Annotated in this window: 57 protein-coding genes (1 of these 57 only partly in view); 26 read left to right on the top strand and 31 right to left on the bottom strand. The window is 72.3% G+C overall.

What is annotated here, in order from left to right; all coding sequences use genetic code 11:
* Window positions 1-127: the start of a TetR/AcrR family transcriptional regulator gene (locus NH2_RS02220; RefSeq protein WP_067647253.1), read on the bottom strand. The gene continues 497 nt to the left of window position 1, outside the view; 127 of the gene's 624 nt are visible here — the first part of the coding sequence; its start codon is at window positions 125-127; the stop codon falls past the left edge of the window.
* A gap of 128 nt (window positions 128-255) precedes the next feature.
* Between NH2_RS02220 and NH2_RS02215 the strand changes: the two genes are divergently transcribed.
* Both NH2_RS02215 and NH2_RS02210 read left to right on the top strand, forming a co-directional pair.
* The gene (locus tag NH2_RS02215; RefSeq protein WP_067647251.1) at window positions 256-438 is read left to right on the top strand and encodes a hypothetical protein; all 183 of its coding nucleotides are present in this window, start codon (window positions 256-258) and stop codon (window positions 436-438) included.
* Window positions 439-544: 106 nt separating this feature from the next.
* The gene (locus NH2_RS02210) at window positions 545-1,279 is read left to right on the top strand and encodes a polyprenol monophosphomannose synthase (RefSeq protein ID WP_281202004.1); all 735 of its coding nucleotides are present in this window, start codon (window positions 545-547) and stop codon (window positions 1,277-1,279) included.
* Between the two features lie 33 nt (window positions 1,280-1,312).
* On the opposite strand, the gene NH2_RS02205 is transcribed toward NH2_RS02210, so the two are convergent.
* The 3 genes from NH2_RS02205 to NH2_RS02195 form a co-directional block, all read right to left on the bottom strand.
* Window positions 1,313-1,756 (bottom strand): DUF6069 family protein, encoded by a 444-nt coding sequence (locus tag NH2_RS02205; protein ID WP_067647246.1) that lies wholly within the window; start codon window positions 1,754-1,756, stop codon window positions 1,313-1,315.
* 78 nt (window positions 1,757-1,834) lie between these two features.
* Window positions 1,835-3,316, bottom strand: a complete 1,482-nt coding sequence (locus NH2_RS02200; protein ID WP_067647243.1) for an HAD-IB family hydrolase — start codon at window positions 3,314-3,316, stop codon at window positions 1,835-1,837.
* Window positions 3,313-5,799 (bottom strand): glycerol-3-phosphate 1-O-acyltransferase, encoded by a 2,487-nt coding sequence (locus NH2_RS02195; RefSeq protein ID WP_084505141.1) that lies wholly within the window; start codon window positions 5,797-5,799, stop codon window positions 3,313-3,315. The genes NH2_RS02200 and NH2_RS02195 overlap by 4 nt, the downstream gene beginning before the upstream one ends.
* Before the next feature lie 188 nt (window positions 5,800-5,987).
* On the opposite strand from NH2_RS02195, the gene NH2_RS02190 reads away from it, so the two are divergent.
* Together NH2_RS02190 and NH2_RS02185 are read left to right on the top strand one after the other, a co-directional pair.
* Window positions 5,988-7,295 carry a salicylate synthase gene (locus tag NH2_RS02190; protein ID WP_067647240.1) on the top strand — a complete coding sequence of 436 codons (1,308 nt, stop codon included), beginning with the start codon at window positions 5,988-5,990 and terminating at the stop codon, window positions 7,293-7,295.
* A 55-nt stretch (window positions 7,296-7,350) separates the two neighbouring features.
* A complete protein-coding gene (locus NH2_RS02185; protein WP_067647236.1) occupies window positions 7,351-7,599 on the top strand; it encodes a DUF3800 domain-containing protein in 249 nt (82 codons plus the stop codon).
* Window positions 7,600-7,705: 106 nt separating this feature from the next.
* On the opposite strand, the gene NH2_RS02180 is transcribed toward NH2_RS02185, so the two are convergent.
* Together NH2_RS02180 and NH2_RS28530 are read right to left on the bottom strand one after the other, a co-directional pair.
* Entirely contained in the window at window positions 7,706-8,149 is a 444-nt protein-coding gene (locus NH2_RS02180) for a hypothetical protein (protein WP_157103564.1), read from the bottom strand.
* Window positions 8,146-8,322 (bottom strand): hypothetical protein, encoded by a 177-nt coding sequence (locus NH2_RS28530; RefSeq protein WP_157103563.1) that lies wholly within the window; start codon window positions 8,320-8,322, stop codon window positions 8,146-8,148. The genes NH2_RS02180 and NH2_RS28530 overlap by 4 nt, the downstream gene beginning before the upstream one ends.
* Window positions 8,323-8,470: 148 nt before the next feature.
* Here NH2_RS28530 and NH2_RS02175 point away from each other — a divergent pair, with 148 nt between their 5' ends.
* From NH2_RS02175 to NH2_RS02160, 4 genes are read left to right on the top strand one after another with little or no spacing between them, the layout of a single operon-like run.
* Entirely contained in the window at window positions 8,471-8,953 is a 483-nt protein-coding gene (locus tag NH2_RS02175; protein WP_067647230.1) for a helix-turn-helix domain-containing protein, read from the top strand.
* A gap of 26 nt (window positions 8,954-8,979) precedes the next feature.
* Complete coding sequence (locus NH2_RS02170) at window positions 8,980-9,555, top strand: hypothetical protein (RefSeq protein WP_067647227.1); 576 nt, start codon at window positions 8,980-8,982, stop codon at window positions 9,553-9,555.
* A 5-nt stretch (window positions 9,556-9,560) separates the two neighbouring features.
* On the top strand, window positions 9,561-10,211 hold the full coding sequence (locus NH2_RS02165; RefSeq protein WP_067647224.1) for a 2'-5' RNA ligase family protein: 651 nt from the start codon (window positions 9,561-9,563) through the stop codon (window positions 10,209-10,211).
* A 10-nt stretch (window positions 10,212-10,221) separates the two neighbouring features.
* Complete coding sequence (locus tag NH2_RS02160; RefSeq protein ID WP_067647221.1) at window positions 10,222-10,701, top strand: hypothetical protein; 480 nt, start codon at window positions 10,222-10,224, stop codon at window positions 10,699-10,701.
* Here NH2_RS02160 and NH2_RS02155 read toward each other — a convergent pair whose 3' ends face one another.
* From NH2_RS02155 to NH2_RS02135, 5 genes are all read right to left on the bottom strand, one after another.
* Window positions 10,702-12,318, bottom strand: a complete 1,617-nt coding sequence (locus NH2_RS02155; RefSeq protein WP_067647218.1) for a (2,3-dihydroxybenzoyl)adenylate synthase — start codon at window positions 12,316-12,318, stop codon at window positions 10,702-10,704.
* Window positions 12,319-12,476: 158 nt separating this feature from the next.
* Entirely contained in the window at window positions 12,477-12,803 is a 327-nt protein-coding gene (locus NH2_RS02150) for a Rieske (2Fe-2S) protein (protein WP_067647215.1), read from the bottom strand.
* The gene (gene nirB, locus NH2_RS02145) at window positions 12,800-15,235 is read right to left on the bottom strand and encodes a nitrite reductase large subunit NirB (protein WP_067647677.1); all 2,436 of its coding nucleotides are present in this window, start codon (window positions 15,233-15,235) and stop codon (window positions 12,800-12,802) included. The genes NH2_RS02150 and nirB overlap by 4 nt, the downstream gene beginning before the upstream one ends.
* Window positions 15,236-15,348: 113 nt before the next feature.
* Window positions 15,349-15,702 (bottom strand): molybdopterin oxidoreductase, encoded by a 354-nt coding sequence (locus tag NH2_RS29140; protein WP_067647213.1) that lies wholly within the window; start codon window positions 15,700-15,702, stop codon window positions 15,349-15,351.
* The gene (locus NH2_RS02135; protein WP_067647210.1) at window positions 15,699-17,813 is read right to left on the bottom strand and encodes a molybdopterin oxidoreductase family protein; all 2,115 of its coding nucleotides are present in this window, start codon (window positions 17,811-17,813) and stop codon (window positions 15,699-15,701) included. Before NH2_RS02135 ends, NH2_RS29140 begins: the two co-directional genes overlap by 4 nt.
* Before the next feature lie 215 nt (window positions 17,814-18,028).
* On the opposite strand from NH2_RS02135, the gene NH2_RS02130 reads away from it, so the two are divergent.
* Window positions 18,029-18,496 carry a carboxymuconolactone decarboxylase family protein gene (locus NH2_RS02130; RefSeq protein ID WP_067647207.1) on the top strand — a complete coding sequence of 156 codons (468 nt, stop codon included), beginning with the start codon at window positions 18,029-18,031 and terminating at the stop codon, window positions 18,494-18,496.
* A 167-nt stretch (window positions 18,497-18,663) separates the two neighbouring features.
* Window positions 18,664-19,755, top strand: a complete 1,092-nt coding sequence (locus NH2_RS02125) for a 3-deoxy-7-phosphoheptulonate synthase (protein ID WP_067647205.1) — start codon at window positions 18,664-18,666, stop codon at window positions 19,753-19,755.
* Between the two features lie 48 nt (window positions 19,756-19,803).
* On the opposite strand, the gene NH2_RS02120 is transcribed toward NH2_RS02125, so the two are convergent.
* Entirely contained in the window at window positions 19,804-20,367 is a 564-nt protein-coding gene (locus NH2_RS02120) for a GNAT family N-acetyltransferase (protein WP_067647203.1), read from the bottom strand.
* 91 nt (window positions 20,368-20,458) lie between these two features.
* Between NH2_RS02120 and NH2_RS02115 the strand changes: the two genes are divergently transcribed.
* From NH2_RS02115 to NH2_RS02105, 3 genes are all read left to right on the top strand, one after another.
* On the top strand, window positions 20,459-21,355 hold the full coding sequence (locus tag NH2_RS02115; RefSeq protein WP_067647200.1) for a sigma factor: 897 nt from the start codon (window positions 20,459-20,461) through the stop codon (window positions 21,353-21,355).
* A 76-nt stretch (window positions 21,356-21,431) separates the two neighbouring features.
* Window positions 21,432-22,601, top strand: coding sequence for a pyridoxal phosphate-dependent aminotransferase (locus NH2_RS02110; RefSeq protein WP_067647197.1), 1,170 nt, complete (start codon window positions 21,432-21,434; stop codon window positions 22,599-22,601).
* Window positions 22,602-22,636: 35 nt separating this feature from the next.
* The gene (locus NH2_RS02105; protein WP_067647194.1) at window positions 22,637-23,182 is read left to right on the top strand and encodes a dihydrofolate reductase family protein; all 546 of its coding nucleotides are present in this window, start codon (window positions 22,637-22,639) and stop codon (window positions 23,180-23,182) included.
* Here NH2_RS02105 and NH2_RS02100 read toward each other — a convergent pair.
* From NH2_RS02100 to NH2_RS02085, 4 genes are all read right to left on the bottom strand, one after another.
* Window positions 23,179-23,823 carry a LysE family translocator gene (locus NH2_RS02100; RefSeq protein ID WP_067647191.1) on the bottom strand — a complete coding sequence of 215 codons (645 nt, stop codon included), beginning with the start codon at window positions 23,821-23,823 and terminating at the stop codon, window positions 23,179-23,181. The two genes, NH2_RS02105 and NH2_RS02100, sit on opposite strands and share 4 nt — an antisense overlap.
* Window positions 23,824-23,886: 63 nt before the next feature.
* Window positions 23,887-24,423, bottom strand: a complete 537-nt coding sequence (locus tag NH2_RS02095; RefSeq protein ID WP_067647188.1) for a hypothetical protein — start codon at window positions 24,421-24,423, stop codon at window positions 23,887-23,889.
* Window positions 24,420-25,628, bottom strand: coding sequence for a DUF6973 domain-containing protein (locus NH2_RS02090; RefSeq protein ID WP_067647185.1), 1,209 nt, complete (start codon window positions 25,626-25,628; stop codon window positions 24,420-24,422). Before NH2_RS02090 ends, NH2_RS02095 begins: the two co-directional genes overlap by 4 nt.
* Window positions 25,625-25,924, bottom strand: coding sequence for a hypothetical protein (locus tag NH2_RS02085; protein WP_067647182.1), 300 nt, complete (start codon window positions 25,922-25,924; stop codon window positions 25,625-25,627). Before NH2_RS02085 ends, NH2_RS02090 begins: the two co-directional genes overlap by 4 nt.
* A gap of 100 nt (window positions 25,925-26,024) precedes the next feature.
* Between NH2_RS02085 and NH2_RS02080 the strand changes: the two genes are divergently transcribed.
* The 3 genes from NH2_RS02080 to NH2_RS02070 all read left to right on the top strand — a co-directional run bounded on the left by NH2_RS02080 (window position 26,025) and on the right by NH2_RS02070 (window position 29,912).
* Window positions 26,025-27,695 carry a DNA repair helicase XPB gene (locus NH2_RS02080; protein ID WP_067647179.1) on the top strand — a complete coding sequence of 557 codons (1,671 nt, stop codon included), beginning with the start codon at window positions 26,025-26,027 and terminating at the stop codon, window positions 27,693-27,695.
* Between the two features lie 40 nt (window positions 27,696-27,735).
* Complete coding sequence (locus NH2_RS02075) at window positions 27,736-28,401, top strand: DUF3239 domain-containing protein (protein ID WP_174552784.1); 666 nt, start codon at window positions 27,736-27,738, stop codon at window positions 28,399-28,401.
* Window positions 28,402-28,514: 113 nt separating this feature from the next.
* Window positions 28,515-29,912, top strand: a complete 1,398-nt coding sequence (locus tag NH2_RS02070) for a M1 family metallopeptidase (RefSeq protein ID WP_067647177.1) — start codon at window positions 28,515-28,517, stop codon at window positions 29,910-29,912.
* Here the strand turns inward: NH2_RS02070 and NH2_RS02065 are convergent.
* Window positions 29,909-30,787: a hypothetical protein gene (locus NH2_RS02065; RefSeq protein ID WP_067647174.1), complete on the bottom strand. Its 879-nt coding sequence runs from the start codon at window positions 30,785-30,787 to the stop codon at window positions 29,909-29,911. The two genes, NH2_RS02070 and NH2_RS02065, sit on opposite strands and share 4 nt — an antisense overlap.
* A 367-nt stretch (window positions 30,788-31,154) precedes the next feature.
* Between NH2_RS02065 and NH2_RS02060 the strand changes: the two genes are divergently transcribed.
* Window positions 31,155-31,616: an LppU/SCO3897 family protein gene (locus NH2_RS02060; protein ID WP_245650379.1), complete on the top strand. Its 462-nt coding sequence runs from the start codon at window positions 31,155-31,157 to the stop codon at window positions 31,614-31,616.
* 16 nt (window positions 31,617-31,632) lie between these two features.
* Here NH2_RS02060 and NH2_RS02055 read toward each other — a convergent pair whose 3' ends face one another.
* Window positions 31,633-33,924: a helicase-associated domain-containing protein gene (locus NH2_RS02055; protein ID WP_067647168.1), complete on the bottom strand. Its 2,292-nt coding sequence runs from the start codon at window positions 33,922-33,924 to the stop codon at window positions 31,633-31,635.
* A 74-nt stretch (window positions 33,925-33,998) separates the two neighbouring features.
* Here NH2_RS02055 and NH2_RS02050 point away from each other — a divergent pair, with 74 nt between their 5' ends.
* Entirely contained in the window at window positions 33,999-34,187 is a 189-nt protein-coding gene (locus NH2_RS02050; RefSeq protein ID WP_067647165.1) for a hypothetical protein, read from the top strand.
* A gap of 85 nt (window positions 34,188-34,272) precedes the next feature.
* On the opposite strand, the gene NH2_RS02045 is transcribed toward NH2_RS02050, so the two are convergent.
* The gene (locus NH2_RS02045) at window positions 34,273-34,899 is read right to left on the bottom strand and encodes a transglycosylase family protein (RefSeq protein ID WP_067647162.1); all 627 of its coding nucleotides are present in this window, start codon (window positions 34,897-34,899) and stop codon (window positions 34,273-34,275) included.
* Between the two features lie 387 nt (window positions 34,900-35,286).
* Entirely contained in the window at window positions 35,287-35,508 is a 222-nt protein-coding gene (locus NH2_RS02040) for a hypothetical protein (RefSeq protein WP_067647159.1), read from the bottom strand.
* A gap of 142 nt (window positions 35,509-35,650) precedes the next feature.
* On the opposite strand from NH2_RS02040, the gene NH2_RS02035 reads away from it, so the two are divergent.
* Complete coding sequence (locus NH2_RS02035) at window positions 35,651-36,079, top strand: cold-shock protein (protein WP_174552787.1); 429 nt, start codon at window positions 35,651-35,653, stop codon at window positions 36,077-36,079.
* A 7-nt stretch (window positions 36,080-36,086) separates the two neighbouring features.
* Here NH2_RS02035 and NH2_RS02030 read toward each other — a convergent pair whose 3' ends face one another.
* Genes NH2_RS02030 through NH2_RS02020 form a run of 3 tightly spaced genes read right to left on the bottom strand, consistent with a single transcriptional unit; the run spans window position 36,087 to window position 39,206 of the window.
* Window positions 36,087-36,617 carry a DUF2771 domain-containing protein gene (locus NH2_RS02030; protein ID WP_067647154.1) on the bottom strand — a complete coding sequence of 177 codons (531 nt, stop codon included), beginning with the start codon at window positions 36,615-36,617 and terminating at the stop codon, window positions 36,087-36,089.
* Window positions 36,618-36,631: 14 nt separating this feature from the next.
* Window positions 36,632-38,380, bottom strand: coding sequence for an MFS transporter (locus NH2_RS02025; RefSeq protein ID WP_067647151.1), 1,749 nt, complete (start codon window positions 38,378-38,380; stop codon window positions 36,632-36,634).
* 49 nt (window positions 38,381-38,429) lie between these two features.
* A complete protein-coding gene (locus NH2_RS02020; protein WP_067647148.1) occupies window positions 38,430-39,206 on the bottom strand; it encodes a glutaminyl-peptide cyclotransferase in 777 nt (258 codons plus the stop codon).
* 17 nt (window positions 39,207-39,223) lie between these two features.
* Here NH2_RS02020 and NH2_RS02015 point away from each other — a divergent pair, with 17 nt between their 5' ends.
* Together NH2_RS02015 and NH2_RS02010 are read left to right on the top strand one after the other, a co-directional pair.
* Window positions 39,224-40,219: a DUF3027 domain-containing protein gene (locus NH2_RS02015; RefSeq protein WP_157103562.1), complete on the top strand. Its 996-nt coding sequence runs from the start codon at window positions 39,224-39,226 to the stop codon at window positions 40,217-40,219.
* Window positions 40,210-43,281 (top strand): sacsin N-terminal ATP-binding-like domain-containing protein, encoded by a 3,072-nt coding sequence (locus NH2_RS02010; RefSeq protein WP_245650378.1) that lies wholly within the window; start codon window positions 40,210-40,212, stop codon window positions 43,279-43,281. Before NH2_RS02015 ends, NH2_RS02010 begins: the two co-directional genes overlap by 10 nt.
* 111 nt (window positions 43,282-43,392) lie before the next feature.
* On the opposite strand, the gene NH2_RS02005 is transcribed toward NH2_RS02010, so the two are convergent.
* Window positions 43,393-44,019: a TetR/AcrR family transcriptional regulator gene (locus NH2_RS02005; protein WP_084505137.1), complete on the bottom strand. Its 627-nt coding sequence runs from the start codon at window positions 44,017-44,019 to the stop codon at window positions 43,393-43,395.
* Between the two features lie 114 nt (window positions 44,020-44,133).
* On the opposite strand from NH2_RS02005, the gene NH2_RS02000 reads away from it, so the two are divergent.
* Entirely contained in the window at window positions 44,134-46,167 is a 2,034-nt protein-coding gene (locus tag NH2_RS02000) for a neutral/alkaline ceramidase (RefSeq protein WP_067647143.1), read from the top strand.
* A gap of 58 nt (window positions 46,168-46,225) precedes the next feature.
* On the opposite strand, the gene NH2_RS01995 is transcribed toward NH2_RS02000, so the two are convergent.
* The gene (locus NH2_RS01995) at window positions 46,226-46,465 is read right to left on the bottom strand and encodes a DUF2530 domain-containing protein (RefSeq protein ID WP_067647141.1); all 240 of its coding nucleotides are present in this window, start codon (window positions 46,463-46,465) and stop codon (window positions 46,226-46,228) included.
* 65 nt (window positions 46,466-46,530) lie between these two features.
* On the opposite strand from NH2_RS01995, the gene NH2_RS01990 reads away from it, so the two are divergent.
* Complete coding sequence (locus NH2_RS01990; RefSeq protein WP_067647138.1) at window positions 46,531-46,968, top strand: Rv0880 family HTH-type transcriptional regulator; 438 nt, start codon at window positions 46,531-46,533, stop codon at window positions 46,966-46,968.
* A 17-nt stretch (window positions 46,969-46,985) separates the two neighbouring features.
* Here the strand turns inward: NH2_RS01990 and NH2_RS01985 are convergent, their stop codons facing one another.
* Window positions 46,986-47,405: a YccF domain-containing protein gene (locus NH2_RS01985; protein ID WP_067647135.1), complete on the bottom strand. Its 420-nt coding sequence runs from the start codon at window positions 47,403-47,405 to the stop codon at window positions 46,986-46,988.
* Window positions 47,406-47,436: 31 nt separating this feature from the next.
* Window positions 47,437-48,627 (bottom strand): GNAT family N-acetyltransferase, encoded by a 1,191-nt coding sequence (locus tag NH2_RS01980; RefSeq protein WP_067647132.1) that lies wholly within the window; start codon window positions 48,625-48,627, stop codon window positions 47,437-47,439.
* A 76-nt stretch (window positions 48,628-48,703) separates the two neighbouring features.
* On the opposite strand from NH2_RS01980, the gene NH2_RS01975 reads away from it, so the two are divergent.
* Both NH2_RS01975 and NH2_RS01970 read left to right on the top strand, forming a co-directional pair.
* Window positions 48,704-49,507 (top strand): TrmH family RNA methyltransferase, encoded by an 804-nt coding sequence (locus NH2_RS01975; RefSeq protein WP_067647129.1) that lies wholly within the window; start codon window positions 48,704-48,706, stop codon window positions 49,505-49,507.
* Entirely contained in the window at window positions 49,504-49,791 is a 288-nt protein-coding gene (locus NH2_RS01970) for a DUF2537 domain-containing protein (RefSeq protein WP_067647126.1), read from the top strand. Before NH2_RS01975 ends, NH2_RS01970 begins: the two co-directional genes overlap by 4 nt.
* Window positions 49,792-49,797: 6 nt before the next feature.
* On the opposite strand, the gene NH2_RS01965 is transcribed toward NH2_RS01970, so the two are convergent.
* The 3 genes from NH2_RS01965 to serC all read right to left on the bottom strand — a co-directional run bounded on the left by NH2_RS01965 (window position 49,798) and on the right by serC (window position 52,997).
* Complete coding sequence (locus NH2_RS01965) at window positions 49,798-50,568, bottom strand: DUF6928 family protein (protein ID WP_369690021.1); 771 nt, start codon at window positions 50,566-50,568, stop codon at window positions 49,798-49,800.
* Between the two features lie 91 nt (window positions 50,569-50,659).
* Window positions 50,660-51,727 (bottom strand): septation protein SepH, encoded by a 1,068-nt coding sequence (gene sepH / locus NH2_RS01960; protein ID WP_067647123.1) that lies wholly within the window; start codon window positions 51,725-51,727, stop codon window positions 50,660-50,662.
* A 145-nt stretch (window positions 51,728-51,872) separates the two neighbouring features.
* Entirely contained in the window at window positions 51,873-52,997 is a 1,125-nt protein-coding gene (serC, locus tag NH2_RS01955) for a phosphoserine transaminase (RefSeq protein ID WP_067647120.1), read from the bottom strand.
* A gap of 63 nt (window positions 52,998-53,060) precedes the next feature.
* Here serC and NH2_RS01950 point away from each other — a divergent pair, with 63 nt between their 5' ends.
* Window positions 53,061-53,705: a hypothetical protein gene (locus NH2_RS01950; RefSeq protein ID WP_067647117.1), complete on the top strand. Its 645-nt coding sequence runs from the start codon at window positions 53,061-53,063 to the stop codon at window positions 53,703-53,705.
* Window positions 53,706-53,916: 211 nt separating this feature from the next.
* Here NH2_RS01950 and NH2_RS01945 read toward each other — a convergent pair whose 3' ends face one another.
* Window positions 53,917-55,044 carry a citrate synthase 2 gene (locus NH2_RS01945; protein WP_067647114.1) on the bottom strand — a complete coding sequence of 376 codons (1,128 nt, stop codon included), beginning with the start codon at window positions 55,042-55,044 and terminating at the stop codon, window positions 53,917-53,919.
* Window positions 55,045-55,069 lie beyond the last annotated feature (25 nt).

Below are 55,069 nucleotides of genomic sequence, written 5' to 3'. Positions count from 1 at the left end.
CGTCCGCGATCGACGCCCACTTCGTGTGGTCGTAGCCGACTCGGCCGAACTGCTCGATCGCGACGGTGAGGATCGTGCTCCGCTTGGAGCGCGGGCTCTCGCGGCGTGCTCCGGTATCGACGGTCATCAGCGTGCCCCCATACGCTAGGTGGTGAGAGTGGAACCCTATCGCAGCCGAGATGAACTCGGGTCAAGAATTGCGACCTCTCGCGGGAGTCCCGTGTACGAAGCCCGCTCCGGTGGAATGCTGGAGGCATGGCTGAACGCTGGTACTACTCGCTGAAGCGCAATCGGGCCGAGCGTGGGCGGCTGAGCTGGTTCGGAGACCGGATGGGCCCCTACCCGGACCAGGCGACGGCGGAGCGCGCGCTGGAAATCGCAAGGGCGCGAAACGAACAGGCCGACCGAGCCGACCGGAACTGGAGCGAGGGCGACTGAACCCACCCCGCCGCCCGGCTTCCCGCCGCGTGGATCGAGTACCGTTTCCCGGGAAATCAGGCGAACGCTCGCGGTGCTCCACGCCCGCGGCGCGCGAACAGGTGAGCTGGGAGGGCGACCCTTGAGGGTTACCGTTGTTGTGCCGACCTACAACGAGCGGGATAATCTGCCGGTCGCGGTGGAGCGGCTGACGTCGCTGCCCGTCCCCGACCTGCACGTTCTCGTCGTGGACGACAACTCGCCGGACGGCACCGGCGAGGTGGCCGACAAGCTCGCCGCCGAGCTGCCCGCCGTCGTCGGCGTGCTGCACCGCACCGAGAAGGACGGCCTCGGCCGGGCCTACATCGCGGGCATCACCCGCGCCCTGGACGAGGGCGCCGACGTGGTGATCCAGATGGATGCCGACCTCTCGCACCCGGCCGAGGTGATCCCGGCCATGCTGGAGAAGCTGCGCGACACCGACGCGGGCGTGGTGCTCGGCTCTCGCTACGTGCCGGGCGGCTCCACCGCCGAGGAGTGGAAGTGGCACCGCAAGGCGCTCTCCGCCTGGGCCAACTTCTACGTCAACGCCATCCTGCGGCTCGGGGTCAAGGACGCCACCGCGGGGTTCAAGGCGTGGAAGGCCGATACCCTGCGCGCCATCGAGGTCGGCTCGATCCGCAGCAACGGCTACTCGTTCCAGGTCGAGATGAACTACCGAACGATCAAGCGCGGCTACACCATCGCCGAGGTGCCGATCCGGTTCGAGGAGCGCACCCTCGGCGCCTCCAAGATGAGCTTCGCGGTGCAGCTGGAGTCGGCGCTCATGCCGTGGAAGCTGCTCCTCAACCGCAAGGTCTGAGCCCGCGCCCCGCAGGCGCGGGCTCCGGAGCCGTCAGGCCGCCTTGCCCTCCTCGGTGAGCTTGCGGCGCAGCCCCTCCAGCCCGATCACGATGGCGGGGATCAGCGTGACGTGCATGAGCGCGAGCGCGATCGTCGACGAGACGTCGAAATCGGCGGCGATGGTCAGCCCGATGGTGAGGATGGCCAGCACCGACCCGACGATCTCGGCGATCCGGAGGATGCTCGGCCACCGGTAGCTGAGCAACACCGCGGCGGTCAGCCCGACCAGCATGGGCGCCGCGGTGATGAAGACGATGCCGCTCACGGGCACCTCGCCCACCTCGCCGTTGTTGGTGGCCTCGAAGTTCACCCCCGCCGCCTTGGCGATGGCCCAGATGATCAGGTTGGCGACGACAGCGGCGATGGTGGGGCCGAGCACCGCGACGGGGCGGCTCAGCGCGGGGATTCGGCTCGGTGTGGTGGAAGCGGTGGTCATGGTGGGGTCTCCCTCCCTCGGGCGCCGGAGTTGCTCCGGCTCTGCCCACTCATACTCAAACCTCGAGCATCATTCAGGTCAAGGCTTTTCTTCCGGCCAGTGCAGCAGGGTGTGCAGATACTGCCTGCGCACCTGCTCCACCTTCTCGTCCAGCGCGGCCGGATCCCAGCCCGACACGTCGATGGGCGGCAGGATCGCCACGTCCACCACGCCGGGGCGGGCCAGCGCGGCGTTCCGGCGGCAGACCTCGCCCGCATTCCGGATGACGATCGGGATGACCGGAACCCCGGCCTGGATGGCGATGTGGAAGGCGCCCTTCTTGAACGGCGCCACCTGCGGCGTGTACGAGCGGGTGCCCTCCGGCGCGATGGCGATGGAGAGCCCCTCGCCCAGCGTCCGCACCACCGGGGCCAGCGAGGCCTTGGCGCTGTCGGTACTGGTGCGGTCGATGAAGGTGACCCCGACGAAGCGCATGAGCGGCCCGAAGATCGGGTTCTTCGTGAGCTCCTGCTTGCCGACGCCGGTGACCCCGCCGTTCAGCACCCGCGGCACGATGAAGATGTCGTACTGACTCTGGTGGTTGAACAGGAAGACCGCCGGCCGCGGCGAGCGCGCGTGCTCGGTGCCGGTGACCCGCAGCCGGACCCCGGTGGTGGTGAGCACGCCCCTGGTGGCGAAGGCGAGCAGTCCGTCCGCCATCTTCCTGCGCTGCCCGGTGTAGCTGCGGGCGAGCACGCCGAGCAGGGCGCCGCCGAGCATGGCGGCGAAGCCCGCGGCGGTGCGCACCGCGTCGAGCGGGGTCGGCGGGCGGCGCGGGCGGAAGGCGAGGGCCGCCCAGCGGCGCTCGGCCGCGATCAGGGCGAGCCGGGTGTCGGGCGCTACCGCGACCGGGTGACCCGCGAGTTCGAGCAGCGGGAGGTCGGTGAGGCTGTCGGCGTAGACCCAGCTGTGCTCGAGCTGGATGCCGTTGGCTTCGGCGAAGGCCAGCGCGGCGTCGGCCTTACCGGTGCGCCAGAGCGGTTTGCCGTCGGGGTAGCCGGTGAGCACGCCGCCATCGACCGCGAATTCGGTGCAGAGCAGGTGCTCGATGCCGAGCTCGTCGGCGACCGGTCGCAGCTGGAAGCGGGTGAGCGAGCTGATCAGCACGACGGTGTGCCCGGCCTCGCGGTGCGCCTGCGCCAGGGTCCACGCCTCCGGGAAGACCTGCTCGTAGAGCTCGGTCTTGAAGAGCGCGCGGCCCGCGGCGGTGAGGTCGTCTTCGGTGCAGCCGGCCAGGGTGTGCTGGGCGGCCTGCAGGAACCGGCCGTACTCGCCGTCGGTGGCGCCCGCGCGGATGCTGTCGCGGAGGGTGTGCGCGGGGTCGTGCGGGCGGCGGCCGGTCAGCAGTCGCGACAGCGGACCGGGTCGGCGGAAGCCGTCCACCACGGTGCCCGCGAAGTCGAAGAACACGGCGACCCGCGGCCCCTGCGGGCCGGTGCGGATCGCTTCCAGCAACTCGCCCACCGAGCCGGCGGGCGCGGCGGCCGGAAGCGAATCCTCGCGCTGCGCGGCCGCGCTCATCGCCGGTCCAGGGAGGCGCGGTTGGACGGGTCGAGCGCCGCCGCCTGGGCGATCCGCGCGCCGAGGATGCGCAGCCGCGCGGCGAACTCCTCGCGCCGCACCGCCAGATCGGCCCTGGCCTCCGCGCCGTCGGCCGGGCCGAGCAACCCCCGATTGTCCGCGAGCTTGAGCGCGGTGCCGAAGAGCTCGGTGGAGACCGACTCCGGGCTGTACAGCCGCTGCTGCAGCAGCATCTGCTTGCCCACCGCGACGCACTCCGCCACCAGCTCCTTGCGGTCCACCGCGACACCGGGATCGCGGGCGGCGAGCCGCTCCGCCACCACCAGTTGCGCGTCGAAGAAGGCGCGCAGCACCCGATGCGCCATCATGAAGCCGGACGCGGTGAGCCTGCCGAGCACGTCCCGGCCGCGGGTGCTGCGCGGCCTGCTGCGCCAGTCCGGGTCCACCAGCAGCATCTCCGCGGTGAGCTGGTCGGAGAACTCCGTGCGCTCCGGGAAGAAGAAGTCGAACTTCAGCTGGTCGCGCAGCCGGAAGGCCTCGTCCCAGCCCGCGTTGAGCGGGTCCGGCTCCTCGGAGGGCGGCGGGTCGGCGTCCGCGGTCACCGCGGCCAGGATGCCGAGCTCCAGGATGGCGCGATTGACGAACCAGTGCACCGCGCTGTTGCGGTAGAACGCCGCCTCCAGGTGCGCGCCGCTCTCGATCGAGTACACCGGCTCCAGCCCGCCCCGGTACACCGTCACCACCCTGGCCAGCGAGAGCTGCTCCAGCACGATGGCGAGGCTGGCCTCGTCGCGCAGCGCGCCGAGCTCGCCGCGCGGCAGGTCGCGGGTCACGATGTAGTCCAGCACCGGCGCCAGCAGCGCCCGCACCTCGCCGAGCGTGAGCGCCCGCTCCTGCACGCCGAGCAGCGCCAGCGTGGCCAGCGCGTTCACCGTGATCGGGGTGACGTTGTTGATGCCGACCGCGACCTCGAAGGCGAGCCGCTGCACCGCCCGCCGCTCTTTCTCCTCCCGCTCGGCGTGCGCCGGGTCGGGCTCGGCCGCGCTGCCGTTGCTGCTGCGCAGCGGGATGGTGACCGGCGGTTTGTGCAGCGGATCGCCGTGCGCGGCCAGCCGGTCGCGCGCCGAGAGCGGCTGGCCGAAGCGCACGTAGACGTGCCCGGCCGAGTGCTGCTGGTTGCGGATGTAGCGGGCCAGCCAGCCCAGCCCCTCCGCCTTCTTGGCGCCGCCGACCTGCTCGGTGGCGATGGCGCCGAGTTCGTTCAGCCGCTCGTAGGTGATCGAGACCGGGACCAGCAGCACGTCCTCGACGCGGTCCGCGCGCACCGCGGCGGCCAGGTAATTGAGCAGCCCGTACCGCGGCGGCCGGAGCTTGCCGGTGCGGGTGCGGCCGCCCTCGAAGTACCACTCCATATTGAAGCGCTTGCTGAGCAGGTAGGCGAAGTACTCCTCGACCACCGCCTTGTACACCTCGTCGTCGCCGAAGCTGCGCCGGATGAAGACGGTGCCGGTGCGGCGCGCGATCGGCCCCATCGGCCAGAAGCTCAGGTTCGCCCCGCCGATCACGTGGTTGGGCGGGAAGTCGTTGCGCGCCAGCACGTCGCCGAGTACGAAGGCGTCCACGTAGGAGCGGTGCGAGGGCAGGAAGACCAGCGGGTAGCGGCGGTTCAGGTCGCGCAGCCCGGCCAGCCCGGAATCGTCCGAGTCGACTTTCCAGGTGGAGGCGTGCACCGGCCGCATGGCCTGGGTGAACAGGTCGGAGACCAGCCTGCTCTGCGCCGCGACCAGCTCGTGCAGCCCCTTCTCCGCGCGCCGGTACACCTCGCGCGGGTCGGCGTCCTCGGCGTCCGCGATCGCCTCCAGCCTGCGCAGGAAGTCGGGGGAGTCGAGGATCTCCTCGGCCACCAGCTGCGGCACCTTGTACCGGTCGCCGATCACCGAGCGCTCGGCGCGCTCCAGCGCGACCACCGCCGCGCGTACCACCGCGCGGGCGAACGGCTCGGCCTGGCCGGTGCGGTGCAGCGCGGCCGCCTCCGGGTTGTTCAGCCGCAGCTCGCTCAGGTACGCGGGCTGCCCGGTGAGCACCCGGTGCCGCTCCGGCGAGCGGCCGAGCAGCTTGCGCTGGATCAGCCGGTTCGGTTTGCGCGGATTGGTGAGCAACGCGAGGTCGGCGAAGGTCACCCGGCGCACGCCGTCGCGCTCCGGCGGCAGCCAGAGCACCCGCACCGGCACCACGAGCGGATCGTCCCTGCGCCCGGCCAGCCGGGTCGCGATGGCGCCCGCGTCCAGGTCGATCTGGGTGACCGGCGCCGCGCTGCCCGACTCCGCGGCCAGCCCGCCCGCCGCGATCCACTCACCGATCAGCTCGCGCTCCACCGCCGAGGCCGAGTCCACCAGCGCCACCACCGAGGCGGGCGCTCCCGGTGCCTCCCGGGTAGCGGGCACGATGGTGGCACCGCCGGTGCTGCCGCTGTCCTCGATCATGCCGGTCCCTCCGCGTTGAACGACCTCCCTATTCAAGCCCCGTCGCGCGATCCGCGCAGGAAAGTCGGGCAGCGGGTCGGATCCGATTCGGTCCGGCGGAGATGTGGGTTGCGGCACCAGCCCGCGTAAGGCCAGGTAATGCTAACCTTACCTCCCGTAGTTAGGTCAGCTTTACCTTTGGAGGATCGTTGTCGACAACGGACGAGCGCGTGCGCGCGGAGCTGGTAACCGATCCGGCGGCAGCGATGTCACGCCTCGCCGGGGCGGATCGCTTCGGCGAGTACGTGATCTACGAACGCCAGGGTGAATGGGTGTTCGCCGCCGATCCCATCGGCGGGATCGAGCTCGACGTCGACGAACTGCGGGTCTCCTGGCAGGGCGAGACGAGCGCCGAGGCGTGGTCCGGCCGCCCCGCCGCCGTGCTGGACCGGGCGCTGGCCCGGCTGCCGCTCGGCGGGCGGAACGCCTACGGCTGGATCGGCTTCGAGTTCTGCGCCTGGGCGCTGGACGCCGTCGCGCACGTCCCCGCGCGGACCACCCTGGCGCACCTCATGATCCCGCGCATCGAGGTGCGGATGAACGCCGCCGGGCACGCCGTCAGCGGCGCCACCGCCGAGGAGGCCGAGGCGATTCTCGCGCTCATCACCGAGGACGACGATGCGCCCGCGGCCACCCCCGCCGAGATCCGGCTCGACCCCACCGGGTACCGGGACCGGGTCGCCGAGGCGGTCGGTGAGATCAATGCCGGGCGCTATCAGAAGGTGATTCTGTCCCGGAAGGTCGACCTGCCCTTCGTGGTCGACGTGCCCGCCACCTACCGCCTCGGCCGCGCGGGCAACACCCCCGCCCGCTCCTTCCTGCTCCGGCTCGGCGGGCTGGAGGCGGCCGGTTTCAGCCCCGAGCTGGTGGTCGCCGTCGATGACGAGCGGGTCGTCACCACCGAGCCGCTGGCCGGTACCCGCGCCTTCGGGCGTGGGGCCGATGTGGACGCCGCCACCAAGGCCGAGCTGCTCGCCGATCCCAAGGAGATCGTCGAGCACGCCATGTCCGTGCAGACCTCGTTCGCCGAGATCGCCGCGTTGGCCGAGCCGGGGACCACCGCCGTCTCCGATTTCATGGCGGTGCGGGAGCGGGGGAGTGTGCAGCACCTGGCCTCCACCGTGCGTGGCACGCTCGCCGACGATCGCACCCCATGGGATGCGCTCGAGGTGCTGTTCCCGTCGGTCACCGCTTCCGGTATTCCGAAGCGCGAGGGTGTCGACTCGGTCTTCCGGCTCGATCACGATCCGCGTGGGCTGTATTCCGGTGCGGTGGTGACTGTTTCCGGCACCGGGGCGTTGGAGGCGACGCTTGTTCTGCGCGCTGTCTACCAGACGACCGAGGGGGCGTGGTTGCGGGCCGGGGCGGGGATTGTCGGGCAGTCGCGGCCGGAGCGGGAGTTCGAGGAGACCTGCGAGAAGTTGAGCAGTGTCGCGCCGTATGTGGTGAAGGGGTAGCCCTTTCGCGTTCCTCCGATGCCCGGCGGCCGATGGTCGCCGGGAGTCGGCTGCAATGGACGGCGACGGCACCGACAGCTCCTACCGGACGACCCATCGCGGGCTCGCGCTGGCGCAGCGGCGCGTCATCGAGGACGCCATTCACATCGACTCGTCCAGTTCGCAGCTGATTCAGATGGCCGATCTCGTGGCATGGACGGCCAACGCGACGATTGGTCGACACCCGAAGAACGAGTTCGCGGGTCAGTGGTACAGGGACTACCTGTCCGAGCGTGATCCGCGACGCGAGCCCCGGGAGCTATAAGCCCTGAGAAACAGCGAGACCCCCTGATCCACAGGTGTGGGGGGGTCTGCACCGACAAGAGTAGTACTCCGCTTCTCTCGATGTCAGAGCCGCGCGGGTCGCCGAGCTATGCGCGCCGTGGGGCGCCGGGCGAGAGGCGTGGCAATGGGCGTTGTCCGTCGATCACTTCGGCAACCAGGTCTGCCCACTGTGTGGCGAGGTAGCCGACGTCGGACCACGCAGCATGAAGCTGCTCGGCGCTGGGCGGTGGGTCGGTCTGCAGCAGCCGCTCGGCGGCGACGTGCGCGGATGCCATGGCGTCGATGACGGTCGCGCACGCGATGGCGGCGTCGGGGGCGGCATCGGTGTGCTCGGTGATCCAGTCCGCGATTTGCCGGCGCAGCGCGGTGCGGCCGGCCTCGAAGGTCGCGCTGCGTCCGGGGTAGACCTCGCGGACGCGGTGCACCGTTGCCAGCATGCGGGCCCGCTTCAACAGCGCGGTGTCGTTCCGGTAAGTCGGAAAGCGGAATGCCGCGGTGAGTTCGCGCCAGTGCGGCAGGGTGGGAGTCACGGCAGCGGGGTGGACAGGCGGGCGAGCGCGGCGGCGTAGGGCAGGCAACGCGCGGGATCGTGGCCCGCGTGCCGGGTGAGCACGCTCGACGCGTCCCAGCGCTGTAGTGCCGGGGGCAGCTCGGTGCACCGATAGGTGCACGCTCTCTCGGCGTCGTCCGGCTGGCCCACCATTGCTCTCCCCTCGGATTCACACACGCCGGCGAAACCGCCGACGAGCTGATTCGAGCGTCACGTGGACGGTGGTGGGGAAACAGTGCCGAGTCGGCTCAAAAGGGGTAGCTTCCTGAACGAATCGGGAGGCGATCAGGGGGCGCGAACGATGGTCGAAGTCGAGTGGAATGCGGATGCCGTGGTCGCTCTGCGCGAGGCGATGCGGCGCAGCAGGGCGGAGTTCGCGCGCACGGTCGGAGTTTCGAAGCGCACTTTGGCGCTGTGGGAGAGCGGGACCACGACGTCGATGCACGCGGCGAGCCGTCGCCTGTTGGACAAGGTGCTCGCCGAGGCCGATGACGGCATCGTGAGCCGGTTCCACTGGAGTCTCCGGGGGCGGACTTCTCCGACGACGCCGAATCCTCCGGCACAGATCATCGACCCGGTCGCGGATTCGGCGAATCGATCCGCTGCGCTGCTGAACTGGGCCGAGGCCAGCAACACCGGGCCGCTGACCATCGCGGGCATGCGTGACGAACTGCGCTCGGTATCGCGGTCGTATCTGAAGGAGCCGACTCGGCCCCTATTCGATCGCAGCACGGTGGTCGCGCCTCCCAGCACACATCGTCGTTCTGGCGCGAGGACTATCTGACGGCCGCCGAGTACGCCCGAGATGGATTGCAATACGCCACCGATGGCACGGCGGCGCTGTTCCTGTCCAGCGCACTCGCGCTCGACCTTGCGCACGCCGGTGATGGGAGGGGCGCTGCCTCTGCGCGGGATCGCGCCGTCGACCTCGGGGCGGCGGTGGGCAAGAACCCGAGCCTCGATGTGCTCGCCGGGCCGTTCTCCTGCTCGGTGGAGCGTGCGGGTGGGTTGTGGGCGGATATGAGCCTCACCCAGGTAGACCCGGCCCGCTCGCTCGAGTTCGCCACCGCAGCGGTGCAGGGGTACGCGCGGACTCCGAGCGACCGCCGCAACGTCGGCTCCGAGCGCATGGTGCGGTGCCAGGAGATCAAGGCGCATGTGGCGCTCGGCAACCTCGATGTGGCCCGGGACCAGCTTGAACACCTCGTCGGGACGACTCCGGCCGAACACCGGGTCGGACCGCTCGCGCAGCGGGTCGAGGAGATAGCGTGGATGGCGCGCGACATCGTCGGTGCTGACGCGCGGGGGGTTGTGGAGTGCGCGGCCGACTTCTGTCGGGCACCGCGAACCGGGACGCTTCCGATGCTGTCGGGCGGGATGGGATGAGCAGGATGGCGATCGAGGGGACCTCGCACGACGAGCACGCGGTTACCCGTGACCACTGGTGGTGGCGGCCCGGATGGTCTGTCGGGAAATCGTTCTACACCTGGCACATCACCTTTCCACCAGCGTCACCGGTCCGGAAGCTGAGTGACGTTTTCGCGCAGCCGCTCTCGGCGGTGCCCACCATGGAACCCGTGGGCGCCGATGGGCTTCACATCACCGTGCAGGGAATCGGGTTCACCGACGCCGTGCCGAGGTCCGACGTGGATCGGATCGTCGATGCCACCCGGCGCAACCTTGGCGAGCTGCCTCGATTCACCATCACCATCGGCCCGCCGATTGTCGACGCCGAGACCATCCAACTCCCGATCGCTGATCCCGACCCGCTCCGAGCGGTCCGCGATCGACTGCGGACTGCCATCGCCGAGGTCTGGAGAGCGCCGAATGTCCCGGAGCAGGGCGCTGCCTTCCGCCCCCACCTCACGGTCAGCTATTCGACCGGCATCGTACCGATCGAGGAACTGCGCGCGAAACTGGAAGCCGAGCGGCTCGACGGCTACACGATCAGCGATGTGGTTTCGGAGGTGTCGCTCATCGAACTGAACCGGGACCACGGCCGGTACGAGTGGCGCGAAGTCACCTCCGTGGCACTCCGATGAAGGGGAGACCATGGTGCGGATCGGCGTGACCGGCCACATGAACATCACCGACGTCACCGCTACCGCGGTCTACACCGCCGTGCGCACCCTGCTCGCCGAGCACGAGCCCGGTGAGCTGGTCGGCGTCAGCTGTATCGCACGCGGAGCCGACAGCGTCTTCGCCCGCGCCGTGCTCGACTCCGGCGCGCGGTTGGAAGTCGTTCTGCCGTCACGGAACTACCGATCCGCGAAGGTGAAGCCTGACCACGCCGCCGAGTTCGACGACCTCACCACGCGGGCCACCGCCATCCGGGTGATGGACTTCGAGGATGCGGGCCGCGAAGCGTACGAAGCCGCGAACGAAGCCGTGCTCGGCACCGTGGACCGGCTCGTCGCGGTCTGGGACGGGGACACCGGGCAGGCGGGCGGCACCGGATCGGTCGTCGCGCTCGCTCGCGAGCGTGGAGTCCCGGTCGACGTGGTGTGGCCCGCCGGTGCAGACCGCGCGTGATCAACCCTGCTCGCGAAGCACCTTCTTGTCGATCTTCCCCACCGCCGTAACCGGCAACCTGTCCGCCTGCCGGAGCACATCCGGCAACTTGTAGGTAGCGAGCCCCCGCTCGGTGAGAAAGCTCTTGACCTCGGTCAAAGTTGGCATAGAGCCCGTAACGACCAGAACGGCGCACACCTTCTCCCCGAGCACCGCATCCGGCAGCCCGACGGCGGCCGCGTGCCGAACCCCGGGGTAGGCCAGCAGATGCTCCTCGAGTTCGTCGCAGGAGACATTCTCACCGCCGCGATTGATCACATCCTTGATCCGCCCGGAGACGATCAGATGCCCGCTCGGCAACCGCCGCACCAGATCCCCGCTGCGGTAGAAGCCGTCGGGCGTGAATGCGCGGGCATTGTGCTCGGGCGCGCGGTAGTAGCCATTGATGGTGTACGGCCCGCGGGTGAGCAGCTCGCCCTCGGCCCCCGGCTCGACATCGGCACCGTTCTCGTCCACCACGCGCAGCTCGTCGGCGGGGGACATGGGCCTGCCCTGGGTGGTGCAGATCAACTCGGTGGAGTCGTCCAGCCGGGTGTAGTTGATCAGCCCCTCGGCCATGCCGAAGACCTGCTGCAGGGTGCAGCCGAGCGCGGGGGTGACCTCGCGCGCGTTCACGTCGGCGAGCCGGGCCCCGCCGACCTGGAGCAGCCGCAGCGAACTCAGGTCGGCCTCCTCCCACTCCACGGCGGCGGTCCAGAGCTGGGCCAGCGGCGGGACCAGCGCGGTCACCGTCACCCGGTGCTTCTCGATCACGGCGAAGGCGCTCTCGGGGCTGGGGTCGGTGACGAAGGTGAAGGCGGCGCCGACGGTGACCGCGCCGAGGATGCCGGGGCAGGCGAGCGGGAAGTTGTGCGCGGCGGGCAGCGTCGCCAGATACACATCCGCGGCGGTGAGCCGGGTGATCTCGGCGCCGGCGGCGGCGTTGTAGGCGTAGTCGTCGTGCGTGCGGGCGATCAGCTTCGGCAGGCCGGTGGTGCCGCCGGAGACCAGCATGAGCGCGATGTCCGCGGGGTCGATCGCGGGCAGCTCACCCGCGGGCTCGCGCGGGATCTCGGTCAGCGGCGTGAACTCGCCGGGAGAGCCGAGGACCAGCACGTGCCGCAGGCTCGGCACGGCGGGCCGCAGCTCGGCGGCGAGCGCGCGGTAGTCGAAATCGCCCACCTCGTCGGCGATCACGTACGCCACCGCGCCGGCGAGGTTCGCCAGATGCTCGATCTCGGCGCGCCGATGCGCGGGCAGCGTGAGCACCGGGATGATGCCCGCGCGCAGCAGCCCGAAGAGCACCGTCGCGAACTCGGGGACGTTCGGCAGCTGCACCACCACGCGGTCGCCGGGGGCGATGCCGAGCGCGAGCAGGCCGTGCGCCATCCGCTCGGCCGCGGCGTCCAGCTCGGCGTAGCTCCACGGGCCGGACTCGGTCAGCACGGCCGGGGCGGCGGGGGTTCGGCGGGCGGCGTCGGTGAGCAGGTCGCCGAGGGCGCGCCCGGCCCAGTACCCAGCCGCCCGGTACTCGGCCGCGGCCGGAGCCGGGAAGGGGACGTAACCGTCACGATGGGCGGACGTGGATGTCGAAGTCACGATTCCTCACAGCTGACGAGCGGGTATAGGTTAGGCAACCCTATCTCAGCCCGGATCGACGACTGGGCCGAACCGTGGACTCGCGGCGTGGGACGTTGGCACGCGGATCGCCGACCAGACCGGGCAGACCTGCGTCGTCGCCGGTGCCAACGTACCGATTACTCCGTACCGGGACCGCCGATCCTGACGCGCAACGTGCCGTCGGGGTCGGCGACCGCCTGATACACCGGTACCGCCAGGTCGCTGCCGGTGCTCTCGGTGCCGGTACAGAGGTCGTAGGTGTAGCCGTGCAGCGGGCACACGACGACGCCGTCGTCGATGAGCCCGTCCGCCAGCGGCCCGCCGCGGTGCGGGCACACCGCGGCGAGCGCCCGCAGGCTTCCGTCGCGCGGCCGGAACACCGCGACCTGCGTGCCGTCGACCGCGAACGCGCGGCCCTCGCCGATCGGGATATCGTCGATCCTGCCCACGGTGAACTCGGTCATCGGATCGGCACCTGCGGCAGCTCGACCAGCGGCAGCGAGGGGCGGAACTGCCCCGGTGTGGCCGGGCTCCGGCCGTCTTGCCACGGATCCCGATAGGCGTCGACGGATTTCTGCATATTCGCGTCGAGTTGCTCGACGATGCCATCGGCGTCCTCGAGCACCACGGCGCGAATCCGATCGATGCCGATCCGGGGGACCCACGCGTAGGTGCGCTCCAGCCAGCCGGCGTTCTCGCGGTAGTACTGCAGGAACCGGCCGGTCACGGTCATCACCTCGGCCGCGGAGCCGACGGTGGCGAGCAGGTCGCCCTTGCGCACGTGGGCACCGGCCGCGCCGCCGACGTAGATCTCCCACCGGCCATCGCCGATCGCGACGACGCCGAGATCCTTGCAGAGCGCCTCCGCGCAGTTGCGCGGGCACCCGGTGACGGCCAGTTTCATCTTCGCCGGCGCGGCCAACCCCTGGTAGCGCTCCTCGATCGCGATCCCGAGCGCGGTGGAGTCGCCGAGGCCGTAGCGGCAGAAGTCGGTACCGACACAGGTTTTCACCGTTCGGAAGCTCTTGCCGTAGGCGTAGCCCGATGGCATGTCGAGGTCGGCCCAGACCGCGGGGAGATCCTCCTTCCGCACGCCGAGCAGGTCGATCCGTTGCCCGCCGGTGAGCTTGATCAGCGGGATCGCGTACTTGTCGGCCACGTCGGCGATCCGCCGGAGCTGCCCGGAATCGGTCACACCGCCCTTCATCTGCGGGACGACCGAGAAGGTGCCGTCGCGTTGGATATTGGCGTGGACGCGATCGTTGATGAAGCGGGCGTCGCGCTCGTCGACGAATTCGGTGCCCCACATCATGTTCAACAGCGAGGCCAGCGCCATCTTCGAGCCTGCGTCCTCCCTGCCATCCGGGGCGAGCGCGGCGAACACCGAGGACACCGAGTGCAGCCGCAGCTCCTTGATCTTGCGCATCAGTTCGGGTTTGCCGTAGGGGACGCCGGGCACGTACCACGAGGTCGCGGGGTCCTCCTCGACCGCGCCGTCGGCGGCCCATTCGACGATCTGGGTCACCAGTTGCTTGCACGAGCCGCAGCCCTTGCCCGCCCTGGTCGCGTTCATGACTCCGGCGACGGTCTTCACCCCGTCCGCCACGCAGCCGACCAGGGTGCCCTTGCTCACCCCGTTGCAATTGCAGACCTGCGCGTCGTCCGCGAGTTCGGCGGCGCCGACCTCGACATCGGGGGTGCCGAGGTCGAACATCAGCGACACCCGCTCCTCGGGCAGCGGCAGCCCCCGATCGAAGGCCTGCATGAGGAACGACACCTTGCTGACATCGCCGAGCAGGGTGGCGCCGACCAGCTTGCCGTCCCGGATGATCACCGTCTTGTAGACCCCGTGCCTCGGCTCGGAGTACTGCACGAATTCGTCGTCGTCGTGTTGCGGGGCCTTGAGCCCCATCGCCGCGACGTCGACGCCCGCGACCTTGAGCTTCGTCGCGACGCGCGATCCGTGGTAGGCGGTCTGCTCGCCGTTCCCGGTGAGGTGGGTGGCGAGCACCGTCGCCTGCTCCCACAGCGGCGCCACCAGCCCGTACACCTGGCCGCGGTGCTGCGCGCACTCGCCGACGACGTAGACGTTGTCGTCGTCCACGCTGCGCATCTGGTCGTCGACGACGATCGCGCGCTCGGTGGTCAGCCCGGCCCGGCGGGCGAGATCGACATTCGGGCGGATGCCTGCGGAGATCACCAGCATGTCGCAGTCGAGCGTGCCGCCGTCCGCGAACTCGACGCCGCACAGCCGCCCGTCGTCGCCGGTGCGCACGCGGACCGTGGTCTTCTCGACGTGCACCCCGATGCCGATCCGCTCCAGGGACCGCCGCAGGATCTTTCCCGCGGTGCTGTCCAGCTGCGCGTCCATCAGCGTCGGCCGGGAGTGCACCACGTCGACGGCGAGTCCACGGCTCTGCAGGCCGCGGGCCGCCTCCAGGCCGAGCAGCCCGCCGCCGACGACGACCGCGCGTGTGCGCTCGCCCGCGGCGGCGATCATCGCCGCGCAGTCCTCGATGGTGCGGAACCCGAATACGCCGTCGGTCAGCGTGCTGTCGTTCGCCCACAGCCCCTCCATCGGCGGGAAGAACGACCGGCTCCCGGTGGCGAGGACGAGTTTGTCGTACCGGATGCGGGTGCCGTCATCGGCCCACACCAGCCGGGCGAAGGTATCGATCCGGACCACCCGGACCCCCGCGCGCAGGTCGATTCCGTTGGCGTCGTACCAGTCGAGGGGGTTCAGGTAGATCTCGTCGGTGCTGTCGCTCCCGGCCAGCACGTTCGACAGCAGGATCCGGTTGTAGTTGCCGTAGGGTTCGGCCCCGAAAATCGTGATGTCGAAGAGATTCGCGCCGTCGCGGGCCAGGATTTCTTCGACCGCGCGGGCGCCCGCCATACCGTTGCCGACCACGACGAGCCTGGCCTTGGTGGTCGCGGCGGCGCCGTTGCGGGCGGGGGCGGTGTCGTGCTCGAGGACTGTCATCGTCTGCTCCTCCTCGTCCCGGCCGGTCAGACTTCGACCAGGCCGAGGTCGACCACGACTGTGCCGGTGCATCCCTCGGGCGCGGCGAGGAAGAGCTCGAGCACGGTATCGCCGAGCAGATCCTCCACCACCCGCAGCGCCACGTGGACGGCGTCCTTCGCGCCGATCGGGAAGTAGCGCATCGCGGCGCCGTCGCGCATGAGGACCACCGCGACCATCTCGTCGCTGGAATTGCCGCCGCGGAAGTACACCGGCTGGGTTGTCGCGCCCGCGGGCACGGTGTAGCGCAGCGCGGCGTCGAGGGGGACGGGTTGTTCGAGTCCCTTCCCCGTGAAGGCGCAGACGCCTTGCAGGAAACGGGGGGTGCTGCCATCGGTCATCGGCTCTGCTCCTTCTCGGGAATCGGCGAGGACGGCTGTGCGCGCTCGACGGCGACGGCGCACACCTTGAACTCCGGCATGCGCGAGTGCGGGTCGAGCACGGGATTGGTGAGCAAATTGGCGCAGCCCCGGCCACCCCAGTGGAACGGCACGAACACCGTGTCGGGGCGGATCGCCGGGTCGATCCTGGCGGCCATCACCGCTTCGCCGCGGCGGGTTCGGAGCAGCACCTGATCGCCGTCGGCGACGCCGATCCGGCGGGCGAGCTGCTCGTGCAACTCCACGTGCGGTGCGGGCTCGGCCGCCGCGAGGGCGCCGACCCGGCGGGTCTGGGTGCCGGACTGGTACTGCCGCAGCAACCTGCCGGTCGTCAGGTAGTACGGGTATCGGGTGTCCGGCGGCTCGGCCGCGTCGCCCTGTTCGGTGACGTGGAATCGCGCCCGGCGGTCCGGGGTCGGGAAATCCTCGGTGAACATCCGGGGAGTACCCGGATGCCGGCTCGACGGGCAGGGCCAGAACACGCCGTCCCCGGCGCGGATCCGGGCGTAGCCGATTCCCGAGTAGTCGGCCTTGCCGCCTTTGCTCGCCCGCCCCAGCTCGGCGAAGACCACCTCCGGATCGTCGGAGAATCCGGGCTTGCCGAGCCGGAGCGCGACGTCGCTGATCGCCTGGAGATCGGTCCGCACGCCCGGCGGCGGTGCGGTCGCGGCGCTGCGCAGCACGACCCGCCCCTCCAGGTTGGTCATCGTTCCGGTTTCCTCGGCCCACTGCGCGGCGGGCAGCACCACGTCGGCCAGCTCCGCGGTCTCGGAGCGGAAGATGTCGGAGACCACCAGGAAATCCAGCCGCCGCAGCTGCGCGGCGACGTGGCCCGCGTTCGGCGCGGAGACCGCCACGTTCGAGCCGAGTACCCACATCGCCCGCACGCCGCCGGGGGTGGCGATCCGATCCAGCATCTCGTACGCGGAGACGCCGGGCAGCGGCAGCTCGCCGGGGTCGACGTCCCACACCGCGGCCACGTGCGCGCGCGCGACCGGGTCGTCGAGGCGGCGGTAGCCGGGGAGCTGGTCGGCCTTGAGGCCGTGCTCACGTCCGCCCTGGCCGTTGCCCTGCCCGGTCACCGTCGCGAACCCCGAGTACGGCCGGCCGGGCAAGCCGAGCGCCAGCGCCAGATTGATGAACGCCGACACCGTGTCGGTACCGGTCCGATGCTGCTCCGCGCCGCGCGCGGTCAAGATCATCGCGCGCCGCGCGGTGCCGAGTAGGTGCGCCGCCTCCACGACGGCGCTCTCCGGGACGCCGGTGATCCGCTCCACCCGGTCCGGCCAGTACAGCCGGACCGCCCGCCGGACCGCGTCGAAGCCGGTAGTCCGCGCGGCGATGTACGCCTCGTCGATGAGGCCGTGCCGGACTGCCACGTGCAGCATCCCGTTCGCCAGCGCCAGATCGGTCCCTGGGACCGGCTGCAGGTGCAGATCCGCCTTGGCGGCGGTGGCCGTCCGGCGCGGATCGATCACCACGCGCCGCGCGCCGCGCTCGGCGGCGGCGTCGAAGAACTGCATGGCCGGGGGCAGGGTGTCGCCGGGGTTGCTGCCGACCAGCAGGATCGCATCGGTCTCGGCGATGTCGGCCAGGGGAAACGGCATACCCCGGTCGATTCCGAAGGCCCGGTTCCCGGCGACCGCCGCGGACGACATGCAGAAGCGTCCGTTGTAGTCGATCGCCGAACTGCCCAGCGCGACGCGCGCGAATTTGCCCAGCTGGTAAGCCTTCTCGTTGGTGAGCCCACCGCCGCCGAAGCAGCCGACGGCGTCGCGGCCGTGCCGCCCCTGCGCCGCGCCGAACGCGCTGACCATTCTGCTCAGCGCCTCGTCCCAGGTGCCGGGCCGCAGCGGCAGATCCCGGCGGTCCCGGACCAGGGGCGTGGTCAATCGATCGGGGTGCGACAGCAGCTCCGCGGCGGTCCAGCCCTTGGCGCAGAGCCCACCGCGGTTCGACGGGAAGTCGGAGCGGGGTTCGACCTCGAACTTCCCCTCGCGCTGCCGCAGGACCATTCCGCACTGCAGCGAGCAGTACGGGCAGTGGGTCCGGGTTGTGGACGATTGCGTCATATCTTCACCCTCGGCAGCCGGCGGCACGCGCGAACGCGCTCCGCGGTTCCGGCGACGGTGCGGGGGCGCGGTCTCACCACGCTAGCCAGCAGGTATTTCCTCGATGTTGCGGTGACAATTCGCGGCCACGTACTCCGATGTCACACTCCGCGCGGTGGTCCCGTCTTCCCGGTACAGCCCGCCGGCGAACGGCGGGCCATCGGGAAGGAACCGCCATGACCGCTCGGATCGACCTCTTCGGCAACGCCGTCGCCGGCAGCTTCGTGAAGCGCCTCACCACCGCCTCGCGGGCCTACGAGAACGCGCTGCCCGCCGCCACCCAGGAGCTGGTGAAGCTGCGGGCCAGCCAGATCAACGGCTGCGGTATGTGCACCGACATGCACTTCAAGGACGCCATCGCCGCGGGCGAGGATCCGGTGCGGCTGAACCTGGTCGCCGCCTGGAAGGAGGCGACGCTCTTCACCGAGCCGGAGCGGGCCGCGCTCGCGCTCACCGAGGAGGCCACCCGGATCGCCGACGGCGGCGGTGTGAGCGACGACACCTGGCAGCAGGTGCGCAAGCACTACGACGACGATCAGACCGCCGCGCTGATCGCCTGCATCGCCACCATCAATGCCTGGAACAGGGTCAATGTGATCGCCGGCACCCCGGCCGGGGGCTACGTGGCGGGCCAGTTCGGATGACCGAGCTGTTACAGTTTGTTCCATGCAGCGCGATTACTGGTTTAGCAGGCCGGCCCCGGGTGGGCCGGCGTGCGTGGACCGCGCGCGCTGATTCACCACCCGGAGCCGGTACCGACCGGCTCGACGGGGTTTCGCTTCGTGGGCCGGCCTGAGAAAGGAACCCACGAATGACAACCGCCGCCCACGTCGATCCCCAACACGCCGACCTGGACGACCAGCGCACCCTCGCGGTCAGCCCGCTGCGCTCGCCCGCCGAGGTGCGCCGCGTGCACCGGATCACCGACGGGCTCGCCGACACCGTCCGCCGCGGCCGCAGGGCCACCGTCGACGTGCTGAACGGCACCGACGACCGCCTCATGGTGATCGTCGGGCCGTGCTCGGTGCACGACCCGGTCGCCGCGCTGGAGTACGCCCGCAAATTGGCCGCCAAGGCCGCCGAGCTGGACGACCGGCTGCACGTGGTCATGCGCGTCTACTTCGAGAAGCCGCGCACCACGCTGGGCTGGAAGGGGCTGATCAACGATCCGCACCTGGACGGGTCGTTCGACGTCAACACCGGGCTCGGCATCGGCCGCAAGGTGCTGGTCGACATCACCGCGCTCGGGCTGCCGGTGGCGTGCGAGTTCCTCGACCCGATCACCCCGCAGTACATCGCGGACCTGGTCTCCTACGGCGCCATCGGGGCGCGTACCGCGGCCAGCCAGGTGCACCGGCAGCTGAGCAGTGCGCTGTCGATGCCGGTCGGGATCAAGAACGGGACCGACGGGGATGTGCAGGTCGCGGTGGACGGGGTCAGGGCCGCGGGGGCCAGCCACGTCTTCCCCGGCACCGATCTGGACGGGCGCTCGGCGCTCATCCGGACCATCGGGAACCCGGACTGCCACGTCATCCTGCGCGGCGGGAGCAATGGGACGAACTACGACGCGGCCTCCGTCGCCGAGGCCTGCATCCGGCTGGAGAAGGCGGGGCTGCCGCAGCGCGTCGTGGTCGATGCCAGCCACGGCAACAGCAACAAGGACCACAATCGGCAGGTCGACGTGGTCTCCGACATCGCCGAGCGGCTGGCCGCCGGTGAGCCCGGCGTGGTCGGGATGATGCTGGAGAGCTTCCTGGTCGCCGGGCGGCAGGATCTCGCGCTCGGGCGCGCGGACGAGCTGACCTACGGGCAGTCCATCACCGATGCCTGCCTCGACTGGGAGACCACCGCCGCGCAGCTCGACCGGCTCGCGGCCGCGGTCGCCGCGCGACGCGGGCGCTGAGGTTCGGATGCCGGGGTGCGGTCGCACCCCGGCTCGGACCCGGGGAGGTCAGGTGTCGGACGGCCAGCCGTCCGCGGGGCCGGGCGGGTCGGTGGCCAGGCGCCCGCCCAGCCAGCAATCCCGCCGGACTCCCCGCTGCACCGCCCCCAACCGCTGCGTCCCCTCGAAGCGAAACCCGTTCCGCCGCACCACCGCGGCCGAGGCTCGGTTCCCGACGTACGCCAGCCATCCGATCCGCGTCAGCTCGAACTCGGCGAACCCGAACGCGCACACCAACCCCACGGCCCGCGACATGAGCCCGCCCCCGCGCTCCCCGGCAGCCAGCCAGAACCCGATCTCGGCGCCCCCGAAACCCCTGTCGTGCAACCCGATACTCCCGATCAGCGGCCCGTCGCCGGACCGCCGGACCGCCCAGACCGGCGAGCCCCCGGCCCACCCGCCGGCGACCATCTCGGCGAGGTAGAACTCCGCATCGGCCCGCCCGTAGGGGACCGGAATCGTCACCCACTCGGCAATCGCGGGATCCTGGCAGTGCGTGACGATGGCGTCGATATCCCCGGCCCGCGGCCGGGTGAGCACAACGGCCCCGTCGGAGAGGATGCGTTCGTCCATGCCGCATGGTGACACGGCCGGAGACACCGGATCATCCCCTTTTCGGACCTGTCAGCGGGCCGGGAACCCGCGCTCCGTAGAATCGTGCGCGATGGTCGCCGCCTACCTCGCCGAACTCTTCGAGTCGCACCGCCCCCGCCTGCTCGGCCTCGGCTACCGGCTCACCGGCAGCACCCGCGCCGCCGAGGACGCGCTCCAGGAGTGCCTGCTCCGCCTCAATGGCGTGCACCAATCCGAGATCGACGACTTCGGCGCGTGGCTCACCGCCACCGTCGCCCGCATCTGCGCCGACCACCTCGTCACCGCCGGGCGCGGCGCCCCCGCGACCGAGCGGCTCCCCGACCCCCTGGTCACCCCGTTGGTCCCGAATGGCGGCGGCGAGTGGGTGGACATTGCCAGGAACCGGGCGAATCGCCTCGCCACCCTGGTCGCCCTGGCCGCGCTGACCCCCGCGCAGCGCCTCGCCGCGGTCCTGCCCGAGCTCCCCGCCGACGAGCTCGCGACCTGGCTCGACCTGGACACCGCCGCCGCGGCACAGGCCGCCGCCATCGGCAGGGCCGCGGCCGCTGCGCTGCCCGGCCCCACCGCCGAACCCGCGCACGAGGCCGCGGTCCGCCGCCTGCTCACCGCGCTGCGCGCCCGGGCGCGGGCGGTGGTCTGCGAAGGTGGCGAATCCGCCTGTGGCACAGGAGAAGTAGCGGACAATCTGCACGCGAACGCGCAGGCTCTCATGGCGACCCCGGACGGCCCGGTGGTTACCGAGGGGGCCGAGCGGGTCGCCACCCGCCTGCTCGCGCTCGCCGCGGAGAACGGCATCGGCTGCCCGGACGCCGACCCGGCCGACGGGTACGAATTCGCCTCGGTCAACGGCGAACTGGGACTCCTGCTGCGCGGCCCGCGGCGGAATCGAGTGCTGGCCTTCGTGGTGCGCGACGACGCGGTCTGGCGCGTCTTCGACCTCGCCGCGCCGAACTCCGGCTGGAGCTGACCCGGCCGGGGCGCAATGTGAATTATCGATATTCGCTATCATGCCGCAACGAAAAGAGCAGGGATAGGCTTCCGGCATGACCGCCACCGTCGCCCGCCTCCGCCCGTTCGCGGCCACGATCTTCGCCGAGATGACCGAGCTGGCCGTCCGGCACGACGCGGTCAACCTGGGGCAGGGCTTCCCGGACAGCGACGGCCCGGCGGGCATGCTCGCGGTGGCGCGGGAGGCGATCGCGGGCGGGTTCAACCAGTACCCGCCCGGCCGCGGGGTGCCCGCGCTGCGCCGGGCGATCGCCGCCGAGCGGGCGAGCCGCACCGGCGCCGAGTACGACCCGGAGACCGAGATCCTGGTGACCGTCGGCGCCACCGAGGCGATCGCCGCGGCGCTGCTCGGGCTGGTCGAGCCGGGCAGCGAGGTGGTGCTCATCGAGCCGTACTACGACTCCTACGCCGCCGCGGTCGCGCTGGCGGGGGCGCATCGCCGCACCGCCAGGCTGATTCCCGACGGTGACGGCTTCGCGCTCGACCTGGACAGTCTGCGCCGGGCGGTCACCCCGGCCACCCGGATGCTGGTGGTGAACTCGCCGCACAACCCCACCGGCGCGGTGCTCAGCCGCGCCGACCTCGCGGTGATCGCCGAGCTCGCCCGCGAGCACGACCTGCTCGTCCTCGCCGACGAGGTGTACGAGCACCTGGTGTACGACGGGGGCGAGCACGTCAGCGTGGCCTCGCTACCCGGCATGGCCGAGCGCACCGTCGTGGTCTCCAGCGCGGCCAAGACCTTCAGCGTCACCGGCTGGAAGATCGGCTGGGCGCTCGGCCCGCGGCGGCTCATCGACGGCGTGCTCGCGGCCAAGCAGTTCCTCACCTTCGTCGGCGGCGGCCCGTTCCAGCCCGCGGTGGCGCACGCGCTGGAGCACGAGCGCGGCTGGGCGGTCGAGCTGAACGCCACGTTGGCGGCTCGCAGGACCCGGCTCGCCGCGGCGCTCGCCGACACCGGGTTCGCCGTGAAGCGGAGTGCCGGAGGGTATTTCGTCTGCGCCGACGTCACCCCGTTCGGCACCGCGGACGGCCTCGCCTTCTGCCGCGAGCTGCCCGCGAAGCTCGGCGTCGCCGCGGTGCCGGTAAGCGTCTTCGCCGACGACACCGCAACCTGGAACCACCTCGTCCGGTTCACCTTCTGCAAACGGGACGAGACGCTGGACGAGGGGGTCCGGCGGCTGCGCGCGGGCGTCGGGAAACGCTGACGCTCCCTGTCAGGGTTCTGCGGGAGGCTCGTCGCATGACGACGACCAGGTTCTACACCGCCACCAGCCTCGACGGCTATATCGCCGACCCGGAGAACAGCCTGGAGTGGCTCTTCGCGGTCCCCGGCGCGAGCACCGCGGAGGCGGACACCGCCGAGCTGATCGGGAAGACCGGTGCCATGTGCATGGGGGCAACCACCTACGAGTGGATGCTCGCGCACGACGAGCCGGGGCAGTGGGAGCAGGTCTACGGCAAGCGGCCGTGCTGGATCTTCACGCACCGCGACCTGCCGGGGCTCCCCGGCGCGACCCTGCACTTCGTCGCCGATGACGTGCGCGCCGTGCACGCCGAGATGGTGGCGGCCGCCGGAGGGCGGGATATCTGGGTGATCGGCGGCGGCGACCTCGCCGGGCAGTTCGCCGATGCCGGGCTGCTGGACGAGGTGGTGGCTGCGGTCGCGCCGGTCACGCTCGGCGGGGGCGCGCCGCTGCTGCCGCGGCGGCTGCTCAGCGACCGGCTCACGCTCACCGGGGTGCGGCAGATCGAGCAGTTCGCCGTGCTCACCTACCGCGTGGGCTAGGCGGGGACGGGTTTGGCGCGGTCGGTGGCGAGCAGCACCGCGATCGCGCCGAGCATCGTTCCCATGACCCAGCGCTGTGCGCGCAGCCAGAGCGGCCGTCCGGCCAGGAACGCGGCGATCCCGCCCGCGCCCAGCACGATCAGCCCGTTCACCGTGAGCGCCACCCCGATCTGCACCGCGCCGAGTGTCAGGCTCTGCGCCCACACCCGCCCCGCGCCGGGCTCCACGAACTGCGGGATCAGCGCCATGTACATGATGGCGATCTTGGGGTTCAGCAGGTTGGTCAGCAGCCCCATGGTGAAGAGGCGGCGCGCCGGGTCGGCGGGCAGCGCGCTCGGCGCGAACACCGAGGCCCCGCCCGGCCGCACCGCCTGCCACGCCAGCCACAGCAGGTACAGCGCCCCCGCCACCTTGATCCCCAGGTACAGCCCCGGGACCACCGCGAACACCGCCGTGATCCCCGCCGTCGCCGCCGCCAGGTACACCCCGAACCCGGCCGCCACCCCGCCCAGCGAGATCAGCCCGGCCACCCGCCCCTGCGCCACCGTCCTGGACACCAGGTACATCATGTTCGGGCCGGGGGTGAGCACCATACCGAGTGCCGCCAGCGCCACCCCGGCCGCCGCCGTCGTCGTCACCATGTCTCGATCGTGGCGCGGGCGCACGGTGTTGTCGCGGGCCAGTGGGCGACCGCTGGACGGGTCTCAGGCCGGGCGCAGAAAGACCTTGGTCGGGTTGTCGGGGTTCTGCTCCCCGGCGAATCGGGCTTCGGCGTCGACCACGGCGCCGCCGTCCAGGCCGCGGAACAGCTCCGCGCTCGGCGTGGGGGATACCGCCTGCCGGGGCTCGGTGCCGCGCAGGAACACGTAGTAGGTGTCGACGCCGGTATCCGAACCGACCGGGCGCAGCCCCTGCCAGCAGTACTCCGCCGGGAGCCCGATGGCCTGGTTCATCGCGGGCAGCGCGGTGGCCGAGGTCACGACGGCCATGCGATCCCAGCCGCCCGCGGCCCAGCCCGCCGTTGTGGTCAGCTCGCGCAGCGAGTGCGTGCCGGGCGCCTTCGCCGTCGTCTCGACGGCCCTGCGCAGTGCGGCGTTGTCGCCCAGCGAGCTTCCTGTCGCTCGGAGGTCGAAGGTGCCTGTGTCGCAGCTGGCTTCGTTGGCGGCGGGCGGGCTGGAACAGGACGTTGCCGCCGCCGTCGCGATGACGGCGACGAGCAGGAGCGGGAGTCGCGGGTTCATCCGTTGCTTCCTTCGGGAAGGGGGATATCGAGCCGGGGAGCGGCGCCGGTCCGGTCGAGCGCGACCCTGTCGCTCCACTCGATCTGGCCGGTGTCGTCGAGCACGATGGCGTCGCCTGCTCGGATCCGATCCGTGATCAAACCCTGGAGCTGGTCGGGCGTCGCGTCGGGGTTGTCGAGCGCGATCTGCCTCCCGATCGAATTGTTGTAGAGATCCATGGCCTCGCGGGTGGGTGCCGCGGCACCGAGTTCTTCGTGCGCGGTGGCATAGCGCTGGGTCCAGTCCTCGCCGTAGCGCTGGGTCATCAGGGCGTTCCAGTACATGTGCCGGAAAGCGTCGCCGTGACCATCGGACTGTCCGTGCTCGGGGAGCACCTCCCGGGCCGTCGACTCGGCCTCGGCTTTGATCTCGAAGAAGTCGGAGATATCGCGAACCGCGAGCGGGCCGGAGGCGCCGAGGCGGGAGGAGAGCAGCGCGATCTCGTCGGGTGTCATCAAGATGGGTTGGAAATCCGGGTTGAGGGCGCGAATTCGCTCCAGCATTACGCCGGAGGGCCAGAGCGTCGCCGGACCGTCCGAAGGGGCGGTCTGGAATCGCCGCAGAATGTCCGCGAGCTCCGGGTCGCTCGGCATCCGGGTCACCCCGGAGCTGACCTCCGCCGGCAGATTCTCCAGCTCCCGCTTGATCTTCTCGGCGCCCTCCAGGTCGATCTGCTGGATCGCGGTGAGCGCAGTTCTGATTCGGCCGGTCAGGAACAGTTCGTAGGCCTCCTTTTCGGCCAGCCCGGTCGCGCCGAACTTCAGGAGGACCTCGGTATTCGACATACGGGAGTCGACTGCGCCGTCGTCCCAGACGAAGAAGTCGAAGTTCGACGCCTCCGCCTCCGCCTTCACCGTGCGCAGCGTCTCGATGAACCCGGACATCTCCGCCAGCTGAGTGAATATCTGCTGCTGGATCTCGGTGAAGACCTGCGCGGTGCGCCGGGCGTGGTCACGATCCTGCGCGGAGCGGGTGCGTACGGCCTCGGCCGTGTCGCCCTTGAAGTAGTCGTACGAGGAGTCGACCGCCGACGCCGATTGCTGCGTCTCCTCGTCGAGCTTGTCCGCCGCGTCCGCGAAGGCTCGCGCCATGGCGATGGTCGTGCTCGGATTCCAGGACAGGACCAGCGGAACCGTGATCGGCGTCGTGTAACTGCCACCACTCATCGCGGCCGCGCCTGCCGCAACTCGGCCGCCGACGCGTCCTCCTGCCGGACGAAGGCCGCGACCGCCTGCTCGGTCCGATCAGCGAAGTCACGGAGCCGCGTGACGTGGTAGTTCACCACCTCGTCCAACGCGGGCGCGAGCTGATCGGTGACGTCGGCGATCTGTGACTCCCGCATGGTCTCGACCGCGACCAGCCCGCGCGCCAGCGGGATCACCGTCGCGGTCGCATCCGCGTGCTGCCTGACCTTGGCGATGAGCGCGCGCGTCTCCTCGACCTTCAGATCGGGATCACCCATGATTTCCCCCCTCGGGCATCTGCCGCTGTGACGATACCGCCACGAAGCGCACCGCGGAGTTGCTGGGACAATGGGGGCAACCAATGGGCAAGGAGGGGCTGTGACCGACGGTCCGCTGATTGTGCAGAGCGACAAGACGCTGCTGCTCGAGGTCGACCACGAGTCGGCCGACGCCGCGCGGATGGCGATCGCGCCGTTCGCGGAGCTGGAGCGCGCGCCGGAGCACGTGCACACCTACCGCATCACCCCGCTGGCGCTGTGGAACGCGCGGGCGGCGGGGCACGATGCCGAGCAGGTGGTGGACGCGCTGGTGCGGTTCTCCCGGTACGCGGTGCCGCAGCCGCTGCTGGTGGACATCGTCGACACCATGGCCAGGTACGGGCGGTTGCAGCTGGTGAAGCACCCGGCGCACGGGCTGACCCTGCTGAGCAGGGATCGCGCGGTGCTGGAGGAGGTGCTGCGGCACAAGAAGCTGGCGCCGATGCTCGGCACCAGGATCGATGACGACACCGTGCAGGTGCACCCGTCCGAGCGCGGGCGGATCAAGCAGATGCTGCTGAAGATCGGCTGGCCCGCGGAGGACCTGGCCGGGTACGTGGACGGCGAGGCGCACCCGATCGAGCTGGACACCGCCACCAACTCCTGGCACCTGCGCGACTACCAGGAGATGGCGGCCGACTCGTTCTGGGCGGGCGGCTCCGGCGTGGTGGTGCTGCCCTGCGGCGCGGGCAAGACCATGGTGGGCGCGGCGGCCATGGCGCGGGCGAAGGCGACGACGCTGATCCTGGTCACCAATACCGTGGCGGGCAGGCAGTGGCGCCGCGAGCTGCTGGCGCGCACCAGCCTCACCGAGGACGAGATCGGCGAGTACTCGGGGGAGCGCAAGGAGATCCGCCCGGTCACCATCGCGACGTACCAGGTGATCACCCGGCGCAGCAGGGGCGAGTACCGGCACCTGGAACTCTTCGACAGCAGGGACTGGGGGCTGGTGATCTACGACGAGGTGCACCTGCTGCCCGCGCCGGTCTTCCGGATGACCGCCGACCTGCAGTCCCGGCGCAGGCTCGGGCTGACCGCGACCTTGGTGCGCGAGGACGGCCGCGAGGGCGACGTCTTCTCGCTGATCGGCCCGAAGCGCTACGACGCGCCGTGGAAGGACATCGAGGCGCAGGGCTGGATCGCGCCCGCGGACTGCGTCGAGGTGCGGGTGACGCTCACCGACGCCGAGCGCATGGCCTACGCGGTGGCCGAGCCGGAGGAGCGCTACAAGCTCTGCTCGACCGCGCGCACGAAGGTCGCGGTGGTGCGCTCGATCCTGGCCAAGCACGCCGAATCCCAGTGCCTGGTGATCGGGGCCTACCTGGACCAGCTGGACGAGCTCGGCGCGGAGCTGGACGCGCCGGTCATCCAGGGCGCCACCAAGACCAAGGAGCGGGAGGCGCTCTTCGACGCGTTCCGGCGCGGCGAGATCCCGGTGCTGGTGGTGAGCAAGGTCGCCAACTTCTCCATCGATCTGCCGGAAGCCTCGGTGGCGGTGCAGGTCTCGGGCACCTTCGGCTCCAGGCAGGAGGAGGCGCAGCGGCTCGGCAGGCTGCTGCGGCCCAAGCGGGACGGCGGCCAGGCGCACTTCTACTCGGTGGTCGCGCGCGACACGCTCGACGCCGAGTACGCCGCGCACCGCCAGCGTTTCCTGGCCGAACAGGGGTATGCCTACCGCATCACCGACGCGGACGACCTGCTCGGCCCGGCGATCGGTGACCAGGGCCAATAAGTGGAGGCACGTCCTCCGATAGCTGTGCTAGGAATGAGACGTGCGACGCTTCGAATTCGCGGTTGACCACCGGCACGCGCACGCGGTGAACGAAGTCGTCGCCGAGCTACGCAGGCGGCGCCTGCTCGCCGCGATCGCCGCCGTGCTCGCCGGTGCCGCCACGGCCTGGCTGGTGTGGCTGAACCACCCCTGGTCGTACCTGCTCGCGGTGGCGTTCGCGCTCGGTTTCGTGGTCGCGCTGTGGGTGGTGCTGTGGAGTGCGCGGCTCGGCACCGTGGACCGGCTGTACGAGGGCGAGCTGGTGCCCGCCGTGGTCTCTGCGACGGTGAAGTCGGGGCTGGTGTTGCTGGCGCTGGTGAACGTCGCCGGGCCGGACGCGCCGGGCCCGCGCTACGCCCTGGTCACCCGTAGGGTGCGGGCGCTACCAGGGCACCGGGCCGCCGAGGGCGAGCGGGTTCCGGCCATCGCGGTGCGCACCGACGGCGCGCCGCGTCAGGTGGGGCAGCGCTGGTCCATCGTGAGCGTCATGCCGATCGCCTGGGGCACCGGCGACGAGGCCGTGCTCGAGCGCGCCCGCGACGCCATCGGCGAGGCCGAGTGGCGGCTGCTCACGGACAATCTGGACCTCGCGGCCAAGGTGCGAAGCAGCACCTTCAAGCGGCTGCTCCTCGACCCGCAGCAGCTGCCGGACGAGCTCGGCGCCTGACCCGGAAATCGCCCGCCGCCGCAGCCCGGCGGCGCGCAGGTGGCGCTGGTCCTGGTCGGCCCGCGCGCTGAACCGCGTAGGCTCGGCGACATCACGGCGGGCGGAGGAGGGGTATGCGGTCGACGGGCGCGGCACTGCTACTGGTGGCGCTGTGTGCGCTGGTCACGGCCGGTCCGGCGGCCGCGCAGCCGGACCCCTTCGCGGGCGCGCCCGGCCTCGGCGACCCGTACTACCCGCTGGACGGCAACGGCGGCTACGACGCGGCGCACTACGACGTGCGGATCGGCTACGACCCGCCGAGCCGCGTCCTGGACGGCACCACCACCATCGACGCCACCGCCACCCAGCCGCTGCGCGCCTTCCACCTGGACTACACCGGCCCGCCGGTACGCATGGTGACGGTGAACGGCCTGCCCGCCGCCTTCCGGAGCCAGGACGAGCAGGAGCTGGTGATCACCCCGCTGCTCCCGCTGCTGCCCGGGCTGCCCTTCCGGGTGATCGTCGACTACGGCGGCCCCATGCCGGACACCGGGGGCGAGGGCTGGACCTTCGCCCCCTCCGGCGGCGCCTTCGCCGCGGGCGAGCCGCACTCGGCGCGCACCTGGTACCCGCTCAACGACACCCCGCTGGACAAGGCCACCTTCACCCTGCGCGCCACCGTCCCGGCCGAATGGCAGGTGATGGGCAACGGCGTGCGCACCAGGGACGAGGTGATCGCCGGGCAGCGCCACGTGGACTGGGAGAATCGCCACCCCACCATCGGCTACCTGACCACCGTCGCCGTCGACCGCTTCGAATTCCTGGAGCAGACCGCCGCCGACGGCACCCCGATCCTGAGCGGCTTCGCCCCCGGCGCGGTGCGGCACCGGGAGCTGGAGCAGCGGCTCCCGGAGATCCTCGGCTTCTCCGCCGATCTCTTCGGCCCCTACCCGTTCGAGGCGGCCGGCGGCATCTACCTCGACACCGAGCTGCCCTTCTCGCTGGAGACCCAGACCAGGCCGACCTACGCCGAGTGGGTCGACCTGAACACCGTGGTGCACGAGATCGCGCACCAGTGGTGGGGCGATTCGGTCTCGATCCGCTCCTGGGCCGATATCTGCCTGAACGAGTGCTTCGCCTCCTACACCGCCGACTACCTGTGGCCGGAGCGCGTCGACGGCGCCGACGTGGACGCCGAGTACCGCGACACCGTGCGGCGGTTCAGGGACGTGCCGCGCTTCTGGCAGATCCCGCTCGGAAACCCCGGCGCCGGTGCCGAGTTCACCTCGGTCTACTACCGCGGGCCGCTGTTCCTGCACGCCCTGCGGCGCACCGTCGGCGACGAGGTCTTCTTCGCCGCGCTGCGCGACTTCCAGGCGGAGTACGCGGGGGGCAATGCCGCCATGGCGGACTGGCGGTCGTTCGTGCAGCGCCGCACCCCGGTCCCGCTGGACGGCTTCTTCGACGCCTGGCTCGGCGGCGAGACCCCGCCGCCGGACGAATACCTCTTCCCGGGCAGCCTGCGCGGCTAGGGCCGGTCCTGGCCGGGCAGCGCGCGCCGCGCCGTCTCCACCCGGCGGCGGGCCCGCTCGGTTTCGGTCTCGGCCGCGCGCAGGGTTTCCCGCGCCGCCCGCTCCGCGGTGCGGGCGAAGCGGTGCCGCTCCTCGGCGGCGGCGAGCTCCGCGCGCAGCTCCTCGATGCGGGCGGCATTGTCGCGCAGCGTTTCCGCCGCCGCCGTCGCGGCTTTTTCGGCCGAATCGCGCTCGGATTCCGCGGTGCCGAGCTCCGCCTCGGCCGCGGCGATCCGGCGCTCGATCTCGCGGCGGCGTTCGGCGGCCGCCTCCGCCCGCCGCTGCTTCGCGGAATCGCGCTGCGGGGCCTTCTTCGCCGGGGCGGGCGGTTTCGGGGCGGCGACGACGGCGAGCTCCGGCCCCGCGGGGCCGAAGCCGTCGTAGCTGGTGGCACTGGCGAGGGTGCCGAGGCGGACTTTTTCCGCCACCTCCGGATCGGCCAGTGCCGCCGTCAGGGAGTTGCCGACCTCCCGGAGCACCGCATCGCCGACCGGTCTGCCCTGCTCGGCGGCGAGCTCGGCGGCCCGCTTGGCCAGGGCATTCACCACCTGCCCGCGCTGCGCGGTGAGCGCGCGCAGCCGCGGTCCGGAGAGCTCGCGCTGGGCCGTGCGCAGCGCATCTCCGAGCGCGAGCAATGCGCCGACCTCTTCCGATGCCGAGCGCGCCAGCAGATTCACCGCCCACGCGGCCACCGTCGGCCTGCGCAGCGCGCCGATCGCGGCGGCCAGCTCCCGCTCGCCCGCCGCCTTCGCGGTGGCCACCCGCTCGGCCCTGGCTGCCACGAATTCGCCGGGGGCGAGACCGTACAGCTCGACGGCGACGTCGCTGAGGCTCATACTTCTCGAGCGTAACGACCGGATTTCCCGGCTCGACACGATTCACGAATTGCTCGACCGCTCGACCTGAGCTCTGCGGAAGGTATGCCCTGTGGAAACCCCTTACTCGTCCCTGATGCTGCTCGGGCAGCTCCTCCCGAACATTCTCCGCAGTACCGCGCTGGTGCTCTGGGCCCTGGTCTGACCTCCGCACCCACGTTCGATATCGGCCGGAGATGTCGTTAATGCGCGTCTCCGGCCCTGACGATAGTCTCTCCGAGTTCGCGATCAGCGCGAACATTCGGTGAGAGAGGTCCAATCCGTGAAGTTCCCTGCGACGAGGCGGTCGGCACGTGCCGCGCTCGCCCTCGTATCGGCGGCCGCGGCCGTGGTTGCCGTGGTCGGTTGTTCGTTCATCGAGGACGCGGGTAAGTCCGACACCGCCAAGGCGAAGGCCGGCGACTGCATCAACGTGATCGAGGGCTCGGCCGTCGACTCCAAGACGGAGCCGATCGACTGCTCCTCGGAGAAGGCCGTCTACCAGGTCGTGCAGACCTACGACACCAAGACCGAGTGCGCGGCCGACTACACCTCCTACGAGGAGACGCTCGGCGACAGCACCACGGCCTTCCTGTGCCTCGCGCCGAACTTCAAGGAGGGCAGCTGCTACGAGGACAGCATGCTCACCGGGTACAAGTACGCCGACTGTGCCGCCACCGAGGCCACCTTCAAGGTGGTGAAGCGGATCGACGGCCAGGTCGACGAGTTGCTGTGCGGCGAGGACGCCGACAAGTTCATCACCGTCGACGAGCCGAAGGTGACCTTCTGCCTCGGCTCGCCAACGGCGTAGCTCGCCGTCTTCTTCGCTACTCCAGGAGTGCCACCGACGCGATCCGGTGCAGCGTGAACTGCCGGACCGCGCCGGTCACCGGGTCCAGCGCGTCGAGCTGACCGTTGCCGACCTTCAGCGGCTCCACCACCCGCTGGGTGGCGACGCCGGCGGCGTCGACATAGCCGATATTCACCGAACGCCGCACTCGCGCGGCCAGCTGCAGCAGCGCGAGGGTGGCGGCGGTACTCGTCCTGGTGCCGTCGGTGCGCACCGAGCGCCCCGACCTGGCCCCCGCCGCGCGCTCCCCGGCCCTGAGCTCGGCCACCAGCTGTTCCAGCTGCGCGGTGCTCGGCGGGGTCGGGCGGTAGGCCTGCCGGACGGTGCTGCGCGCCGGGATGCGCGCGCCGCGCGGGCGCAGGTCGAGCACGGCGCCCGCGGAATCCTCGCCCGCGGGGGCGAAGCCCGCCGCCCGCAGCCGCTCCACCACCTCGCCGAGCGGGGCCTGCGCGATGGCCACGGTCGGCGCGATGCCGCGCAGCGCCAGCTCGGCCGCCACCGGCGCGGCCAATACCTGGGCGAGCAGCGCCGGATCGTCGCTGCGCAGGAAGGACTGCGCGATCCCCGCCCGTAGCCTGCCGTGCCTGCGCGCGACATCGTCGATGAGGTAGGTGAGCGCCTGCGGCACCGGGGTGCGCGAGTGCGTGCCGAAGAGCGCGTGCAGCTCGGCCGCGGTCAGCCCGGCGTCCAGCGCGCGCCGCACCGACGCCTCGCCGACCCGGTACACGGTGGCGGCGCCCGCCGACTCCACATCCGCGGTGAGCGCGATGCGCTGCTCCAGCTCGGGCAGCAGCGGGCCGGGCGCGACCACCGTCAGGTCGGCCTGCACCAGCACGTGGTCCACCGGCTCCGGCAGCGCGGCCGCCATCTCCGCCTCGGCGTCGCCATCGGCGCTGCCGTGCAGCAGCGCACGGCCCGCCGAGGTGAGCGCACCCCGGCCGATGACGCCGAGCGCGGTGGCCTCCGCCAGCGTGCGGGCGACCGCCTCCGGGCGGTACTGCCTGCGCCGCCGCGGCTCCCGCCAGGCCAGGATGCGGGAGATGTCGGCGGCCGGAATCGCGGTGCCGGGCGGGAATTCGGCGAGCAGCCCGAGGATGGCCCGCCGGTCGCGCACCGCGTGCGGGCTGCGCAGCTCCAGCGCGAGCGCGGGCAGCGGCTTGTCCGCGGCGTCCCGGCTGCCGATCAGCCACGGCATCCGGTCCAGCTGCAGCCAGGCCCTGGCCAGCACGGCCCAGCGCCGGGCGGGCGGCGCCTCGCCCCAGCCGTCGGCCTGCGGGGTCGGAGCCCAGAAGTCGTCGGTGGCGTCCAGGTCGGGCGCCGGGTCGGGCAGCCCCTTCTCCAGCAGCCTGGCCGCGGCGAGCACCTCCACCAGCAGCCCGGCCCGCGGCTCGTCCACCCCGGCCTGCTTGCACACCCGGCGCAGCTCGCGCACCCCGAGCCCGCCCGCCCGCAGCGCGGGGGCAGGCATCGCGCCGAGCGCGGCGAGCACGGCGGCGGCGTGCCGCAGGAACTCGCCGGCCTCGCCCGCGGCGGCGGCATTGGCCTCGGCCAGGGTGTACTGGGTGCGGGCAGGCTCCGGCTGGACCAGGACGTGCGGCCGGGTAACCGCCTCGTTGCGGAGCAACTGGCCGACGGTGAGCGGGATCTCGACGGTCTCGTCGTCCACCCGGTGCAGCAGCCCGGCCGCGAGCAGCCGGGGGACCGGGCGGGCCGGGTCGGCGCCGGGGCCCGCGTCCCTGGTGCGCCCGCGCGGGCCGGTGGTGGCGAGCTTCTCCAGCAGGGCGCGCTCCGCCTCGCCGAGCCGGGCCAGCGCCGCGGTGACCTCGGGCTCGGTGAGCTCGTCCGGGATCTCGGTCGCGCTGCCGATGGGCCAGGGCAGCCCGTCGGCGGTGGCGGGCACCAGGTGCAGCTCCTCGCCGTCGTCCCAGACCAGGGCGCGGTCGATGAGCCGGGCGAGCGCGGCGTCCAGCGCGGCGGCGCCGACCCGGTCGCGCAGCCGCTCCCGCAGGGCGCCGCGGGTGAGCGGGGTGCGGTCGCCGGGCGGGCGCTCGGTGCCGTGCCTGGCCAGCACCTCGACGATCGCGAACTCGAGGGTGTTCAGCTCCTCGGTGGCGCGCAGCACCGAGGCGCGCTGCTGCACTCTGGCGGCGAGCACCGTCATGGAGGACGGCAGCGGCACGGCCAGGTCCGGGCGCAGCTCCAGCAGCCCCACCAGCGAAGCATCGTCGGAGGCACTGAGCCAGCCGGTGAGCGAGTCGATCGTGGACATCCGATTCAGACTACGGGTGCGGCGGAGAGGTGTCCCCACTCCGCGGTCGCCGGGAATCTGCCAGAATGGGACGCGTGGTGAACAAATCGAAGAAACCGTATGTCGACAACGGCTGGCCCAAGGTCGCCGACGGCGAGCACGCCGTGACCGAACTCTCCTCGGCCCGTTCCGGCAACCTTTCGCCGTTCGGTGAGGACACCGAGTTCCCGCTCCCCGTCGAGGACCTGCCCTACGTGCACCCGCACACGGTGGTCAATCGCTGAATCCGGTCCGGCTGCCGCGAATCCGGCGCCCGAACGATCACGGGCCCCGCATCTCGAGGATGCGGGGCCCGTGATCGTTCGCGGCTCAGGAGGGCAGCATGCCCTTGTTCGCCTCGTAGAAGCCGACCAGCGCCGGGTCGAGCTGGGCGTTCTGCGCCTTCGCGGCGTTGAAGAGATCCAGCGCCTGCTGCGGGATGTGCACGCCCTGCGCCTGCACCACGGCGACCGCCCGCTCGACGGCGGTGTAGATCTCCTGGTTCGGGTCGGCCTGCGCCTGCTGCTGCGGCGCGTCCTGCGGGGCCCAGCTCGGGGCCGTCTCCGCCGGGGCCGAACGCTGGGTCGGCGCGCTGCTCAGGCCGAGCTTGGCCGAGCAGGACGGCCAGGCGCCCCAGCCCTGGGAGGCGAGCACCCGCTCGGCCACCACGATCTGCTCTTCGCGCGAGGCATTGTGCGCGGACGCGGCGTACTCGCCGCCTCCGTGCGCCTTCCAGGTGCTCGGGGAGAACTGCAGCCCGCCCTGGAAGCCGTTGCCGGTGTTGATGCCCCAGTTGCCGCCGGCCTCACACGCGGCCAGGCGATCCCAGTCGGAATCCGGCGCGGCGGCGGCGTTGCCAGCGAGGGACACACCCGCGCTGCCGATGACGGCGCTGGTCAGGGCAACCTTGGCAACGGTGCGTCCCGTGGAGGTCGGCTTGCGATGGCGTCCACTCATGTCCGGTGTCTTCCTCTCGTCCGCACCTGGGGGCCGGTGCCAGGCGAACCGCGTGCGTTCGTCGGCCCGATCACCTGCGAACTTCGCCCCTGAGCTTGGGTCGGCTTGTTCCGTTCCCGCGGGGCGAAGCTCGGTGCGGCGGGTCCGGCACTGCCGGAATGTCTTCCGGCTGCGCGACAAACGGTACGACGGATCCGGAGAAAAATCACTATTTGGTAACCGCCGCGCGTCCGGGGGTCTCGAACCCGCATCGCGCCGGTGCTCCGCCGTCCGCCCAGGTGATCGGCGGTAATAGGGAGCGGCTTCCGATCGTCACCGGCCCGTTATCGGCTCGTTATGTGATGAGGATCACAATGCTTGGCGGGTAACGAAAACGGGCCGCGCCGGTTAACGCGCCCGCCGCCCGGAGCGGAGCGCGTAGACGAGCGCCAGCAGGAAGCCGAGCGGCGCCAGCATGGCGAGCAGGTACAGCGGCAGCCCCGGCTCCGCGTCGCTGAGAATCGGGGTGAGGAAGATGGCGATGATCGCCAGCAGCCCGACGCCGAAGAGCCCGAGCGCGACGTGCAGCAGCCGATCGCCCGGCCTGCGCGGGCTGGAAGGGGAGGTCACGCCGTCGACGGTAGAACTCGCGTGCTGGGGGCACCCGCACCGGGGTAGACTTGGCGGAACGGTCGCGTCCCACGGGTGTGGGGCGCGTATTTTTCGCACCGGGGCGTCCCCCGGTATCTCCGAACATGAACGGGTGAGCACAGTGCCGACCGGCCGGGTGAAGTGGTACGACGTCGAAAAGGGCTTCGGCTTCCTTTCGCAGGACGAGGGTGAGGACGTCTACGTCCGCTCGTCCGCGCTGCCCGACGGTATCGAGGGGCTCAAGCCCGGCCAGCGCGTCGAGTTCGGCATGGCCGCGGGCCGCCGCGGCCCGCAGGCGCTCAGCCTCAAGTTGCTGGAGGCGCCGCCATCGGTGCGGCAGGGCCAGGAGCGCGCGGGCCGGAGCGAGCGGCGCGAGCCGGTCGCCCGCAGGCACACCCCGGACGAGCTGCACGGCATGGTCGAGGACATGATCACGCTGCTGGAGGCGACGGTGCAGCCGGACCTGCGCAAGGGCCGCTACCCGGATCGCAAGACCGCGCAGCGGATCTCCGAGGTGGTGCGCGCGGTCGCCCGCGAGCTCGACCACTGACCCGGCCTCACTCCGCGGGCTGCCCGCGCTCGTCCGGCGCGGTATTGATCGACCAGGCGGCGTGCGGCACGTAGAACTCCCGGCCGGTTTCGTCCCTGGCCAGGATCGGCAGCTGGAGCTCGACGCCGACCAGCCGCAGGTTCGGCTCCGGCCGGGAGTCCAGCGTCACCGCGAGCACGTCCTTCCCGAAGTCGTCGTGCGCGACCAGCCGGTCCACCTGCTCGCCGTCCGGGCGCTCGTAGATGAGCTGGGCCAGCCAGGGCGCCTCGGCGATCTGCGGCGGCAGCGAGAGCTGCAGCGGGTAGCCGGGCGGCACCTCGAGGTCGACGGTCTCGCCGTAGCGGCAGTCCGCCATGGTCACCGAGCAGTAGAGGAACGGCTCGACGGTCACGGTGCGGCCGTGCGCGTACGCGGTGACCGCCGGATCCTTGCGCGGGGCGTCCCGGATCAGCAGGGCGAGCACGCCCGCGTAGGCGGCGACCGCAACGAGCAGGACGACGGCGGAGATCGCGACGACGGTACGGGTTCTGGCGTTCACCAGCGGGGCTCTCCTCAGCGAGTGGGTGGCGGGCTCGGGTCGGCCCTGGTGGCGTGCGGCACTTCCTGCTCGGCGTGCTGTGGCCGGTTGCCGCCGAGCCCGGGCAGCAGCGAGTGGCCGCGGTGGCTGAGCACGGTCTGGATCAGCCCGAGCATGAGCACACCGGACACCACCGCGAAACCCTTCCACCAGTCGGTCGGCAGCAGCACACCGCCCGCCCCGCCGATCACCCAGCTCAGCTGGAGCACAGTCTCCGACCTGCCGAAACCGGAGGCGATGGACTCCGGCGGCAGGTCGTCCTGGATAGCCGCGTCCAGCGATACCTTGGCCAGCGCGCTGGCCGCGGAGGCCACCAGCGCGGCGATCACCGCGCCGAGCAGGTTGTTCAGTACCAGGGCGAGCACCGCCACCACCGTGCAGCCGGTGGCGCAGTAGACGACGATCAGTGCGGGCCTGCCGAGCGGAATCCTGGCGCCGGTGGCATTGCCCGCGAAGTTGCCGATCGCGGCGGCCGCGCCGACGGCGCCGAGCATGGCCGCCTGCCGCACCGGGCTCTCGCCGCTGCCCTTCGCCACGAAGGCCACGTAGAAGGTGAGGAACCCGGTGAGCACCCGGATGCCGCTGTTGCCCCAGAGCCCGGTGACCACCGAGCGGCCGAGCGGCTGCCTGCGCTTGCGCGCGGGCACGGTGGCGGCGGCGTCCGGCGCGAGCACCTCGGTGGTGGCGTCGGCGCCGTGGTAGCCGAGCGTCGCGGGCACCTCGCCCTCGGTGACCTCCACCCAGGAGGGGATCCGCAGGCTCAGGACGACCCCGGCGACGGCGATCAGCGTGGCCAGCACCAGCGCGCCGTTGGAGCCGAAGACCGCCGCGGTGCCCGCTGCCACCGCACCCGCCCCGAGCGTCCCGCCGACCAGGCCGAAGACCGTGAGCCGGGAATTGGTGCGCACCAGGTCGATCTCGGGTGGCAGCACCCGCGGCGTCACCGCGCTCTTCAGCACCGCGAACGACTTGCTGCCGATCAGCATGCAGAGCGCGAGCGGATAGAGCCCCCAGGTGTCGAACTCCAGGATGAGCAGCACCGCGATCACCGCGCGCGCGGCGAACGAGGTGGCGAGCGCGAGCCTGCGGCCGCGCTGCAGCCGGTCGAGCAGCGGGCCGATGAGCGGGGCGATCACCGCGAACGGCGCGATGGTGATGAGCAGGTAGAGCGCCACATTGGTCTTGCTCTCCGCGGTGGCGCTGGCGAAGAAGAGGGTATTGGCCAGCGCCACCGCGATCGCCGCGTCCAGCGCGAAGTTCGCCATGGTGGCGTAGGTGAGCGCGGTCAGCCCGGACTCGTCGGCGCCGTTCGCCTTGGCGGCGCGCTGGAAGGTCGCGATGCCGCGCTCGGTGAGCTCGCGGCCGCGCATGGCGGCGACCCGGGTCACGGTGAGTTTGCGTGGCACCCGCCGCTGCTCGTCGCCGGGCGGTTGCTGCTCCGGCTCGGTCTCGAAGGGGATGGTGTTCGGGCGGGTGCTGCCTGGGTGGTCCACCCGCGGGCCGGTGCGCGGGGCGCGCTTGCGGATGAACGGGCGCTGGCGCGGCGCCGGTTGCGCCGGGGGAAGCGGGCGGTTCGGCGCCCGCTCGGTGTCGAGCCGGGGCAGCGGCCCGCGGGCGCCGTTCGGCGGGGGGTACCGATCGAAGCCTGGGTGCCTCGGGTCCGTCTCGTCGTCGCCGTCCCAGCGACCGCGGTTGGCACCGGAAGGTTCGCGGGGAGTGGTCACGCCCTCAATTCTGGCGCATCCGCGCGGGTGGTGTTCACCGGCGGCGGGCTCACCCCTCCGGGACGAACCGGACCTCGAAGACCGTCGGCCAGTATTTGCCGGTCACCAGGAAGCGATCGGTGCCCGGCAGGTGCGCGATGCCGTTCAGCACATCGGCGGTCGCGCGCTGGGTGGCGGAGAGCAGCCCGGAGCCGTCGATGGTGGCGAGCACCGCGCCGGAGTCGGGGTCGATCCGCAGGATCTCGTTGCCCGGCCAGTTGTTGGCGTACACCGAACCGTCCGGCGCGCAGTCGAGTTCGTTCAGCCGCGCCTCGTTGTGGCCGGTGAGCCTGGTGCTGCCGGTGATGTCGAAGGTGGCGGGGTCGCGGAAGGTGAGGGTGTCGGAGCCGTTGCTCATGACCAGCGTGCCCGCGCGGGCGCAGAGCCCCCAGCCCTCGCCGTCGTAGGGCACCCGGCGGCGCTCGGCCAGGGAGGCGGGGTCGCGCTCGACGGCGATGCCGTCCTGCCAGGTGAGTTGCCACACCGAATCGTCGACACGCGCGATCCCCTCGCCGAAAAGCGGCGCGGGCAGGTCGGCCCGCGCCAGTTCGGCGCCGGTGGCCAGGTCGGTGGCGCGCACCCAGGACTGGCCGGGTTTGCCGGTGCTCTCGTAGAGCACCGGCCCGGCCACGTCGAGGCCCTGGGTGAAGGCGCCGGGGGTGTGCGGGCGGGTGCCGAGCACCTCGATCCGCCAGCGTGGCGTGTCCTCGCCCGCGCCCCCGCACGCGGCCATGGCGAGCAGAGCGAGCGCGAGCAGAGCGGCCGACGTACGCCGGTTGGGTTCCATGCGGCAAAATGTAGGCCGTGAGCGCAGTTTCTGTTACGGAGGCCGGCGTACGGCCCCTCCTGGCCGACGCCGTCGAGCTGGCTCGACGTGCGCTCCTCGAGCTGGAATCGTCCGGCGTGGGGGCACACCTCGGGGTGAGTTCCGAGGACGAGGCCGCGGCGACGCACCGCTTCGAGGCCACCCTCCCCGGCTATCGGGGCTGGCAGTGGGCCGTCGTGGTGGCGGCGGCGCCCGGCGACGAGCGGGTGACGGTGAGCGAGTCCGCCCTGCTGCCGGGGCCGGACGCGCTGGTCGCGCCGGACTTCGTGCCGTGGGAGCAGCGGGTGCGCCCCGGTGACCTCGGGCCGGGAGACCTGCTTCCGCCCACCGAGAACGATCCGCGGCTGGTGCCCGGGTACGTGCTGAACGGCGACCCGGCGGTCGACGAGGTCGCGCGGGACATCGGGCTCGGGCGTCCGAAGGTGCTCAGCCCGGAGGGGCGCGAGGAGGCGGCCGAGCGCTGGTTCGGCGAGTTCGGGCCGGGTGCCGAGATGGCGAGGGCGGCGCCGTCCACCTGCGGGCTCTGCGGGTTCTTCCTGCCGCTCGCCGGTGCCATGCGGGCCGCCTTCGGGGTCTGCGGGAATGTCATGGGGGCGGACGGGCGGGTCGTGCACACCCGGTACGGGTGCGGGGCGCACTCGGACACCGAGCTGCCCTCCGGCGGCGGGTCGGCGCGGTACGAGGCGTATGACGATGCCGCGGTCGAGGTGGTCACCATCGCGCCGCCGGTCGCCGCTGCCCCGGAGCCGGAGGCCGGTGCGGCGGAGCCGGGGGCCGGTACGGTCGCCGTCGCGGCCGAGCCAGGCGTTGCGGCCGAGGCGGCTGCGCCGGTGGATTCCGCGGCCGAGGCCGACGCGGGCGGCTCGGCGCCGGTGGCGGAGGGCGAGTCGATCGCGGCCGACGGGTCGGCGGTGGCGCCCGCGCTGACGCCGGACGAGGCGGAGGCGGCGCCCGAGCCGGGTCCGTGGAGCTGACCGGGGACGACCCGTTCGGCACGGCGGCGCTGCGCGCGGCGGTCATCGCCGCCTGGCGGGATTCGCCGACCCGGCTGCGCGAGGACGCCGCCTCCGAGGCCGATCTGGTGGTCGCCGGGTACCGCGACCGGCTGCTCACCGAGCTGGCACAGAACGCGGCCGACGCCGCCGCCAAGGCGGGGGCAGGCGGCGTGCTCACGGTGTGGCTGGACGGCCGCACCCTGCACGTCGCGAATACCGGTGCGCCGCTCGACATCACCGGCGTGCGCGCGCTCACCGCGCTGCGGGCATCGGACAAGGCGGACGAGAGCGTCGGCCGGTTCGGCGTCGGCTTCACCGCGGTGCGCGCGGTCGCCGACGAGATCGAGGTGCGCTCGCGCACCGGCGGCGTGCGCTTCTCGCTCGCCGATACCCGAGCCGCCGCCGCGGCCGCCGCCCCGGATCGGCTCGCCGAGCTGGCCGGGGTGCCCGTGCCGGTGCTGCGGCTGGCCTGGCCGCTCGGCACCGCTCCCGCCACCGGCGACACCGAGGTCGTGCTCACCCTGCGCGCGGATGTCGACCCGGCCGCCCTGCTCGCCGGTTTCGCCGCCGAGGCGGCCGAGCTGCTGCTCGAGCTGCCCGCGCTCGCCGTGCTGGAGATCGCGGGCAGCCGCTACACCCGCGCCGAGCGCCCGGCCGGGGCCGGGCTCACCGAGCTCACCATCACCGGCGGCGCCGAGCCGAAGCGCTGGTGGGAGTACCGCACCGCGCGCGGCCGCTGGCTGGTCCCGCTCCGGGACGGCCGCCCGCACCCCGCCGCGCCCGACGTGCTGCGGGCACCCACCCGTTCCGACGAGGAACTCTCGCTCCCCGCGCTGCTCATCGCCGATATCCCCATGCAGCCGGACCGGCGCCGCCTGCTGCCCGGCATCGAGCTCGCCGAGTACGCCGCCGGGTACGCCGATTTCGCGGCCGCGCTGCCGCCCCGGGACCGGCTGGTGCTCGTCCCCGCACCGGGGTTCCCGCTCGGCGAGGCGGATGCCGTGCTGCGGGCGGCCGTCGTCCGGGAACTCCGTACGCACCCGTGGTTGCCGGTGGTCGCCGTCCCGGACGAGTTCGCCGAGCCGGGCGCGGGGTCGGCCTCCGCCTACGCGCCGGTGCCGACGGATTCGCGGGTGGTCGATCCGTGGGACCTCCCCGACCCGCCGCCGGCTGCTGTCGTGCCGCGGACCGGCTCCGGCACCGCCGAGGCGCTGCCGGAGTCCGGCGGCGACAGCGTGCGGCACACCGGCTCGTCCGCCACATTGTCCGCCGGCGCGGCGGCCCCGCGGCTCGACAGCGACACGGCTGCCGGGTGGCCCGGCGAGGCCGAGGGTGCCGCCCGGCCCGCCGGTGATGAGCCCGGCGCCGATCGGGTCGACGCGCGGCCCGCCGCGCCCGCGCAACTGCCCGCGCGCGCCCGCGTCCTCCCCGACCTCACCCCGGAACTCGCCGACCTCCTCGCCGGTTTCGCGGGCCCCCTCGTCATCCCCGAACTCTCCGACACCGCCGCCGTCCGCACCCTCGCCACGCTCGACGTCCCGCTGCTCACCCCGGCGCTGATCGCCGAGCACAGCTCCGGCCTGGAGCGCCCGGCCCGCTGGTGGCACCGGCTCTACGCCGCGCTGGAGCCCTACGTCACCGACCCGCGCACCGCGGAGGAGCTGGGCGCGCTCGCGGTCCCGCTCGCCGACGGCAGGCTGGTGAGCGGCCCGCGCACCACCGTGCTCGACGAGGAGCTCACCGTCGTCGTCCCGGTGCACTGGTCCCGGCTGGTGCACCCGGAGGCGGCGCACCCGCTGCTCACCCGGCTCGGCGCCCGCCAGGCCGACGCGCTCGACCTGCTCACCGACCCCGCCCTGCGCGCCGAACTCGACGACGCCCCTGACGACGAGGACCTGGTCGACGCGGTGCTCCGGCTGGCCGAGCTCACCACCGTCCCGCTCCCGCGCTGGATCGGGTTGCTCGAGGTGCCGGACGAGACCGGCGAGCCGCGCCCCGCCGACGAACTCCTGCTCCCCGGCGCCCCGCTGCGCGACGTCCTGGTCGAGGACGCCCCCTTCGGCACCGTCGCCACCGCGGTGGTCGAGGGGTACGGCGCGACCGGCCTGCGCGCGGTCGGCGTGAGCTGGGACTTCTCCGTCATCACCGAGCCCGACCCGACCGGTCCCGACCACGACCTGGACGACGAGGAGACCTGGTGGGACGGGCTCGCCGAGGACCCGCCACTGCTCGCCGCGGTCCGCGACCTCGACCTGGTGGCCGACGACGCCTGGCCGCGCGCGCTCACCCTGCTGCTCGACGGCGAGCGCACCCGCCCGCTGCTCGCCGACCGCGACGGCTACACCGCCTGGTGGCTGCGCACGCACGCCAGCTACCGCGGCACCCCGCTCGGCCTGCTCCGGCACCCCGCCGACCCCGCCTTCGCCGGACTCATCGATGTCTTCGACCCGCCGGAGCTGGCGGGCCGCCTCGATGCGCTGCGCCCGCTGCTCGCCGACCCGGCCGCGCTCACCCCGGAGCTCGCCGGCGCCCTGCTCGCCGCGCTCGCCGACCCGCAGCGCACCCCGCAGCCCGCGGTGATCGCGCGCACCCACCGCCTGCTCGCGGCCGCGGTGGCGGCGGAGACGCTGGATATCGAGGACATCGAGCTCCCCGAGCGGGTGCGCGCACTCTCCGGCGCGGTGCTCGACCCCGCCGACGCCCTCGTGCTCGACCTGCCCTGGTTCGGCTTCGCGCTCCCCGCCGACCGCATCGTCGCGGGCGACCCGGCCCAGGCCGAAGCCCTGGCGACGCTGCTCGAGCTGCCGCTGGCCTCGGCCGCCGTGACCGCCGAGGTGCTCACCCCCGGCCGCGAAACGGAGTGGGAGAGCGAGCCCTTCGCCATCGTCGCGCCCGGCCTCTACGCCCTGCCGGAGCACCCCGGCCCGCTGCTGCTGCACGACGGCGGCCTCCGGGTCCGGCTCACCGGCGCGGTCGAAGCCGAGGCCGATGTGCCGTGGTGGCACGACGGCGCCGCCACCCACCTGCGCGCCCCGCGCTGACGCGCACCGCGCCGCCCGGCGTCCCGGCCACCCGGCCCCCGGCACTCCCGGCCGGACCGGCTCGCGGTCGTCCGGCCGAACTCCTGGCCGGACCGGCCGAAACCCAGGCGGCTACTCCGCCTTGCTCGCCACCAGCTCGGCCAGCAGGTCGAGCTGGGTGCGCGCGGCGCCGCTGTCGCCGTCCACCAGCCAGCGCAGCACCAGGCCGTCGATCAGGTTCAGGGTGAAGCGGCTGAGCGAGCCGACCGGGGTGGTCCAGCGGGTGCCGGTGGCCTCGCGGGCGTTCTCCAGCACCGCGCCGACGGTCGCGTCGTTGAAGGTGTACTGCTCGCGGGCGATGATCAGCTTGGCCGGCGTCTGCTCGCCCTCGCGCAGCGCGTAGGTGGTGGTCTCGTAGCTGAGCATCTGCCGCTCCGGCGTCGACTCCACGTTCTGCCAGAGCAGCTCCAGCCCGGCCCGCACCAGTTCGCGCAGCGCGCCGGTGCCGGTGCCCGCCCCGTCCCAGATGGCGGCATTGGTGTCGATGGACTCGCGCAGCTCGGTGGAGAGCGCCTTGACCAGCTCGGTCATCAGCGCGTCCTTGTTCTCGAAGCAGTAGTGCACCACCCCGAGCGAGACCCCGGCGGCCTGGGCGACATCCCGCGTCGTCACTCCCGCCACGCCCTTCTTCTCGGCGAGACCGATGGCGGCCTCGATGAGATGGGCCCGTCGTTCTTCGACGCTCAATCGGGAGGACACGCCCGCAAGCAAACCTGTCGCGACGGTCGCAGTCAATTTCACCGCGCCGTCCACACCCCCTGGACGGTTGTCCAGTTGTATGGTTCCCTCGCAGGGCAGCGAAGGGAGACGTGGATGTCGGTGGCACGCAGGACCGTTCTGCACGGTGCGGCGGCGCTGCCCGTCGCCGGGCTGGCGGCGGGTGCGCTCACCCGACCGGCCCCGGCCCGCGCGGAGCCGGGCGGATATCTGGTGGGCGCGGGCATCTCCGACATCACCGGCCCGGCCGCGGAGTGCGGCATGATGGGCTACTCGCAGCAGGAGCAGCAGACCGCAGGCATCCACCTGCGGCCGCGCGCCCGCGCCTTCGCGCTCGCGCACGGCGGGCGCCGGGTGGTCTTCGTGGTGGCCGAGAACGGCATGATCTTCCAGTCCGTGCACCGCGGCGTGCTCGCCGAACTCGCCCGCCGCTTCGGCGATCTCTACACCGAGCAGAACGTGGTGCTCACCTCCACGCACTCGCACGCCACCTGCGGCGGCTCCGCGCACGACTACGCCTACAACCTCTCCATCCTCGGCTTCCAGCAGCAGGTGTACGACGCCGAGGTGAACGGCATCGTGGAGGCGATCGCCGCCGCGCACGCCGACCTCGCGCCCGGCACACTGGCATTCGGCCGCGCCGAGCTGCACGACGCCAGCGTGAACCGCTCCCGGGTCGCCTTCGAGCGCAACCCGGACGCCGACCGCGCCGCGTTCCCCGACGCCATCGACCCCGCGGTCACCGCGCTCGCGCTGCTGCGCGGCGGCAGGCGGATCGGCGTGATCACCTGGTTCGCCACGCACAACACCTCGATGACCAACAGCAACCGGCTGATCAGCTCGGACAACAAGGGCTACGCCGCCTACACCTTCGAGCACGACCGCAACGGCGTGCGCTACCTGGACGGCGCCCCTGGCTTCGTGGCGGCCTTCGCGCAGACCAATGCCGGGGACATGTCACCGAACCTGAACTTGCGCCCCGGCTCCGGCCCCACCGAGGACGAGTTCGACAACACCAGGATCCTCGGCGAGCGGCAGTACGCGGCGGCCGAGCGCGCGCTGGCCGCCGCGGCGCCGTTCGGCGGCACCGTCGACTCGCTGCTCTGCTACGTCGATTTCGCCGACACCGGCATCGACGGCCGCTTCACCCCCGACGGCCTGCCGCACCGCACCGCGCCTGCCGCGGTGGGGGTCTCGCTCTTCGCGGGCAGCGTCGAGGACGGGCCAGGGCTGCCCGGCGGGCCGGTACCGGAGGGGGTGCGCAACCCGCTCGCCGACGCGCTCGGCGGCATCGACACCCCCACCCCGGCCTGGCTGGCCGACGCACAGGCGCCCAAGCTCATCGCGGCGCCGCTCGGGCTCATGCCGCCGGTGCCGTGGGTGCCGAATGTGCTTCCGGTGCAGATCGTCCGGCTCGGCGAGCTGTACCTGGCGGCGGCGGGCGCGGAGTTCACCATCGTCTCCGGGCTGCGGGTGCGGCGCACGGTGGCGGCGGCGCTCGGCGTCGACCCGGCGCAGGTGCTGCTGCAGGGCTACGCCAATGCCTACTCGCAGTACGTGGCGACGCCGGAGGAGTACGACGCGCAGCAGTACGAGGGTGGCTCGACGCTCTTCGGCCGCTACACGCTCTGCGCCTACCAGCAGGAATTCGACCGGCTGGCGCGGGCGCTGGCCGCGAGGCAGCCGGTCGGGCGCGGGCCTGCCCCGCGCGACGTCTCGAATATCCAGCCCAACCTCCAGGTCGGCGCGGGCCCGGACCCGCTGCCCGCCGGGCGGGGCTTCGGTGACGTGCTGGTGCAGCCCGCGCCGGCATATCCGGCCGGGGCCGCGGCCGAGGTGGAGTTCGTCTCCGCGCACCCCAAGCACAACCCGCGCCGCAACGGCACCTTCCTCGAGGTGCAGCGGCTGGCGGTGGACGGCTCCTGGCGGCGGGCGGCCAACGAGGGCGAGTGGGAGGTGCGGTTTCACTGGCGGCGCGGGCCGTCCGGGGAATCGGTGGCGCGGTTCCGCTGGGACATCCCCGCGGGGACGTCGGGCCGGTTCCGCTTCGTGCACTTCGCCGACGCGCTCGACGCGGACGGTGCCATCCGGCCCTTCACCGGCACGAGCGCCGAATTCGAGGTCGGCTGAGGGTATTCCGGCCGGACCCTACGCGCCGCGGCCCGACCCGGCCGGGCGTCGCCTTGCGCTACAGACCGGTTTGCGCGCCCTTGTCCCCGCGCCGCGCCCCGCGCAGCTGGATCAGGTAGATACCGAGCGCGAGCGCGCCGACCAGCAGCCCCATCAGGCAGAGCGGCAGCGCCCCGGCCCAGCGCTCCCCGCCGGACCAGACCACGACCGTGGCGACCAGCCACAGCGCGCCGCCGACGGCGAGCACGGGGCGTGGGTCGGTCAGCCGCGGCGGGATCTCCGGTACCTGCTGCGTCACGCCTCCACAGTAGCCGTCCGGTGAATTCGGCATGGGCCCCTGCCGGTCACGTATCGTTCACCACTGTGACAACGCCAACGGACGTCCGCGCCCTGGCCGGCGAGCTCTCGCTGGCGGTGGTCCGGCTGACGCGGCACCTGCGGGGCAGGCGTGCCGACTCGCAGATCTCGCTGACCCAGCTCTCCGCGATCGCCACGCTGCTGCGCGATGGCGCCATGACGCCGGGCGCGCTCGCCGCCAAGGAGCGGGTGCAGCCGCCATCGATGACCAGGGTGATCGCCTCGCTCACCGAGCTCGGGCTGGTCGAGCGGAAGCCGCACCCCACCGACGGCAGGCAGATCATCGTCTCGCTCTCGCCCGCGGGGCAGGCGCTGCTCGCCGACGAGGCCAGCGCCCGCGAGGCGTGGATGACCGAGCAGCTCTCCGGCCTGGACGACGACGAGATCGAGGTGCTGAACCGCGCCGTCGGCATCATGAAGAAGATCGTCGCGGAAAGTGATTGACGCGCCGCTGTGCTGAACTAGCCCGCTCCGCGGGCGCCGAACGGCTGGTCGCTCTCCACGATGTCCCGGCCCAGCGGGAACAGCGACAGCGGGATGAGCTTGAGATTGGCCCAGCCGAACGGGATCCCGATGATCGACAGGAACAGTGGAATGCTGGTCAGCAGGTGCCCGAGCGCCAGCCACCAGCCCGCGACGATGAACCAGATGACATTGCCGATCAGCGATCCGGCGCCCGCCCCCGGCTTCTCCACCGTGGTGCGCCCGAACGGCCACAGCACGTAGGCCGCGATCCGCAGCGAGGCGACGCCGAACGGGATCGGCACCACCAGGAAGAAGAGCAGGAAACAGAGCAGCGCCGCCGCGAGGTAGCCGAGTGCCAGCCAGAATCCGCTGAACACGAGCCACAGGATATTGAGCACCAGCTGAATCGGCTTCATGGCACCAGGATGCCAGAATCGGACATGCGGGTCAGAATCCCCAGCCAAGGACGGCGTCCCGCCGCCAGGCGAAGGCCCGCTCCAGCGCGCGCACCCGCTCCGGCGCACCCCGCAGCCTGCCCGCGGCGGCGAAGGCGCGGGCCGGATGCGCGCCCAGATAGATCGCGCCGAGTACGTCCAGCCCCATGGACAGCTCCGGCTCGGCCGCCGTCGGCGCGCACTCGGCGACCCCGTCCCTGATCCGGAGCGCGAAGGCGCCGCCGGCGTCCAGGAAGGGATCGTCGACCGCGACAACGGTTTCCAGGTCGGCGTCGTAGCGGCGGGCGGTGAGCGCGGCGGGGATGTCCATGATGCGGAGCCACAGGGTGTCGTACCCGGCGACCGTGCGCACCTGCCTGGGGTCGACCAGCAGGTAGGGGAGCGGGTCGTCGCCGGTGACCGGCGCCACCAGGTCGTGGCTGAGGTCGCGGCCGCAGAGCGCGCGCCAGAGCGCGGCGTGCGCGTCGGCGGTGAGCGTGCGCAGCTCCTTGATCTCGATCGACTGGTCGTCGTGGTGGCGGTAGAGCGCGTAGCCGTCCGGGTGCAGGAAGGCGAAGAGGTCGCCGCCGCCGTTGCGCAGCCGCGGCGCGTCGGCGAAGGCGAGCGCCCAGGCGGCGTCCGGCCGCTCCTGGGCGCCCGGGGTCACCCGGCGCCAGGTGTCGTAGATCCGGCGGATCTCGGGCTCGGCCTCCGGTACCGACACCTGGTACACGCCGCCGGGGTCGGGCGCGGTGGGCAGGAACCGGGCGAAGCGGCGGTCCAGCCGGATCCGGTGTTCCCTGGCCGCCGCGCCGTAGCCGAAGCGGCCGTAGATGCCGCCCTCGCTGGCGGTGAGCGCCGCCAGCGGAATGCCCTCCGCCGCGAACTGCCGGTGCTGCTCGGAGTACAGCGCGCGGAGCAGGCCGCGGCGGCGCTGCGGCGCCGCCACCGCGACCCCGGAGATGCCGATGGCGGGCAGCTGCCCGCCGGGCACGGTGACCGTCATCGGACCGGTCTGGGAATGCGCGACCAGGCGGCCGTCGACCTCGGCGACCAGCGCCCGGTCCACCGGGAAGAGCGTCCAGATGTGCTCCGGCTCCACCGGGTCGTAGCGGGTGCCGAACGCGGTCTCGATCAGCAGCCGGATCGCGGCCAGATCGGCTTTCTCCGCCGGGCGGATGCGCGCTGCGGGGTGCGGGGTCATCCCTGGACCCTCGCACGCCCGACGGGTGCGCCGCATCGGATTTTCGCCCGCCCCGCCGAGCGGGCAGGATGGTGCGGTGGCCGAAGTGATCGACCTCGCGGACCCCGCCGACCCCAGGCTGGACGACTTCCGCGATCTCAAGAACGCCGATCGCCGCCCGGACCTGCCCGGCCGCAAGGGGCTGGTGATCGCGGAGGGCACCGTGGTGGTGCGGCGCATGCTCGGCTCCCGGTTCGCCCCGAGCGCGCTGCTCGGCGTGGCGCGGCGCTTCGAGGAGCTCGCCGGTGATCTGGCCGGGGTGGCGGTGCCCTGCTACCGCACCTCGGCCGAGGTGATGGCGGAGGTGGTCGGATTCCACCTGAACCGCGGGGTGCTCGCGGTGGCGCGCAGGCCGGCCGCCCGCACCATGGCGGAGCTGCTGGACGGCGCGCACACCGTCGCGGTGCTGGAGGGCGTGAACGACCACGAGAACCTGGGCTCGATCTTTCGCAATGCCGCCGGGCTCGGCGCGGACGCGGTGCTCTTCGGCGAGCGCTGCGCCGACCCGCTCTACCGGCGCTCGGTGCGGGTCTCCATGGGGCACGCGCTGCGGGTGCCGTTCGCGCCGGTCCCGGAGTGGCCGCTCGGCCTGGCCGAGCTGCGCCGCCGCGGCTTCCAGACCGTCGCGCTCACCCCGGACCCCGCTGCGGCGAACCTCGCCACCGCCATGTCCGGCGAGCGGGTCGCGCTGCTGCTCGGCGCCGAGGGGCCCGGGCTCACGCCGGAGGCCATGGCGGCCTGCGATGTGCGGGCCAGGATCCCCATGTCGGCCGGGACCGACTCGCTGAATGTCGCCACCGCCGCGGCCATGGCCTTCTACGAGCGGGTGCGCACCCGATGATCGAGCCGCCGCCCTACCGCGACCCCACCCCGTGGGCCGCGGGGATCGCCGTCGCCGCGCTGGTCGGCGCGCTCACCGCGGTAGCGGTCTTCGCCTTCGGCGCCGCGCTCGGCGCGGTGCACCCGCTGCTCGCCGTCGCGGTGAACCTGATCGCCGCGGGCGGCGCCGCGCCCACTGCCTGGCGCTGGCGTTTCGCCCCGGTCACCCGGTGGGTGCTCGGCGGCGGTGCGGCCGGCGTCGTGATCGGCTGGATCGCCCTCCTCGGCGCCGCCCTGGCGGGGTGATCCGGCTCAGTGGCGCCCGCGCAGCCGGTCGAGAAGGCCGCGCTTCGGCGGGCGGGCCGGGGGCGCGGACGGCACCGGCGCCGCACCGCGCGGGAACAGCGTGAACCCGCAGACGGTGATGTCCGCCGAGGTCAAGGCCCCTTCCGCGGGTGCGGAGCGGTAGTGGAACCCGAGCCACTCGTTATTGGCGGCATCGGCGAAATCGGGCGGGTCGAAGGGGAGCGACTGCGGGTCGGGGAGCTCGCCCGCGCGCCAGCGCACCGGGTGCTCGCCGGCCCAGTACGGCCGCTCCCAGACCAGCGGCAACCCCTCGTCCTCCACGATGTGCAGCCGGCTGGAGCTGAACGAGCGGCGGAACTCGCCGCGCTCCCAGTGCGCGAAGGCGCCCCAGCCGTGCGCGCTGTCGAACGACACCAGGTAGGTGTGCTCGGAGGCGAGCGGCCGCACCAGCAGCTCGGGCAGCGCGGTCGGCCGGATGAGCGCCGCCTGCGCGGCACAGAGCACGGTGAGCCCGGGCAGACAGCCGATGAACACCTCGTCGGCGGCGGGCCCCGCCGACCCGGCCAGCGTGCCGACCGGGTGCGGCACCACGTCGAAGTCGGCGTAGAGCAGCCGGGCCAGCGCGAGCGCGGCGGCCTGGTCCGGTTCGTGCCCGGCGCGCAGCACCGCGAGCGGGTCGGGGGTGTCGACGTACCAGAGCGTCGACGCCTTCCCGGACGACGGCGGCTCCAGCGCGGTGGCACTGTTCGGCTCGGCGACCCTCTTCAGCTCGGACACCCATCGATGGTGGCACGAAACCGCCCGGGCAACTCCTATGCGCGCCGAAAGACTTCCGCTCTGCGCTGCTGAAAGGCGCGTCCGGCCGAACTCAGTGGCCGGAGCTGCGCACTCCGAGCAACACGTCCTCCCAGGACGGCATGGGCGCCTTGCCGCGCTTGGTCCTGGCGGGCTTGGCGGGCGGCTTCGGCGCCTGCTTGGCGGCCGGCTCCGACTTCTCCTCCGGCGCAACAGGTTCCGTCGGCTCCGCGGTGACCTCCGGCTCGGCGACGGGCGCGGTCGCGGCCGGTGCCTGACGCCGGGCGGGCGCCCTGCGCCGCGCGGGCTGCCGCGGCGCCTCGGCGGCCGGAGCCACCTCGTCCGCGGCGGGCTGCGGTGCCTGCGCCTCCGCTGTGATCTCCGCCTCGTCAACCCGGGCGGCGGGCTGCTGCTCCGGCTCCGGCTGCTCGACCGGCTCCTCGGCCTCGGCCCGCTGCTCGCGGAACTCGGCGGCCGGGGCCGCCTGCTCCCGCGGCGCGGGCTCGGCCACCGGCTCCGGCTCGCTGGGCAGGATGGAGGCCAGCCCGCGCAGCGCGCGCCCGAAATCCGGGTCGATGAGGTCGGAGGCCGGATCGTCCAGCGGCGAGACCGAGCCGCCGTGCGCATCCGGCTGATACCGCCAATGCGCCGCGATCTCCGAGCGGCCGTTCTGCCACTGCAGCTGCGCGACCCAGAAGCCCTTCTCGTCTTTCCAGGCATCCCACTCGGCGTGGTCGAGGGTGTGCCCGCGGGCGGTGAAGGCGGCGGTGACGATATCGATGAGGTTCTCGACGGCGGGGCCGTCGGCGCGCACCGGGTGCGCCTTCTGCGCGAGCTCGGCGGCCCTGGCGCGCTCCAGCAGCACCGGGTACGCGAAGCGATCGACCTTGCTGGCGGGCATGCCGGATTCCAGGGTGACCTGTTCGACGGAGGCACCGGCGCGGATACGGGCCTGGATATCGCGAGGACGCATGGAAGCTTCCATTTCGATCTCGATCTGGCCGAATCGTGCAAGGTCGCCGCGCGCCGCCGCGCGCAGTTTGTCGTCCGCGGGCAGCCGGAATTTCTGACCGGACTCGGTGTCGACGCAGACGATGTGGGTGGAGTCGGGCGTCACCCCGATCACTCGAAGTTCACGCACCGGCTACCTCCTTACCGCGTCGACTCGCGACACCGCCCACTTTCCGAAACAGTAATGCACTCCCGGTGTTCTCGAGGCTAGACACGCGGGGCGGAAATCTCGACGGAGATTCCCGCCCCCCGATAATCTGCTCTGTTCGCCACGCTCAGCCGAGCTGCCGCACCACCCAGTCGATGCTCTTCGTGAGCCGGCTGACGTCCTCCGGGTCGATGGCCGGGAACATGCCGACGCGCAGCTGGTTGCGGCCCAGTTTGCGGTACGGCTCGGTGTCCACGATGCCATTGGCCCGCAGGATCTTCGCGACCTGCGCGGCATCCACCGACTCGGCGAAATCGATGGTCCCGACCACCTGCGAGCGGTGCGCGGGATCGGTGACGAACGGGGTGGCGAACTCACTCGAATCGGCCCAGGCGTACAGCCGCGACGAGGAATCCAGCGTCCGCTTCACCGCCCAGTCCAGGCCGCCGTTGCTGTTCAGCCATTCGATCTGATCGGCGAAGAGCAGCAGCGTGCCGACCGCCGGGGTGTTGTAGGTCTGGTCCTTGGCGCTGTTGTCGATGGCGATCGGCAGCGAGAGGAATTCCGGGGTCCAGCGCCCGCTCGCCTTGATCTCGGCGACCCGCTCCAGCGCCGCCGGGCTCATCAGCGCGACCCACAGCCCGCCGTCCGCGGCGAAGCACTTCTGCGGGGCGAAGTAGTAGACGTCGGCGTCGGCGACGTTCACCGGGAGCCCGCCCGCGCCGGAGGTGGCGTCGATGGCGACCAGCGCGTGCTCCGAGCCCACGGGGCGGCTCACCGGGATGGCGACACCGGTCGAGGTCTCGTTGTGCGCCCAGCCGATCAGGTCGGCGGCGGGGTCGGCGGTCGGCTCGGGGGCGCTGCCCGGCTCCGACTTCACCACGATCGGATCGCCGATGAAGGGGTTGCCCTTGGCGACAGCCGCGAATTTGCTGGAGAACTCGCCATTGCTCAGGTGCAGCGAGCGCTCGCGGATCAGGCCGAAGGCGGCGGCGTCCCAGAAGGCGGTGGTGCCGCCGTTGCCGAGCACCACCTCGTACCCGTCGGGCAGGGCGAAGAGCTCACGCAGGCCGGAGCGCACTCGGGCCACCACGTCCTTGACCGGCTTCTGCCGGTGCGAGGTTCCGAATACCGCGCCGCCGACCTCGACCAGGTTGCGCAACTGCTCGGGCCGCACCTTGGACGGGCCGCATCCGAAGCGACCGTCGGCGGGTTTCAGATCGTCGGGGATGGCCGGGAACGCAGAGGTCATGGGCAACAGGGTAGACGGTGGTACCGCTGTGTCCGGGACCACACTCCGGCTAATCTGACCGCCATGACGGCGTGGTCGGCGAATTCGGGGTGGCGGGTGCGCGGGCGCCGGACAGGGGCCTTCGGGCGACCGGCCGGGCCGCTGCCGGAGGCGGCGCGGACCGAGCTGCACCGCCGCGGCGTGCGCGGCTCGGCGACCGTGCTCGGGGTGCGGCCGCGCCGCGGCGAACCGGGCCACGTGTTCTGGGTGCGGGTGGCGATCGACGGCGAGCACCCCTACGAGGTGCGGATTCGCCAGTGGGTGTCCGACACCGACCTGCGCTGGATGGGGCCGGGCGATGTGGTCGGCTGCCGGGTCGACCCGGGCGACCGGGAGCGGCTGGTGCTCTTCGTCCCCGACCCGGCCGAATCCGGGCGGGTCGGGCAGGCCAAGATCCTCGCCGACGGCCGCCGCGCGGAGGCGACGGTGCTCGCCGCGGCGCCGGTCGCCGCCGACTACGCGGGCCGGGACGACCCGGTGCTCCGGCTCGACCTGGAACTCATGGCGTGGGACGAGCCCAAGCCGTGGTGCGTGCGGCTGGTGGCGCCGGTGCCGCTGGCCGCGCTCGGCGCGGTCGACCTCGGGGCCCGGCTCCGGGTGGCCTTCTTCGAGGTCGACCGCGGCGAATCGGTCGCGGTGGACTGGGCCGCCTCGCTGGACGAGGGGTGAGGTGTGCGGGTGCTCGGCCGCCGATGTCACGCCGGGCAGCCGCCGGGCCCACCGGTGCCCGGACTCGCGAGTGCCCGGACCTGTCGGTGCCCGGACCCGCAGGTGCCCGGACCCGCGGACACTCGGCCCGCAGGTGCCCGGCCCCGCGGACACTCGGCCCGCAGGTGCCCGGACCCGCGGGCGCCCGGACCCGCGGGCGCGGCGGCGCGGGTCAGCGGTGCTGGATGGTGCTCCAGCCGGGGACCTCGGCGGGCCGGCGCGGGCTGGGCCCGGTGTAGATGGCGGCCGGGCGCACCAGCTTGCCCAGCTGCTTCTGCTCCAGCACGTGCGCGCACCAGCCCGCGGTCCGGCCGCAGGTGAACATGGCGGGCATCATGTGCGCGGGCACCTCGGCGAAGTCGAGGATGACCGCGGCCCAGAACTCGACATTGGTCTCGATGGCGCGGTCCGGGCGGCGCTCGCGCAGCTCGGCCAGCGCGGCCTGCTCCAGCGCTGCCGCGACCTCGTAGCGCGGCGCCGCCAGCCGCTTCGCGGTGGCGCGTAGCACGCGGGCGCGCGGATCCTCGGCCCGGTACACCCGGTGGCCGAAGCCCATCAGCTTCTCCTTGCGGTCCAGGATGCCCTTGACCAGCGCCCGCGCGTCGCCGGTGCGCTCGACCTCCTCGATCATCGGGAGCACCCGGGCCGGGGCGCCGCCGTGCAGCGGCCCGGACATGGCGCCGATCGCGCCGGAGAGCGCCGCGGCCACGTCGGCGCCGGTGGAGGCGATCACCCTGGCGGTGAAGGTGGAGGCGTTCATGCCGTGCTCGGCGGCGGAGACCCAGTAGGCATCGATGGCCTCGGTGTGCTTCGGGTCCGGGTCGCCCTTCCAGCGGGTCATGAACCGCTCGGTGACGGTGGTGCACCGGTCGATCAGCTTCTGCGGCACCGCGGGCTGGTAGATGCCGCGCGCGGACTGCGCGACGTAGGAGAGCGCCATCACCGAGGCGCGCGCCAGATTCTCCCGCGCGGTCTCGTCATCGATGTCGAGCAGCGGCTGGTAGCCCCAGATCGGGGCGAGCATGGCCAGCCCGGCCTGCACGTCCACCCGGACGTCGCCGGTGTGCACCGGCAGCGGGAAAGGTTCGGCGGGCGGCAGCCCGCGGCCGAACTCGCCGTCCACCAGCAGTGCCCAGACGTCGCCGAAGGTGACCCGGCCGCCGACCAGGTCCTCGATGTCGACGCCGCGGTAGCGCAGCGCGCCGCCGTCCTTGTCCGGTTCCGCGATGTCGGTGGTGAAGGCGACGACGCCTTCGAGGCCACTCACGAAGTCGCTGGGTACCGCGGGGCTGGTAGTCATGGTGTGACTCTCCTTGCACTTCGGG

The organism is Nocardia harenae NBRC 108248, assembly GCF_001612885.1.
Classification (GTDB): domain Bacteria; phylum Actinomycetota; class Actinomycetes; order Mycobacteriales; family Mycobacteriaceae; genus Nocardia; species Nocardia harenae.
This window is presented reverse-complemented; position numbering and strand designations above follow the sequence as displayed.

Bases quoted from the DNA above. Each gene is read 5' to 3' on its own strand.
- NH2_RS02215 (WP_067647251.1), top strand. From the start codon at position 256: ATGGCTGAACGCTGGTACTACTCGCTGAAGCGCAATCGGGCCGAGCGT.
- NH2_RS02205 (WP_067647246.1), bottom strand. From the start codon at position 1,756: ATGACCACCGCTTCCACCACACCGAGCCGAATCCCCGCGCTGAGCCGC.
- NH2_RS02200 (WP_067647243.1), bottom strand. From the start codon at position 3,316: ATGAGCGCGGCCGCGCAGCGCGAGGATTCGCTTCCGGCCGCCGCGCCC.
- NH2_RS02195 (WP_084505141.1), bottom strand. From the start codon at position 5,799: ATGATCGAGGACAGCGGCAGCACCGGCGGTGCCACCATCGTGCCCGCT.
- NH2_RS02185 (WP_067647236.1), top strand. From the start codon at position 7,351: ATGGACGGCGACGGCACCGACAGCTCCTACCGGACGACCCATCGCGGG.
- NH2_RS28530 (WP_157103563.1), bottom strand. From the start codon at position 8,322: ATGGTGGGCCAGCCGGACGACGCCGAGAGAGCGTGCACCTATCGGTGC.
- NH2_RS02175 (WP_067647230.1), top strand. From the start codon at position 8,471: ATGGTCGAAGTCGAGTGGAATGCGGATGCCGTGGTCGCTCTGCGCGAG.
- NH2_RS02165 (WP_067647224.1), top strand. From the start codon at position 9,561: ATGGCGATCGAGGGGACCTCGCACGACGAGCACGCGGTTACCCGTGAC.
- NH2_RS02160 (WP_067647221.1), top strand. From the start codon at position 10,222: ATGGTGCGGATCGGCGTGACCGGCCACATGAACATCACCGACGTCACC.
- NH2_RS02150 (WP_067647215.1), bottom strand. From the start codon at position 12,803: ATGACCGAGTTCACCGTGGGCAGGATCGACGATATCCCGATCGGCGAG.
- nirB (WP_067647677.1), bottom strand. From the start codon at position 15,235: ATGGCGGGCGCCCGCGCGGTCGAAGAAATCCTGGCCCGCGACGGCGCG.
- NH2_RS29140 (WP_067647213.1), bottom strand. From the start codon at position 15,702: ATGACCGATGGCAGCACCCCCCGTTTCCTGCAAGGCGTCTGCGCCTTC.
- NH2_RS02135 (WP_067647210.1), bottom strand. From the start codon at position 17,813: ATGACGCAATCGTCCACAACCCGGACCCACTGCCCGTACTGCTCGCTG.
- NH2_RS02130 (WP_067647207.1), top strand. From the start codon at position 18,029: ATGACCGCTCGGATCGACCTCTTCGGCAACGCCGTCGCCGGCAGCTTC.
- NH2_RS02125 (WP_067647205.1), top strand. From the start codon at position 18,664: ATGACAACCGCCGCCCACGTCGATCCCCAACACGCCGACCTGGACGAC.
- NH2_RS02120 (WP_067647203.1), bottom strand. From the start codon at position 20,367: ATGGACGAACGCATCCTCTCCGACGGGGCCGTTGTGCTCACCCGGCCG.
- NH2_RS02115 (WP_067647200.1), top strand. From the start codon at position 20,459: ATGGTCGCCGCCTACCTCGCCGAACTCTTCGAGTCGCACCGCCCCCGC.
- NH2_RS02110 (WP_067647197.1), top strand. From the start codon at position 21,432: ATGACCGCCACCGTCGCCCGCCTCCGCCCGTTCGCGGCCACGATCTTC.
- NH2_RS02105 (WP_067647194.1), top strand. From the start codon at position 22,637: ATGACGACGACCAGGTTCTACACCGCCACCAGCCTCGACGGCTATATC.
- NH2_RS02100 (WP_067647191.1), bottom strand. From the start codon at position 23,823: ATGGTGACGACGACGGCGGCGGCCGGGGTGGCGCTGGCGGCACTCGGT.
- NH2_RS02095 (WP_067647188.1), bottom strand. From the start codon at position 24,423: ATGAACCCGCGACTCCCGCTCCTGCTCGTCGCCGTCATCGCGACGGCG.
- NH2_RS02090 (WP_067647185.1), bottom strand. From the start codon at position 25,628: ATGAGTGGTGGCAGTTACACGACGCCGATCACGGTTCCGCTGGTCCTG.
- NH2_RS02085 (WP_067647182.1), bottom strand. From the start codon at position 25,924: ATGGGTGATCCCGATCTGAAGGTCGAGGAGACGCGCGCGCTCATCGCC.
- NH2_RS02070 (WP_067647177.1), top strand. From the start codon at position 28,515: ATGCGGTCGACGGGCGCGGCACTGCTACTGGTGGCGCTGTGTGCGCTG.
- NH2_RS02065 (WP_067647174.1), bottom strand. From the start codon at position 30,787: ATGAGCCTCAGCGACGTCGCCGTCGAGCTGTACGGTCTCGCCCCCGGC.
- NH2_RS02055 (WP_067647168.1), bottom strand. From the start codon at position 33,924: ATGTCCACGATCGACTCGCTCACCGGCTGGCTCAGTGCCTCCGACGAT.
- NH2_RS02045 (WP_067647162.1), bottom strand. From the start codon at position 34,899: ATGAGTGGACGCCATCGCAAGCCGACCTCCACGGGACGCACCGTTGCC.
- NH2_RS02020 (WP_067647148.1), bottom strand. From the start codon at position 39,206: ATGGAACCCAACCGGCGTACGTCGGCCGCTCTGCTCGCGCTCGCTCTG.
- NH2_RS02000 (WP_067647143.1), top strand. From the start codon at position 44,134: ATGTCGGTGGCACGCAGGACCGTTCTGCACGGTGCGGCGGCGCTGCCC.
- NH2_RS01985 (WP_067647135.1), bottom strand. From the start codon at position 47,405: ATGAAGCCGATTCAGCTGGTGCTCAATATCCTGTGGCTCGTGTTCAGC.
- NH2_RS01980 (WP_067647132.1), bottom strand. From the start codon at position 48,627: ATGACCCCGCACCCCGCAGCGCGCATCCGCCCGGCGGAGAAAGCCGAT.
- NH2_RS01970 (WP_067647126.1), top strand. From the start codon at position 49,504: ATGATCGAGCCGCCGCCCTACCGCGACCCCACCCCGTGGGCCGCGGGG.
- serC (WP_067647120.1), bottom strand. From the start codon at position 52,997: ATGACCTCTGCGTTCCCGGCCATCCCCGACGATCTGAAACCCGCCGAC.
- NH2_RS01950 (WP_067647117.1), top strand. From the start codon at position 53,061: ATGACGGCGTGGTCGGCGAATTCGGGGTGGCGGGTGCGCGGGCGCCGG.
- NH2_RS01945 (WP_067647114.1), bottom strand. From the start codon at position 55,044: ATGACTACCAGCCCCGCGGTACCCAGCGACTTCGTGAGTGGCCTCGAA.